Raw genomic sequence first — 41,625 nt, forward strand, 5'->3', positions numbered from 1 at the left:
GGCATTACCTTTCCGGTACGCAGCGCAAGCTGCCGCCAGCGGATCGCGCTTGCAGCGCTCACCCCGAAGCGTGTCGCCGCTGCCCGGCAGGACAGCCCGCCGTCGATCGCTGCAATCACTCGTTCCCGCAAATCCACCGATAAGGCCCGACCCATTCCTGCCGGCCTCCTTCACCAGCAAGGATTCTGAATCAGATCTCAGCCCGCTTGGGAATCCCTCATCGATTCAACGACGTCGAAATTCGCTCTAAGCCTCCCTGAACCGGGGAACAATCCACGTGCGTTTCAATATTATTAAGAAAAGATTGCGTTTCTGGCAAGCCCTTGGCATCGATTCCGCCAAGCCGTTGATTTTGCAAAACACGTCCGCCCACCCCGGCGGTGACTCGCACCAGGATGGACGCATCTCCTGACGCAAGCCGGGAGAATCGCAGCCGTTAAGAATGGATTTCCGATCAGGCCCCGCCGCCCACCGGCAGCGCCGCCATCACAGCATCAGGCGCAACAGATCACGGCCAACGATGATGCGGCCAGCAAACGCCTTGGCCGCCGCCGTCTGCCACATGTCATCGGTCACGCTGGCATCGCCGCCCGGCACGAAATGGCTGAGCACGAGGGTCTTCACGCCCGCCGCCGCCGCGATCTCGCCAGCCTGTTCCGCCAGCGTGTGGCTGGCCAGCAGATGCGCGCGCAAGGTTGGCGCATTCGATTCAGAGGCAATCAGCCGCTCCATCGCCGGCAGATACATCACTTCCTGCACCAAGAAATCCGCCCCCCGCGCCAGATCGATCAACGCCTGGCACGGCCGCGTATCGCCCGACCACACCACCGATTTGCCCCCCCAGTCAAAGCGATAGGCGAAGCTGTCAACCAACGGCGGATGCTGCACCCGCGCCGCCGTCACCTTCAGGCCGCCCGCTTCCAACTGCACGCCCGGCTGTACCTCGGCTACGCTGATCATCTTGCGCAGGTCCGGCCGGCCCTCGTCCGCCATCCGCGTCTCGATATCCACCCGGGCAAAGCGCAGCCAATCGCGCGCCATCTTCTTCATGCCCTTGGGCCCATGCACCGCCACCGGGGTCGTCAACGCCCCACTCCACGCCAGCCATGGCAAAGTAAACGCGTCCGCCACATGATCATTGTGCAGATGCGTGATCCACACATGCGCCAGATTCTTCAGCGGCAACCCCGCCAACGCCGCCTGCCGCGCAACGCCATTGCCGGCATCGATGATGTGGAGTTGCCCGCCAATCATCAACGCCATGCTCGGCGCAGCCCGCAAGGCCTTCGGAGTCGGGCCGCCGCCGGTGCCCAGCAGCACGAGTTGATCGGGGAGCGGCTGGGCGGCCAGACGGTAAGGCATGAGTGCAGCAGCGCCGGCGAGGGCGAGCATCTGTCGGCGCGTGTGCATAGTGATTGGCTCCCTGCATTGCGGGTGGGGCGCGGATTTGCCGTGGCAAGACCGATCAAGCCCCGGCCGCTCTGCCCGACCGGCGGCGGCTAGGGCCGCAGCGTGAGTTTCTGGAGTCGCCAGTTGAGCAATTCCGCGACGTAAAGCTCATTCTCCGACGGACAGGCAATCTCGTGGATCCAGCCAAACTGCTTGATTTGCTTGCCCGACCCACCGAGCCAGCCCAGCACCTTCCCATCCAGCGCCAGCTTGTAAATGCGCCCCGGCCACGCATCGGCGACATACAAGATCTGATTGCCGTCGCGGTCGCGCGGCGTGATGCACAGCGCCCACGGCGCACCCGGCATCATCGTCTTGTTCGGCGCTGCGTCGGGGCCGGCTGGCGGTACCACTGGGCGGTTGCCGATCGCCACCGGCGCGTCCGCGGGCGCCGGGACGTTGATCTGGATGATCCGCAGCAGGTTCCCGGCGGTATCGAACACCTGGATACGCCGGTTGCCGCGGTCGGCAACATAGACCTGGTCTTGGCCATCGACCGCAATCGAATGCAGTGTGCTAAACTGGCCGGGCGCGCTGCCAAAGCTGCCCCATGAGCCCAGCCAGCGGCCATCGGGCGCCACTTTGGCCACACGCGAATTGATGTAGCCGTCGCTGATATAGGTGTTGCCTTGGCTGTCCCACGCCATGTCGGTCACTTCGCGGAACTGGCCATCAACGGCGGGCAGCGGCGGCTTGGGATGTTCGAGCGGGCGGGCGTTCTCGTCGCTGGCTTCGGGCTTGCGGCCGAACACCATGGCGACGCGACCGGTTGGCGCGAATTTCACCACCATGTTCGAACCCTTGTCGGCCACCCAGATATTGCCGCCGGCATCGACCCGCGTCGCATGGGCATAGGACCAGGCGTAGAGATTGTGCCCGATCTCGCGCACGTAACGCCCATTTGCATCGAATTCGAGCAACTGGGCAGCGGCCGCTGCATAGGCCGGGCCTTGCGTGTTGCCGCGCTGGAACACGTAAACCTGGCCTGCCTTGCCCAGTGCAACCCCGGCGACTTCGCCCATGTGGAGATCGGCCGGGGGTTTCAGGAAATCAACGGCGTCGAAGCGGATTTCCGGGACTTCCTGCGCGGCGCTTGCCGTTGCCAGCAGCCCAGCACAAAGACCAATCGCTCGCAGCATGATGCGTCTCCCCCTGAAGTCAGGCCTGATATACGGGCTCTGCGCTCAATAGGGTAGGTCTCTTCGAAACGCCGGTTCACCGGGCCAGTTCACGCCTTACCCAGCCAATCTATGTCTGCGGGTGGCGTTTTGGTCGTCTGGATGACCAGCATGGCGGCGCCATTCGGTCATCGAGTGCTGCCTGAAATCGAAAGTGGGTGCAGGGGCCCAGCCTCTGCCCGCCGGAGGCCTCTGTTACTTACCCCAGCGCCCCCTGCACCGCTTCGAACATCCGGCGCCCATCGGTGCCGCCCTGGGCGTCTTCGATCAGCCGTTCCGGGTGGGGCATCATGCCGAGCACGTTGCCGGCGTCGTTGAGAATGCCGGCGATGGCGCGGGCCGAGCCGTTGACGGGTTCGGCGTAGCGAAAGGCGACGCGGCCTTCGCCTTCAAGGCGGTTCAGCGTGTGTTCGTCGGCGAAATAATTGCCGTCGTGGTGGGCGACGGGGATGGTCACCGTTTCGCCGGCGGCATAGCGGCTGGTGAAGATGGATTGGCTGTTCACCACTTCGAGCCGGACTTCGCGGCAGACGAAGTTGAGGCCGGCGTTGCGCATCAGGGCGCCGGGCAGCAGGCCGGTTTCGGTGAGTACCTGGAAGCCGTTGCAGATGCCCAGCACCGTGCGGCCTTCGCCGGCGGCCTGGACCACGGCCTGCATCACCGGCGAGCGCGCCGCCATGGCGCCGGAGCGCAGATAATCGCCATAGGAAAATCCGCCGGGGATGCCGATGAAATCAAGGCCGTCGGGCAGGCTGGTTTCGGCGTGCCACACCATCTGGGGCGCGGTGCCGGTCACCTTGGTGATGGCATCGGCCAGATCCCGATCGCAGTTGGAACCGGGGAAGACGATGACCGCGGCCTTCACGGCATTTCGATCCGGAAATTCTCGATCACGGTGTTGGCGAGCAGCTGGCGAGCCATGGCTTCGACCGCTTCGCGACTGGTGCCGTCGGCCAGTTCCAGCTCGATGATCTTGCCGGCGCGGACGTCGCCCACCCCTTCGAAACCCAGGCCCTTCAGGGCCGATTCGATGGCCCGACCCTGCGGGTCGAGCACGCCATTTTTCAGGGTGACAGTGACGGTGGCTTTCATGGGCGCGGCCATAGGCTGAACGCGCGCGGGGTGCAAGCGGTGGAGGCTGATTTCAGCTCAGCAAAACAGCCGCTGCCGCGCCCAGCCCGGCCGCCAGCAGCAGCCAGGGCGTCGACCAGCCGCCGACGCTCTTCTCCGGCAGCGGCGGCAGTGGCGCTTGCGGCGGGGCGGCGCCGGGCATGGGATTTTCGGCGACCCACTGGCGGAAGATGCGCGGCAACTGGCTGAGCGCGCGGGCGTTCAGCACCAGCCGGTCGGCGATCACCGCTTCCGGACCCATCTCGTCGCGCACCCAGTTGCGCACATAAGGCTCCGCCACTTCCCACATATTGACGTGCGGATCGATGGTGAGTGCGACGCCTTCCACCATCACCATGGTTTTCTGCAACAGCAGCAGGTGCGGCTGCACCGGCATGTCGAAACTGCGGGTGATGGAGAACAGGCCTTCGAGCAGATCGGTGATGGCGATGTCCTTCGCCTGGCGACCGCGGATCGGCTCGCCGACAGCGCGCAGCGCCGTGGCAAAGGCCGCCGGATTGTGGTGCGGCGGCACATAGCCGGCTTCGAAATGAATCTCGGCGACGCGGGCATAATTGCCGGTGACGAGGCCGTGCAGGATCTCGGCCAGATACAGTCGCGCGCGGCGGTTGATGCGGCCCATGATGCCGAAATCGATGACGCCGATGCGGGCATGATCGATGCCCCCATCACGGCCAACGCTGGGCGGGATGACGAACAGATTGCCCTGATGCAGATCGGCGTGGAAGAAGCCCTTGGCGATGGCCTGGGCGAGGAAGCCGTTGACCAGCACGCGGGCCAGGGCCGGCCGATCGATATCGAGCGCGGCCAGTGCGGCCCGGTCCGACACCTTCACGCCGTCGATCCAGTCGATCACTAGCACGCGCCGGCTGGAGCGCTGCCAATCGATGCCGGGCACGACGTAATCGGGCTCGCCGGCCAGGATCTCGCCCAATTCTGACGCATTGGCGGCTTCGCGGCGCAGATCGAGCTCGGCTTCGATCCAGCTCTTGAAGGTGGCAATCACGGCGCGCGGTCGCAGGCGGGCAAATTCGCCGCCCAGTGTTTCAATATGGCCGGCGCCCCATTCATAGGTGGCGAGAGCGGAGGACACTTCGGCCTCGATGCCGGGGCGCAGCAGCTTGATGGCAACGGTGCGGCCACCCGACGTGACGCCCTTGTGGACCTGGGCGATGGAAGCCGCACCTACGGCTTCGGGTTCGATCGACTGGAACTGGGTTCTCCAGTCGCCGCCATAGATGGCGTTCAGGATCGGCTCGATCGTGCTGAACGGGGCAGGGGGCACGGCGTCCTGCAGCCGTGCCAGATCGGTGGCGGCTTCGAGGCCAATCAGATCGGGGCGGGTCGCAAGCGCTTGGCCCAATTTGATCGCGGCGGGACCAACGGCGGCCAGGCCGGCGGCGAAATCGGGGGTGGTGGGGGCGCCAGTACCGAAGCGCGCGACTTTTGCCAGCAGCCGTACAGCAAACGGCAGCCGCCGGTCCTCAAAGGGACGCAGCCCGCCACTGCGCGCCAGCCGCCGGCCCCATTTCAACAGCCGCCACAGGTGGACGATGGCGATCAAATCAGACCTTCCATCCCGAATGGATGGCGACCGCGCCGCCCAGGATCGGCGTGTATTTGACCTGGGAGAAACCGGCCGCGCTGATCATGGCAGCGAATTCCGGCATCTTGGGAAAGCGCCGAATCGATTCGATCAGATAGCGGTAGCTCTCGCCATCCTTGGCCACCATTTCCCCAATGCGCGGCACCAGTTTTTCCGAATATATATCATAGACTTCGGCGAAACCGGGCCAGGTCGTGCTGGAAAATTCCAGGCAGAAGAAGCGCCCGCCATAACGCAGCACGCGGTGCGCTTCCTTCAATGCAGCCGGGATGTCGGTGACGTTGCGGATGCCAAAGGCGATGGTGTAGGCATCAAAGCTAAGGCTCGGGAAACTCAGGGTTTCTGCATTTTCCTCGCGCCAGATCAGGCTGGTCAGGCCCTTTTCGGCGGCGCGCTCCATGCCCACTTCCAGCATGGCGGGGTTGATATCGGCCACCGTTACATTGGCGCCGGACTTTTCCATCCGGAACGCGATGTCCCCGGTGCCGCCGGCCATGTCGAGAACGTCCTCACCGGGACGCGGGTGTACCCGGCGGACGAAATCATCCTTCCATACCCGGTGCATGCCGGCCGACATCAGATCATTCATGACGTCGTAACGCTTTGCCACAGAACGGAAAACGTCGCCCACGCGGCGGGTTTTCTCCTCAGGTGCAACCTCTTCATATCCAAAGCTGACGGTGTCTGTCATCGCCTGTCCTTTTCGCATCGGCGGCTTAGCCGAGGCTTGGCGGCCATGCAAACGCCGCCTATGTCGCGGCTATGCCCGAGCTTCCCGAAGTCGAAACCGTGATGCGCGGCCTGACCCCAGTGTGGGAAGGCCAACGCTTCACCCGTGTCATTGCCAATCGGCCCGATCTGCGCCGGCCGTTGCCGGAGGCGCTGGGCCAGCGACTGACCGGGGCTATCGTCACCCGGCTGGACCGGCGCGCCAAATATGGCCTGGTGGAGACCGATCGCGGCGATACGCTGATCATCCATCTCGGCATGTCGGGGCGGATGCGGGTGGATCCGGAAGTCCTTGAAAAACATGATCATGTCGTGTTCGAAACCGGCAACGGCCGGGTGGTGGCCTTTAACGATGCCCGGCGCTTTGGCAGCCTTGATCTAGTGGCGACGGCAGACGCTGCGGCGCATCCGCTGCTCGCCAATATTGGTCCGGAGCCGCTTGGGCCTGACTATGGCCTGCCGTTGCTCATGCGCATCTTTGCCGACAGGCTTGCCCCAGCCAAGGTGATCCTGCTCGATCAGCGGCTGATCGCGGGCCTGGGTAACATCTATGTGTGCGAGGCGCTCTATCGTGCCGGTATTCATCCCGAAACACCCGGTGGCGTTGTATCGGCCGCGCAGCTCAAACGGTTGGCGCCTGCCATCCCGCAGGTGTTGGCCGAGGCGATTGCGGCGGGCGGCTCCACCTTGCGCGATCATGCGGCGCCCGACGGCACGCTGGGCTATTTCCAGAAAGACTTTGCCGTCTATGGCCGCGAAGGGCAGGCTTGCGTTGCCTGTGCCACGCCGGTGGCCCGCATCGTGCAGTCCGGCCGCTCCAGCTTCCTCTGTCCGCAGTGCCAACCGCGCGACAAGACTTGACCGCAGGCCAGCCCTCGCTTAAGGCGCTCACCTTCCGGCGCGGCCCCTCAAAGGCTGGTGCCTGCCCACCATTGAACAGACTTGCAGGAAAACATGGCCAACACGCCCCAGGCTGAAAAGCGCATCCGCCGCAACGACCGCCGCGCCGCGATTAACAAGGCGCGCGTCAGCCGCATCCGCACCTTTGTGAAGAAGGTGGAATCGAGCCTTGCTGCCGGTGATGCCGCTGCCGCTGCTGAAGCGCTGAAGGCTGCCCAGCCGGAAATGATGCGCGGCGTCGCCAAGGGTGTGCTTCACAAGAACACCGTGTCGCGCAAGATCAGCCGCCTCGCGGCCCGCGTGAAGGGTCTGGCGACCGCCTGATCATCATCGGCGCCCATCGGGCCGGTCAGTCGTTTCAAAACGGGGTGTTGCCAAGTGGCAGCGCCCCGTTTTCGTGTCACAATCGTTGATCGCTGGTGTCTTCCTGCCTGGCAGTGATCCGCGGCCGATGCCGGCGATTCGCGACCGGAACAGCCGATTCGCGGTGTTTGACCGCCGGTATTGATCCCGAAAGTGGACCAAGCTGTGATTTGTTGCACCGCACAAGCGAATTGCTGCGCTGCAACGCACCCTGCGACGCATCCTGCGGCGTCATCAAAGCGTCATTGGTTTGACACAAAAATCCAAGCGCTTAGCCCTCATCGCTGCCTGAGCGTGTCTACACGCGATAATGATTCGGCACGTAAAATCAGAGAGTTGCGGCGCTCTCCAAGGTAAATCTCCGGATGGGCTGTCAACAGCTTTATTTGGCTGTGGATGGAAATTGGTCCCTTGCAGCACTGCGCCCGCCCTGCTTAATTTGCGACATGGTTTGGCCCGGCCGGCGTGATGAACGCCAAATGACCCGATCACGCAACACGCGATGCTGGCTGTGCCCTGCTTCCGGCGCATTGGGACAATTGTGTCTGGCTGAATACGGTCGGCTGGTATCGTGCGTTGTGGACGGAAATGTGCCTCTGCTGAGGGGGCTTGTGTCAATTGCCGAGGTGCGGCGGAAGGAAGGGGTGCGTGTCGACAGCTGTTGCATCAGTTATGCCTTCTGGCTTTCAGCCAGTGCCGCAGGGTGGCTCGATCGACTTTTCCGTCAACGATCGTGACGTGTGGACGCGTGTCCGCGCCGCCTTGAAAGCTGATTCCGGCGATCACAGCTATGAAGCCTGGTTGGCGCCTTTGGCGCTCATCGGCTGCGACGGTGAGACGCTGCGTCTGGCCGCGCCGTCGGCCTTTGCCGCTGATTGGGTCACCAGCAATTATGCTGATCTGCTGCGCCGCCATTGGTCACAGCACCAGCCGTCGCTCCGCCGTGTGGCCGTGCAGCAGGGCCAGGCCATGGTGGCGACACCGTCGGCCACAAAGGCGGCAGCTCCGGCCGCCGCCCAGTCGCTCCCGGTCGATGCCCGCTACAGCTTTGACAATTTCATCGTCGGCAAGTCCAACGAATTGGCCTACAATGCCGCTCTGGCCATGGCCGAGCCGGGCGCGCTGGGCTTTAATCCGCTGTTCCTGCATGGCACCACCGGGCTGGGTAAGACCCACCTGATGCACGCCATCGGCAATGCCTATCTGGCGCACCACCCGAGCGCCCAAGTCGCCTATCTGTCAGCCGAGAAATTCATGGTCGAGTTCATGGCAGCCATGCGGGTCAAAGACACGATCAGCTTCAAGCAGCGGCTGCGCTCGGTCGATCTGTTGATGATCGACGACGTGCAGTTCATTGCCGGCAAGGAATCGACCCAGGAAGAATTTTTCCACACCATGAATGAGATCATCGGGGCCGGAAAACGCCTGGTGATCACCGCCGATCGCAGCCCACAGAATCTGGAAGGCATTCAGGAACGCATCCTGTCGCGTATGGCCTGGGGTCTTGTCGCCGATATAAATCCGGCCGACTACGAACTGCGGTTGAACATCCTGCATGCCAAGGTCGCCACGCTTGGCAACCGCTGCGCTGTGCCTGATGACGTGATCGAGTTCCTCGCCCGCAAGATCACCGCCAACGTGCGTGAACTGGAAGGCGCATTGAACCGCGTCACGGCCTTCGCCCTGCTGGTCAACAAGCCGGTAAGCCTTGAATTCACCCGTGAAACGCTGGCCGATCTTCTGCGCGCCCACGAGAAGAAACTGACCATCGACGAGATCCAGCGCAAGGTTGCCGATTATTACGGTCTCAAGGTTGCCGATCTCCTGTCCGAACGCCGGGCCCGCGAAGTCGCGCGGCCGCGCCAGATCGCTATGTATCTGGCCAAGAAAATGACGCTGCGTTCGCTGCCGGAGATCGGCCGCCGGTTCGGCAAGCGGGATCACACCACGGTGATGCACGCGGTCAAGCGCGTGGAACAATTGCGCGCTGACGATGGCGAAATCGATAGCGATGTCGCAACACTTACCCGACTGCTGGACGGCTGAGGCTTCCCAGTCCGCAGCCAAGCGCCTAACTGCAATGTTGTGCAGCGCCTAAAAAGTTCCGGCCCGTTCTGGTTCATCCTCTCCTGCTTCGCCTTTGCGTCGATGTGGGTGATGATCCGTTTTGCCGCGCGCCACCTTCACAGTTTTGAGATTGTTTTTTTTCGTAATTTCATTGGTTTGCTCTTCCTGGTGCCGATGATGCTCGGCACGCCCGGTCTGATCCGGCGAGACCGGATGAAGGTGCACCTTGGCCGCGCCACGTCGGGCTTCATTGCCACGATGGGCACCTTCTATGCGGTGGCCAATGCGCCGCTCGCCACCACCCTGGCCATCAACTACACGGCGCCGCTGTTTGGTACGCTGGGGGCCGTGCTGGTCCTGGGTGAACGCATACGCGCCCGGCGGATCGCGGCGCTTGCCGTGGGCTTTGTCGGCATGCTGCTGGTACTGCGGCCCGGTCAACTGCCGCTGACGGCGGGAATCGTGGCCGGCATCGTGTCGGCAGTGTCCACCGGTTACTCGATCGTGGCCATGCGCAGCCTGGTGGGGGTGGATGATGCCCGCGCGGTGGCGGCATGGACCTTCATCCTGACGACCATCCCCAGCCTGGCGGTCGCACTGTTCGTCTGGCAAACGCCGCCGCTGGTGGTATGGCCGCTGCTGGCCGGCATTGGCGCGGCTGCGGCTATCGGCCAATTCACGCTGACCCGGGCCTTCTCGCTGGCCGAAGCCTCCGCCGTGCTGCCACTGGATTTCGTGCGCTTCGGCCTCATCACAGCGGCCGGCATCCTGCTGTTTGGCGAGACCTATGATGCGCTCACGCTGGGGGGCGGGGCATTGATCCTATCCTCCACCATCTATCTGGCCTGGCGCGAAGCGCAGTTGAAGAAAGCGGGCTGATTGTTTGGAAAGGTTGCGGGCGGGGGCGGCGCTGCTCATAAGCTGAGCATCACATTTCAAACATGGGGAGGTTCACATGAATCTGGAAGGTTGTTCGGCGGTTGTTACCGGCGGTGCATCGGGCCTGGGCGCCGCCACGGCGCGGTTGCTGGCAAGCCAAGGCGTCAAGGTCGCCATTTTCGACATGAACGCCGAGAAGGGCGAAGCCATGGCGGCCGAAATCGGCGGCGTGTTCTGCAACGTCAACGTCACCAACGATGAATCGGTCGATGCCGGTTTTGCCAAGGCCCGTGCCGCCATCGGCCAGGAGCGGATCCTGATCAACTGCGCCGGCACTGGCAACGCCATCAAGACCGCCAGCCGTTCCAAGGAAGACGGCAGCATCAAGCATTTCCCGATCGATGCCTTTGATCGCATCATCCAGATCAATTTGGTCGGCACCTTCCGCTGCATCGCCAAGTCGGCCGCCGGCATGATGAGCCTGCCGCCGATGGAAAACGGTGAGCGCGGTGCCATCGTCAACACCGCTTCGGTCGCCGCCGAAGACGGCCAGATCGGGCAGGCGGCTTACTCCGCGTCGAAAGGCGGCGTTGTCGGCATGACCTTGCCGATTGCCCGCGACCTGTCGAGCGAAGGCATTCGCGTCAACACCATCCTGCCCGGCATCTTCAACACGCCCCTGCTGCAAGGTGCGCCGGACAATGTGAAGGCTGCGCTGGCGGCCACCGTGCTGTTCCCCAAGCGTTTGGGCGGCCCGGAGGAATATGCGTCGCTGGCGGTGGAGATGTGCCGGAACTCCTATTTCAACGGCGAAGATGTCCGTTTGGATGGCGGCATCCGGATGGCTCCGCGCTGATCGCAGCTGGGCGCGCAAATAGCGCAGCTATGTGCCGGCTCCGGCAAGATCGGCAAACGACTGAAAAGGGCGGCGCTCCAGCCGCCCTTTTTTGTATCGACTGACGGCGCGGCTCCCCCACGCTCTTTCTTCCTTCTTCCTTCTTCCTTCTTTCTTTAATCCTTCAGCGGGCTCGGCGAATCCGCCGCCGGCCGCACTCGCATGTCTTCCATTCATCATCCCGCAACACACGGCGCGCCACTATCCTGCCTATGCAAGCCACGCTCCTCCTCGCTGCCCTGATCGCGGCGCCAGCCTTCGCGCAAACCCCGCCCGCCAGCATTGGCCAGCCGTTCATCCCGGCGCCGTGGTGGATGAAGGATCCGGTCATCGCGGCGATGGGCCATGTCCGCGCCGAAGTGCCGGCCAACCGCGCCCGCTTTGCCGCCCTCTTCTCCGTTGTGGAAAAGACCGCGGCCGCCGCCACCACCGCCGCTACTGCCAAGGCGAAGGAACTGGATGCGGCGCTGGCCGCGCTCGGCAAGGACCGTGTCCGGCTGACCACCAGCCTCAGCACCCGCCCGCTTTATGACCAGTATCGCCAGAAGGACGGCACGCTGGTGGAAAACCAGCGCGCCGACATGATCGGATCCTATGAAGTGACGGCAGTGCTCAGCGTTGAGGTGCGCGATGCCGACGTGCTGGAACGCGCCTATCGCCTGGCGGTGGCGGCCCGCCCGTCAGCGATCGATACGCCGTCGTTCAACCTAGAACCGGAAAACGGCCTGAAGACCTGGCTGTATGAAGCGGCGATCAAGGATGCCGCGCGCCGCGCCCGGCTGGCCACGGCGGCGGCCGGCATTCGGCTGGGTGGGGTGAAGGTCATCGATCCATCGGGCGGTGTCTGCCAGACCCAGGTGCTGGCCGGCTGGCCCAGCTATGCCGGTTAATGTCCGGCCGCTGATGTGCAGGCGCCCGACACCATGGCGCGCTATTCCGATGCCGCCCCCGCCATGATGTCCGCGCCAGCGCCGCCGCCTCCGCCGGGGCTGGAAAAACTGGCTGGCGATGTTCAGGTGACGCTGCAGCCGCCGCTCTATCCGCTCACGGCCCAGGCCTGCGTGATCTACGGCCTGCTGTCTCCCGGTTGACGATGGCGAATCGGTATATTAACGTCAAAAATAGTTAATTTGAGGGAGGGGCGCAATGGCTCACAAGTTCGAAATCTACAAGGACAAGGCTGGCGAGTTTCGCGTGCGCTTCATGTACAACAGCGAGGTGATGTTCTCCACGCAAGGCTATTCTTCGAAGGCCTCCGCGGTGAATGCCATCGAATCGATCAAGAAGAACGGTCCCGGTGCGCCGACGGTCGAACAGGAAGATTGATCCGCATCATTGCTGACAGCAGGGGCGGTACCGCAAGGCGCCGCCCCTGCTGTTTTGGCGATTGTTGTTTTGCCGATTTTTACCTTTTCGATCAGCCGATCAGCGCCTCAATCGCCTTGGCCAGGCGCACGTCGCGCGCCGAAAGCCCGCTGGCATCGTGGGTGGTCAGTGCGATATCGACCTTGTTGTAAACATTGAACCATTCGGGGTGATGATCCTGGGCTTCGGCCAGCAGCGCCACCCTGTTCATGAAGCCCCAGGCCTCGTTGAAGTCTTTGAAGCGGAAGCTGCGCTTCAGTTGCTCGCCCTCCAGCTGCCAGTCAGGCAATTTTGTGGCGAGCGTGGCGCGTGCGGTGTCATCCAGCTTCTCGACCATGGCCGGCTTCCTCTCTATGGTGGGATCATGTTGATCGCCCCCACCCTTGCCGATATCGAACAGGTCGCACAAGCCGCCGTGGAGCGCTTGCCTGACCAGTTCCGCCGCCACCTCGCCACCGTGATCCTGAAGGTGGAGGATTTCCCCGACGAAACGGTGATGGCCGAAATGCAGCTGGAGACGGAGTGGGATCTGCTCGGTCTTTACTGGGGTCGCCATGTCGGCATGAAAGGCGATGTGCCATCGGGCGCGCTGCCGGACATGATTTTCCTGTATCGCCGCCCCATGCTGGATGTGTGGGTGGAAAGCGGCGAGACGCTGGAACTGCTGGTCACCCATGTGCTGGTGCACGAAGTAGGGCATCATTTCGGGTTGAGCGATGAGGCCATGGACGCGATCGAGGCCGCCGCGGGAGAATAGGGCGCTGCGGAGTTTGAGCCTGGCAGGCACGGCCGGCGGCGGAGCCGGCGAGCCCGTTTCGGGCGAGAACGAAGAAAGTCAGGAAGCGCGTGGCGGAGCCACGCCGTCGGACGAGTCAAAGAAAGGGCGGCCTGTTGGGGCCGCCCTTTTTTGCTCGCCGTCCGATCTTGCTGGGCGAGTGAATAGCACTGCGCGCTATTCACTCGCCCAGCTGTGATTAGAAGCTCACCCGGCCAGTCAGGCCGAAATAGCGATCCGCCTCACGCGGGATCAGGTAACGGAACGCCCCGCCGGGGCCGCCGTTGGTGATCTGTGCCGCAAAGCTTTGATCAAACAGGTTCTTGACGATGAAGGTCAGGCGGAACTTGTCGTCCTTCTCGACCAAGCCGAATTGCAGATCAACCAGGCTGTAGGCACCGATCGTGCCGGCATCGCGCAGCGCCTGGCTGGCATCGAACAGCGACAACTGGCTGGACTGGGTCGAGACATTGCCGGCCAGGGTGAAATCAACCGCGCCGCCGGTGCGATAGCGGTAATCCATGCCCAGGCTGCCCTTCCAGCGCGGCGCAAAACCCAGCGGCGTGCCGGCCGGGATCACGGCGGCGCCTGGCGGTGCCTTGAAGGCATCGACCTGCGCATCGGTGAAGGCGAGGCCGCCCACCAGGTTCAGATCCTTGGCCGGGCGCCACACGAAGTCCAGTTCGACGCCGCGGGTCGATACGTCACCGGCGTTGGTGAAGCGGGTGACCACCACGCCAGCCACCAGATCCGGGTTGTTCGCCTGGAAATTCTCGTACTTGGCATAGAAGGCCGCGAGGTTCAGCGTCAGCGAGCCGCCGAACAGCGTGTTCTTCAGGCCGATTTCATAGGAATCGGCGATTTCGGCCTCGATGACGTTGGTGCCCGTCGGGTTCAGGTTGAAGAAGGTGTTGTAGGCCGGGCCCTTGTAGCCGCGGCTGTAGGTGCCATAGGCCATCACGTCTTCGCTGAAGTCATATTGCAGGCCCAGCTTGCCCGACAGGTTGGTGGCGCTGGTCTTGGCGCGGAACGGGGTGCCATTGCTGCGGGTCGGATCGCCGTTGTTCTGGCCGAAGTTGGAGCTGTCGTAGACGCCCTGATCGAAATTGCGCTGAATGCCCGGCAGGCCCGCGATATTGGGCGAGGCGACACGGCTGTGGAAGATCGACAGATCATCCGCCGTGAAGCGCAGGCCGACGATGGCGCGCAGCCTGTCGGAGAAGGCATAAGTGCCCTGGCCGAACAGCGCATAGTTGTCGAACGCGGAACCGAAGGTGGCGGTGCCGCTCACATTTTCGGCCGGGAAGCCTGGCGAACCGCAGGTGACCAGCGCAACCGGCGTCGGCGCATTGCCGCAACGGGTGACAAAGCGGCTGAAGATGCGTTCCGTTACAGCGCGGCTGAAGAAGGCGCCGGCCACATAGGTGAAGGCCTGATCGCTGGGCGACGTCAGCCGCAGTTCCTGGCTGAAGGTGGTGCCGGTTTGCGGGCCATCATCGTGCAGCTGCGCGAGGCCGGCAAAGGCACCGCCCACCCAATCGCCTTCACGGATTTCGCGGTTGTCATACCGGCGCCAGGCGCTGATCCAGGTCACAGTGTGGGTGCCGACTTCGGCATCCAGCTGGGCCGAGATGCCATAGCTTTCTTCTTCGGTGCGGGTGACAAGATTGTGCCGCACGGTGCGGGTTTCATCGCCCTGGAAATTGATGCCGGCCAGCGCCAGCGCAGCCACGCCGGTGGGTGCGGTGCCAATCACTTCGGCGCAGCAATCGTCGTTGGCCTTGCGCCAGTCAGCGATCACCGTCAGCTTCACCGTCTCGGTCACGTCGGCTTCGATGATGCCGCGGATGCCATAGCGATCATAGCCGTTGACGCGGCGGTTTACGCCGGCTGCATCGTTGAAGATGTTGCCGTCATAATTGCTGTAGAAGGCGGTCAGGCGGGTGCGGACGCTGTCGCTCAGCGGCACGTCAACGCCGGCGCGCACGCGATATTCATTGCCGTTGCCAAAGAACCAACCGCCTTCGGCATAGCCACCGAGTTTGTCGCCCGGGCGCTTGGACACGATGTTGACCACGCCGGCAGAGGAGTTCTTGCCGAACAGCGTGCCCTGCGGGCCGCGCAGCACTTCGATGCGATCAATGTCGACCAGATCGGAGAAGGCTTCACCGGCGCGGGCCAGCACGACGCCATCGAGCACGGTGGAGATCGACGGTTCGCCGGCGAGGCTGAAGGTCGCCGTGCCGACGCCGCGGATATAAAGCGACTGATTGATGCTGGTGCCCGACTTGCGGAAGTTCAGCGACGGCACCAGATATTGGGCGTTTTCCAGGTTGAGCGCACCCTGACGCGCCAGCGCATCGCCACTCACCACCGACACGGCGAGCGGAATATCCTGGAGCTTTTCACTGCGCTTTTGCGCGGTGACGACGATTTCGACCGATTCATTGTCTTCGGCAACGGTCTGCGCAAAGGCCGGCGCTGCAGTCACGGCCAATATGGTGGCGTAACTCATCAAGAAACGGCGGATCATATCACTCCCCTTGTATCTGTCCGGACTTTTGCCGGTTTGTCGAAGCAGTATTTCGTGAGCCTGTTGCGTTGCCAAGACAGGCTTTCTTGATCGTGGTCAATCTGGGCTGACGGCGTTTATGTGCAGTTCTGGCCACGCTGTGGCAGCAGAGTCACACTCGAATCTGCGCGTTACAGGCCAAGCTCTGCCATGGTCACGGCGCGGTGTTCCTTTGCCGAAATCTCGGCCGCCAGCCCGATGGCGACAGCGCGCAGGCCATCATCGGCCGTCACGATCACCGGGCCTTGCCCGCGCACCGCGGCCGCAAAATGACGGTGCTGGAAGAAGGTGGAGCCGTGATGCTGTCCGGCGGCCAGCGCATCGGCCGGAGTTTCGACATGCGAGCGCGTCGCCTGCTTGGGGTTCATGAAGCCGACGCGCGGGGAATGGATGATGTCGCCGGACGGGATCAGCACGTCGAGCCGTGCCTTGTCGCCGGTCGCGAGAATCTCTTCCTGCTGCTCGGCGCCATCAGCGAACATGCACAGATCCAGCATGGCGCGCACGCCGTTGGCGAAATCCACCACCGTGTAGCTGTTGTCGATGATATCCGGCGTCTTGCCGTCGTAGCGCTCGTCCTTGTGATTCACGTCCATGGCGCCGCTGCAATATACACGCACCGGCTCGGCCTTCACGATGTGGCGCATCAGATCGAAGAAGTGGCAGCACTTTTCGACCATGGTGCCGCCGCTGTTGATGGAAAAGCGGTTCCAGTCGCCCACCTTCACGAGGAAGGGGAAGCGGTGCTCGCGGATGGACAGCATCTGCAGATTGCCGACCTTGCCGGCGTGGATGTGGCTGACGAATTCGGAGACCGGCGGCATGAAGCGATATTCCATCGCGGTCCAGAAGGTCTTGTCATAGCCCTTCACGGCGGCCGCGACCGCCTTGGCGTCTTCCAGCGTCGTCGCCAGCGGCTTTTCACACAGGATGTGTAGGCCGGCATCCATCAACGGCCCCAGAACGGCGCGGTGGGTGAAATTGGGTGAGGCGACAACAACGGCATCGCACAGGCCCGACGCGGCCAGCCCAGCCGCATCGGGAAAGCGCGCCACGCTGTGTCCGATCGTCTTTTCAGCGCGATCGAGGCAGGCCGGCACCGGATCGGCGATGGCAGTAATGGTACCGTCGCCCAGCAGCTGGATATTGGCTACATGTTCCAGCGCCATCATACCGGTGCCAACAATGCCCCAGCGAATACTGTCGGTGCTTCCCATCTACCCGTCCTTCAGTCTATCAAGCCAAGATGTCGCAGATCGCTCTAAGCCCCAATCGCCGCCCGCTGGGCAAGTCCAAATTTCAGGTGAGCCCGTTGGCCTGGGGCATGTGGCGCTTTGCCGGCGATGATGTGGCAGCCGCGCACGCGCGCTGCGAGGCGGCGCTGGCCGCCGGCATCAATTTCTTCGATACGGCCGACATTTACGGGCCGGATAATGATGAGCCGTTCGGCGCATCCGAAGCTCTGCTGGGTCGCGTGTTTAAGGCGGCGCCGGCCCTGCGCGGCCAGATCGTGCTAGCGTCGAAGGGCGGCATCAGCATGGGCGTGCCGTACGACTCCTCGCCCGAATATCTTGTCGCCGCCATTGACGCCTCGCTCACCCGCATAGGCGTCGAACGCATCGACCTGTGGCAGATTCACCGGCCCGACATGCTCACCCACCCGGCCGATGTCGCCGCCACGCTGGACGCGCAGGTGCAGGCCGGCAAGATCGGCGCAGTTGGCGTCTCCAACTTCACGCCCGCGCAAACCCGCGCGCTGGCCGCGCATCTGAAGGCGCCGTTGGTCTCCACCCAACCGGAATTCTCGGTGCTGGCGCTGAACCCGCTGTTCGATGGCACGCTCGATCTGGCCATGGAGATGGGTCAGGCCGTTCTGGGCTGGTCGCCGCTGGGGCAGGGCCGGCTGGGCGACGGCGATCCGCGCCCGGGCCGCAAGACATCCGAAGACGAACGCTTGATCCGGGTCAAGGCGGCGCTGGCGGCGCACGGGCAGAAATTCGGCGTGAGCACCGCTGCCACCGTTTATGCGTGGGTGCTGGCGCATCCGGCCGGCATCACGCCGATCGTGGGCAGCCAGAACCCGGCGCGCATTGCCGAGGCCGCCGATGCCTTCAAGGTGACGTTCACGCGTGCGGAATGGTACGCCATTCTGGTCGCATCGCTTGGGGAAAATCTGCCATGAGTGGCCCTGAAATCAGCTGGTTTTCCGCGCTGTGCGACGATGATTATGAGTTTCTGGGCGTGCCCGATCCCGGCCTGCGCTCCAGCTGGGAACATTGCCGCAATATCGTGCTGACCGCCGAAAAGGGCGGGTTTGACAATATCCTGCTGCCCAGCGGCTATCAGCTTGGCATCGACACGCAGATGTTTGCCGGCGCCATCGCCGCGCTCACCCACCGCATCCGCCTGCTGATGGCGATCCGGGTGGGCGAAACTTGGCCGCCGCAGCTGGCCCGCCAGATCGCGACGCTCGATCAGATCCTGGGTGGCCGCCTGACGGTGAACATCATCTCGTCCGACATGCCGGGCGAAGTGCTGGCCTCCAAGCCGCGCTATGACCGCACGGTCGAGGTGATGAAGATCCTGAAGACCTTGCTTAACGGCAACGCACTCGATCATCAGGGCGAGTTCTACAAGCTGCAGCTGCCGCCACCCAATGTGAATACTGTCTCCGGCAAATGCCCACCGCTCTATTTCGGCGGCCTGTCCGAAGACGCGCGTGAAGCCGCTGCCGAAGCCGCCGATGTCTATCTGATGTGGCCCGACACGATGGACAAGGTGAAGGAAGTGGTCGCCGACATGACCGCCCGCGCCGCCAAGCGTGGCCGCACACTGAAGTTCGGCTACCGCGTCCACGTGATCGTGCGCGAGACCGAGGCGCAAGCCCGCGAAGCCGCCGATCACCTGCTCTCCAAACTCGACGCCGCCACCGGCGATGCCATCCGCGCCAAGTCGCTCGACAGCCAGTCCGTCGGCGCCCAGCGCCAGGCCGAGCTGCGTGACAAGGCCAGCGATGGCTATGTCGAGGACAATCTGTGGACCGGCATTGGCCGGGCCCGGTCGGGCTGCGGCGCTGCGCTGGTCGGCGATCCCGATCAGATCGTCGCCAAGCTGAAGGCCTATCAGGCCGCCGGCATGGAAGCCTTCATCCTCTCCGGCTACCCGCACGCCCGCGAAGCCGATCTGTTCAGCCGCCACGTGCTGCCGAAACTGGAGCACGGCCCGCTGGTGATGTGAGGCTCAGCGCCCCGTGTAACGGGGCGCGCGCTTCTCGCGATAGCTGGTGAAGGCTTCGCGGAAATCCTGCGTTTGCGTGGCGAGGTGCTGTTCCTTGTCAGCAGCGGCGAAGGCTGTGCTGTAATCCTCATCGAGCGCGGTCCACACCTGCGCCTTAATGGCGGCGAGGCTGCGCGGTGCGCTGAAGGTCGCGATGTTGCGCGCATATTCCTGCACGTGCGGCAGCAGTGCTTCATCGTCGAACACGTCATTCACCAGGCCCAGCGCCTTGGCCTCCGTCCCGTCGAAACGGCGGGCGGTATAGAGCAGGTCCATTGCTTTCGCCTGGCCAATATGGCGGGTGAGCAGCCAGGCCGAGCCTTTTTCGCCGGGCACGCCGATGCGCGCGAAGGTGGCGTTGAACAGTGCCGAGGTGCTGGCAAAGCGGATGTCGCAGTGCAGGGCGAGGATGAAACCCCAGCCGAAGGCCGCGCCGTTGATGGCCGCAATGGTTGGCTTGCGGCAGGTGATCAGCGTGGGCCAGCCGCCGCTGTAATAAGGCGCCAGCGTCGGGCCGATGTCGTCGCCCCATTGCGGGGCTGAATCGGGGAAGGGGCTCACGTCGCCGCTACCGCCGCCACCGATGATGGCCAGATCCAGCCCGGCCGAAAAGCCGCGGCCAGCGCCGGTGACCACGATCACTTTGGCCTCCGGATCTGCACCGGCCTTCGCCACAGCGGCGAAGAAATCGCTAAACATCTGTGGGGTGAGCGCGTTAAGCTTGTCCGGCCTGTTGAGGGTGATGGTCGCCACCCCGTCGGCCAGATCATAAAGGATGTCGCTCATGCAACGAGCTTCTGCAGGCGGCCGCGGATGATTTCCTCGGCCTCGCGCACCATCCCTTCGATGAGATCCTTGCAGGTGGGGATATCGTGGATCAGGCCCACGACCTGGCCGCACGACCAGCCGCCGGCATCCATGTCGCCGTTCTTCATGATCCTGGGGTACACGCCGGCGACTTCCTCGATGATGTCCTCGAACTTCAGCGCGTTGCCCAGCGTGCGTTCCTTTTCCAGCAGGCGTTCGACGGCGGCGTTGTTCAGCACGCGCTCGGTGTTGCGCAGCGGGCGCATGATCAGGCGGGTATCAAGTTCGGTCGCCGCCACCAGCGCGTCCTTCACATTCTGGTGCACCGGGGCTTCCTTGGTGGCGATGAAGCGGGTGCCCATGTTGACGCCATCGGCGCCCATGCACAGGGCGGCGGCCAGCTGCTTGCCGTTGGCGACACCGCCCGAGGCGACGAAGGGGATTTTCAGCTCCTCGGCGGCGCGCGGCAGCAGCACCCAGTTGCCCACGTCATCCTCACCGGGGTGGCCGCCGCATTCGAAACCGTCCACCGAAACAGCGTCGCAGCCGATGGCTTCGGCCTTCAGGCTGTGACGCACGCTGGTGCATTTATGGATGACCTTGATGCCATGCTCTTTCAGCGCGGGCAGCCATTTCGCCGGGTTGTTGCCGGCTGTTTCCACCACCTTCACGCCGCCTTCGATGATCGATTTGATCAGGCCGGGATAATCGGGTGGGGTCACGCTGGGCAGGAAGGTGAGGTTCACGCCGAACGGCTTGTCGGTCATCTCGCGGCAGCGAGCGATTTCGGCGGCCAGTTTTTCCGACGTACCGAGCGTGAGGCCGGTGATGACACCCAGCCCGCCAGCATTGGAGACGGCGGCGGCCATCTCGGCAAAGCCGACATAGTGCATGCCACCCTGGATGACCGGGTGTTCGATGCCGAACATTTCGGTGATGCGCGTCTTCATGGATCATTTCCCCAGGCAATTGTGGCGAAAAGCTAACCTGCGCCCCTGCTGGCGGCAATGCCGCGATTGTGTGAGGGTTGGCACCGCATGATTCAATTTGGCGTGTTGAGCATAAGCTTGGCTGTGGGCACGGCACAGGGCCTGGTGCTGGCGCTGATGCTGTGGCGCAGTGCCAGCAATCGCGCGGCCAATCGATGGCTGGCCTTGCTGATCCTGGCCGTGGCGGCGCTGATCATGCCCTACATCATCGGCTTTGCCGGCTTTTACGATCAGTGGCCATGGCTCAGCTTCGCGCCATTCAGCTATACGCTGGCGTTCGGGCCATTGCTCTGGCTTCATGCGACCACCCTTTGTGGCCGGCCACCCGAGCGGGTGTGGCCGCATTTCCTGCCCGTGGCGGTGCAGTTCGCCGCCGATGCGTTGGTGTTTCCCTTCCCGCTTGAAGCCAAGAAGTGGTGGGACACGGTTGCCATGGCGCCAATCATCGCGCCAGCCTTGCGGGTGGCGACGTTCGTCAGCCTCGCCGTCTATGGCCGCATGGCCTGGCGCTGCTGGGCCGATTATCGCCGTTGGCTGGGCGAGAATGTCACCGACGCGGTGGATTTCGATCCCGACTGGATCCGAAATTTCCTGCTGGCGTTGGGGTTGGTCGGCTTGGTGTGGTTGGGCTTCTTCATCGCCAACGTGCGCGACCCAACGCGCAATTATTTCGATCAGTTCTGGCTGTATGTGATCTTTTCGGGGCTGGTGATCTATCTGGGGGTGGAGGGCTGGCGCCATGCCGCCATGCGCTATCCCGTCCCCGCCGATGCGGTGGAGGAGGCGGTGTTGGCGAGCCGTGACTGGGCGGCACTGGGTGGGCGCTTTGAGGCCGAGATCGAGGCGAAGGGCCTTTGGCGCGATCCTGACCTGACCGCCGCCAGCCTGGCCCGCGCGCTGGGCACCAACAGCAATTATCTCGCCCGCGCCTTCAATGAAGGGCTTGGCGCCAATTTCAATGTGGTGATCAACCGGCGGCGCGTACGGCAGGTGCAGGCGTGGTTGGCTGATCCGGCCGACACGCGCGCCATTCTGACCATGGCGATGGATGCCGGCTTCCGCTCCAAGGCGAGCTTCAACCGGGCCTTCGCGGAATTTGCCAGCATGACGCCAACGCATGCCAGAGCGTCTCAGGGACGTCTCAAATCCTGAAAATCGCGCAAAGTTCAGCGTTTCGGGCGATCTGCGCTACCGAATCGGGGAGTGGGTAGGGCGTCAACCCGAACCGAAAGACCCGCCATGATCCGCACGGCCTTGCTCGCCGCCCTGCTTGCCTCTGCTCCCGCAATCGCGGCTGATATGCCCAACCCGATGCTCACCCCGGCGCAGGCCAGCAGCGATGTCGCGCTGATGCGGCGGGCGCTGGAGACGATCCACCCCGGCCTCTATCGCTATGTGTCCAAGGCGCAGGTGGATGCCAGCTTCGCCCGGCTGGAGGCGCAGGCGAAGCAACCGATCAGCACGCTTGCCCTGCACCGCGAGATCGCGCGCATGGTGGCCAGCATCCATTGCGATCATTCCAAGCCCGAATTGCCCGACGCCATCGCAAAATGGCGCCAGACCAACGCCAGCCACTTGCCGCTGCGTTTCAAGCTGATCGAAGGCCGGATGGTCGTGGTATCGGGTGCGCTGCCCAAAGGCGCCGAAATCACCGCCATCAACGGCCGGCAGGTACCGCAGATCCTAAACGCTGTGGCGCCGTTGGTGTCCTATGATGGTGAAACCGATAAGGCGATTGCGGTGAAGATCGCCGACGACAGCGACCTGGGCGGCAGCGATCTGGAGGAATATTGGCCCGGCCTGTTCGGAGCGCCCAGCCAGTGGGATATCGCGTGGAAGATGCCGGGAGAAGCGGCCGCTAAGGCCAGCCAGCTCGCCCCGGTCAGCTTTGACCAGTGGACTCAGCTTGCATCGCCCGACGGCAAGTATCGCAATGAATTCTACAATGGCATCACCTGGCGCATGGCCGGCAAGGTGGCCCGCTTGAAGATCGACACCTTCGTCAATTATCGCAATCCGGTGGCAGCAACGCCGTTCCTGGGTGGCTTTTTCAAGGCCATGAAGGCGGCTAGGACAGAGCATCTGATCCTCGACCTGCGCAACAACGGCGGCGGCTCCACCGATCCCACCATCGCCCTAGCGCGGCACCTGCTCGACAAGCCGTTCACCCTGACCCGCTCGGTCCGCGCCAAGACCATCCGCTTTGGCGACCTGCCCAGATATATCGAGATGTGGGGGGATCGCGAGGCGCAGTTCAACCCGCCGGAGGGCGCGTATCGGCGCACCGATGATGGTTTAATAGAAAGAATTCCAGCCGGCACCGACGAGGCGGACGATGATGACAGTGAGATCGCACACCTGCCGCTGCAGGCCGACCAGCGTTTCACCGGTCGACTGACCGTCTTGACTGGGCCGCAGAACGGCTCCGGCGCGACGATGACCATCGCCTGGCTGAAGGACAAGCGCGCCGTGACGCTGGTGGGTGAAGACACGTCGGGCAGTGCCGAGGGGCCAACCGCCGGCAATATCTTCAATCTGGTGCTGCCGGCCAGCGCCATCAGGGTGCGGATACCGCAGTTCAAGAGCTTCACCAATATCAAGACCTTCACCCCGCGCCGCGGCGTCGCCACCGATGTGCAGGTAGTGCCGACCCTGGCCGATTTCGAAGCCGGCCGGGACCGCGCGGTGGAAGTGGCGCGCAGCCTGCCGGCGCCGCCGGTCGATGCCGCCGCCACGCTCACCGCCGCGCTGGCCGGCAACTGGGCCGGCACGCTCGACTATCGCGATTATGGCAATGACAGCCGCGTTACCTTGCCGACGCTGATGAGCGCCAATGGCCTTAGCATCGCCTGGACGTTCGATGATGGCCCCGGCAAGACGGTGCGCTCCGGCGAGAGCTGGTCCTTCACGCCGGATGGCAAATCGCTGGTGATAAAGGGAGGAAAATCCAGTGAAACCATGGCCATCGCCGAATTCCGACGAGGTGCCAATGGCAGCGTCACGCTGGTCGCCGATGGCAGCGGCGAGGAAAATGGCCGCAAGGTGATGGTGCGCGAGATACTCACCCGCGATGGCCCGGTGCTGCGGCTGACCCGGATGAGCCGCACAGCGGGCCAACCGTTCATCATGCGCCACAGCTATCAGTTGCGGCCCGCCGCCTGAGGGGTTGGCACCCCGCCCACCGACATGGCAAGACACGTGGATGCAGGCTGGGACCACCATTTTCGAGCATATGTCGGGCCTGGCCCGGCAGCATGATGCCATCAATCTGGGGCAGGGCTTTCCGGATTTCGGCTGGTCCGATGCGGTGCTGGCGGCGGGAGCCGATGCAATTACAACGGGTTATAACCAGTATCCACCGATGCGCGGCTTGCCGGAACTGCGCCGTGCGGTGGCGGATTTCTATGGCCGGCGGCAGAGGCTGGACCTTACGCCGGCACAGGTGATCGTCACATCCGGCGCCACTGAGGCACTGGCAGCGAGTATCATGGCAGTGGCGGGGACCGGCGATGAGGTGATCCTGTTCGCGCCGGCCTATGATGCCTATGCGCCGCTGGTGCAGCGGGCAGGCGCTCGGCCGGTGTGGGTGGAACTGCAGCCGCCCGACTGGCAGGCAAGCGCCGCGGCGATTGCAGCCGCGATTACGCCGGATACCCGCGCTATCCTATTGAACACGCCACACAATCCCGCCGGCGGCATGGCCGGCCCGGCGATGCTGGCGGCCATCGTGGAATTGGCCCGAAAGCATGACCTGACCATCATCAGCGACGAGGTGTGGGAGGAAGTGATCACCGGCGATGCGCCGCATGACTCGCCCTTCACCCTGGCGCCGGAGCGCACGATCAAGATCGGATCGGCCGGCAAGTTGCTGGCGTTGACTGGCTGGAAGGTGGGCTGGGTGGTGGCCGAAGCGGCGCTGGCGGAGCGGGTGGCGCAGGTGCACCAATATCTCACTTTCACCACCGCCCCGCCGCTGCAGACCGCAGTTGCTGCCGGGCTGGCGCTGCCGGATGCCTGGTTTGCGGCCGCCCGTGTCCGTTTTGTGACGGCGCGGGACCGGCTTGTGACGGATCTTGCCCGCCACGGCTGGAAATTGCTGCCAACGCAGGGCAGTTACTTCGTGATGGCCGATCTGGCGGCTTCGGGCATCAAGATGGGCGACCGTGATTTCTGCGAGGCTGCGGTGATCGATCCCGGCATTGCCGCCATCCCGCTTTCGGCCTTCATGCCCGATGGCCAGCAGACGCCGTTCATCCGGCTGTGCTTCGCCAAGTCTGATGCCATCCTGGATGAAGGCGCGGCGCGGCTCAACCGGGCGCGGGCGATGCTCGCCGCCTGAGCCTTGCGTGTATTGTCCAACTAATGCAGTGTAGCCGCGCAACAGGGGAGATAGGATATGGCCGAACAGCGTCTGCGCAGCGGGGAAGTGGTTCGCACTGGGATCGGCCTTGGCTCGGCCATAGCCGTCAGCATCAGCTGGAGCCTGCACAAGTCGCTGCTGTGGGTGATCATCCACGGGCTGCTGTCGTGGTTCTACGTGATCTATTACGCGCTAACCCGTTAAGCCGCCCGGCGGTTCTCCAGCACTTCGGCAAAGCCGCGGAACAGCGCTTCGAAATGCGCATCAATGGTGCGGGCGAAGGGTGCCGCCGCCACGGCATTGGCGCGCATCGCTGGCAGCCCAGGGATGGCGTCTGCAATGGTGCTGGCGAGGCTGGCGGCATCCAATGACTTGAACGCCATGCCGATGCCCGGTTCGAGCTGATCATAGGCCGCGCCTGCATCCGGCACGATCAGCGGCAGGCCGCTGGCGCGGGCTTCGGCGCAGGCGATGCCGAAGGTTTCGGCCGGCGCGCCGTGCACCATCATGTCGGCACTGGCGAGGATGCGGGCGAATTCCGGGCGGTCGCGAACCGGGGCGATCAACTGGATATGCGGGTTCTCGCCAACCGCGCGCGCCACGGCGGCGCGGGCATGGCCATCGCCCAGAATGATCAGGCCCAGCGGCCGGCCGTAACTGGCGGCGGTCACGCCGGCGATCACCATCGGCCATTGTTTTTCATGGCTGTGCCGGCCCACGCCGATCAGCAGCGTGGCGTCTGGCGGCAGGCTGCATTGGGCGAGCAGGCGGGCGCGCAGTTCTGCATCACGATTGGCCGGGGAGAACACGCCTGGGTCCACCCCCAGCGCATTGTCGACCACATGCATCAGCCCACCATCGCGCAGCCGTTTCGACAGGCTGGGCGCCGCCGAAATCACCTGATCATAACGGGCGTCGAGCCGGCGCAGATAGCGCCAGAACCAATCGAAGCTGCGGTCGATCGTCTGGCGCGGCAGGAAGCCATCAAGATAGCGATAGACCCAGGCCGACAGCGGCTCGGCGTGCATGAACAGGCTGCGCGGCGCGGCGCCCGGCCAATCGGCCACGGCCGCCGCACTGCCCCATGGCGAGGAGCACTCGATGAAATCCGGCTGCAATTCATCCAGCGCATCGTGGATGATCCGATCACTGGCGAAATAGAAATAGTTGCGATCCAGCGGGAAGCGCGGGCTCTTGATGTTGACCAGTCGCGCCTTGCCCACTTCGCGCACGCTGTCGTCGGCGCCCGGCACCACCACGGTCAGCCGCACGCCGTGCTTTTCCGCCACTTCCAGCTTGCGGTGGGTATAGGTGCGGATGCCGCCACCCTGCGGGGAATAAAGCGCCGAGATGTCGACGAGATGCATTGGTGAAGCGATACTCCTGCACCTGTGGTTGGCGCAATCCGGTCAATCTGCCGGGCCGCGCCTGCGGTCAAGCCCCGATCAATCGCTTCTGATCAATCACCGTCCCGTAACGGGCCGAAGCTGAACAGGCCACGGCGGTAATTGAGGCGGATGGAAATCTGCGTCAGGCCCGGCCCGGCCTGGAAACGGGTGTCGGCAGCCTTGGGCTTGGACAGGCCCAGCCGCGGGTTGTTCGGAAAGCCCACGCCATCAGTGGACAGGCCGAATTTCCGATTGGAATCGCGATCATGCAGCAGCGACAGCGTGTAGGCGCCGGGGCCGGGCGTGCGCACGCACAATTGCACGGCGCCGGCCTGCGGCAAGGGCATTTCCACCCGGCCGAAGGTCTTGCCCTGGTTGATCAGGATATTGTCGTCCTGCAGGAAATCCTGATCATTATCGGGATACAGCTCGGCGCGCAGGGTGCCGCGCCGGTCCTTCAGGCCCACAACCGTCACGATCACCGCCGAACCGGCTTCGTTGGGCCGGCACTGGCCTTCAGCTTTTCCCAGATCGGGATTGGATTCCACCTGCGCGCACGCCGCCGCTGGGATCAGCACCATCAGTGCTGCCAGCCAGACCATCTTCATTTCTTGCGCCATCCAGCCGCTTCGCCGCTCACCAGCAACAGGCCAAGGCCCAAATGCGTTGCGAGCAGCAGGCTGGCCATCATCGCCATCAGCGCGCCCACTTCGGCATCCTGGCCGATCATGAACACCGCCAGTGCGGCAAACACTACATCCTTGTTGGGCAGGAACGGCAGCCGCGACAGCAGCATGCGCATGGCCGAAAGCAGCACCCACAATTCCACCGATTCCGCCGGCAGCGCCAGGTGCCAGCACAGCCCGGTGAGCACCAAGGTGGCGATCACGCGCGCAGTCTGCACGAAGGTGACAACCCAGAGATCGCGAGCCGGCAGGCTGAACAGCTTCTTGCGGAAGAACAAGACGCCGCTGGAAATCACCAGCATCAGCGCCACCGAAGCGAAGAAGGCCGTGGAATCAATGCCGAGATGCAGCGTATCAAGCAGCGGATAGGCCAGCACCATCAGCACCAGCGTCACGGCATTGGCTGCCATGGCCGACAGGATGGCAACATCCTTCACGGCGCCGAACGGCGCCGAGGTCATGCTGGTGCGCTGCCGCGCCCAGGTGTAGAAATAGAGATCGCCGACATAGCCAGTGATCAGTTCGTTGCCGATCAGCTTTCTGAGCAGCGCGAAGAAGCCGGCGACCGGGATCTGCCAAAGCCGGCGGAAAATGGCATAATCGCCGAGCGGCCCGGCAAAATAGGACAGCGCAAACACCAGCCAGAAGGCCGGCGAGCTTGGCACGATGGCCGCCACGCGTGCCAGATCGAGCTGCGCCAGTTGCAACATTGCGGCCACCAGCACGGCAAGCGTGATGATGGTGCCAACCCACCAGGTCCAGCCGCGTTCGCTGCGCGGCAGGGCGGGCAGGCTGGGCGGCAGGCCATCGGGGCCTGCCGGGGCAGTTGCAGCGTCGGTTCGAAGCATTTCTGGGGCCAAAATCCTAACTCACGCCGGCCCTAGAGGCCCAATATGGCAATTTGACGACCGTGCAGCGGCGGATTTTGCCGGATTGGTGCCCTATTTCCCTCATGCCCGGTTCATCACAGCAGCGGCGCGATGGCCGCCAGCAGGGCCGGAGCGCGGCCGGGGTGGCAGATCAATATATCAGGCGTGAGCGGACGCGGCTGATTGAACACCAGTGGGCTGCCATCAATGCGGCTCACCCATAGGCCGGCGGCCTGGGCCACCGCAGCGGGTGCGCCGCTGTCCCATTCGTGCATGTCGCCCTGGTGCAGATAAACATCGGCTTCCCCGCGCAGCACCGCCAGGGTTTTCGCGCCGGCACTGCCCATCGGCACCAGTTCGCAGCCGGTGCTGGCGGCCAGCGCATCGGCGCACGCGGCGGGACGGCTGCGCGAGAGGACGATGCGCAAGCGTGCGGCTTCGGGATGCAGCGCCGGCGGGTGCTTGGTGCAAATGGTCTGATTCAGCGCAGGTTGTGCCACCGCGCCATCGGCGATGCGGCCATCGATGCTGAGCGCCACGTGCACCGCCCAATCGTCGCGGCGTTCGCCATATTCGCGGGTACCGTCCAGCGGATCGACCAGCCAGACGCGGCGGTACTGCAGCCGGGCCAGATCGGGCGCTTCTTCTTCCGACAATATCGCATCATCGGGGCGCAGCCGGCGCAGCTCGGCAACGAGGAAGGCGTTGCTGATGCGGTCGCCTTCGGCACCCAGCGCCTTGCCTTCAGCCGGGCCGCTGCGCAGTTCCAGCAGCATCTGCCCGGCGGCGTGGGCGAGGTGGCGGGCAAGTTCGGCGTCGGTCATGGGCGGCTCCCTGCCAGCCGGGGCGGCCGTCTGCAACCTTGTCAATGCTGATGGATGGCCTTGATCACCTGGAAGGCGCGCATGCCTTCCGGGCCATCTTCGCTGCCGTGGCCTGAATCCTTCACCCCGCCGAACGGCGAATCCGCCGCGCTCATCGCCATGGTGTTGATGCCGACCATGCCGGATTCGACCGCATCGGCCATCAAATTGGCGGTGCGGGCGTTCTCGGTGAATAGATAGGCGGCAAGGCCGAAGGGCAGTCGGTTGGCCTCGGCGATGGCGTCCTCCATCGTGCTGACCCGGTGGATGAGCGCCACCGGGCCGAACGGTTCTTCGTTCATCAGGCGGGCATGCAGCGGCACATCGGCGAGCAGGGTGGGCGCCCAGAAATTGCCATTGCTGCCCACACGCTCGCCGCCGGCCAGCAGGGTGGCGCCCTGGTTCAGCGCATCGCCGATCAGGCTTTCCATCGCCAGCGGCCGGCGCGGGTTGGCGAGCGGGCCAATCTGGGTGGCGGCATCAAGGCCGGGGCCAATGGTGAGCGCCTTGGCGCGTGTGGCCATGGCGGCGGCGAAGCGATCGGCAATCGCCTCGTGCACGATCAGGCGGGTGGGGGAAACGCAGACCTGCCCGGCGTTGCGCCATTTGAAGGCCGAAACCATGGTGATGGTCTTTTCGATATCGCAATCATCCCACACGATCACCGGGCCGTGGCCGCCCAGTTCCATGGTGGTCCGCTTGGCGCCGTCAGCCGCCAGCCGCATCAGATGCTTGCCCACCGGCACGGAGCCGGTGAAGCTGATCTTGCGGATGATCGGGCTGGCAATGAGGTGGCGCGAGACCGTGTCGGGCACGCCGAACACCATCGAGGCGACGCTGGCGGGCAGGCCGGCATCGATGAAGCATTGCAGCACCAGAACGGCCGTGCCCGGCGCTTCTTCGGGCGGCTTGATGATCATCGAACAACCGGCGGCCAGCGCGGGGGCGAGCTTGCGCGCCGGGTTGAGGATCGGGAAGTTCCACGGGCACAGCGCCAGCGAAGGCCCGACCGGTTCGTGGATGACCAGGCTGCGCTGCCCGGTGGGGCGAGTGAGCACGCGGCCATAGTTGCGGCGCACTTCGCCGGCGTAGAAATCGACCAGCGCGGCGCTGTACGCCAGCTCGGCCCGCGCTTCGGCCAGCGGCTTGCCCTGTTCCAGGGTGGCAGTGGTGGCGATGATCTCCACCCGTTCGCGCATCAAGCGGGCAGCGCCGGCCAGCACGGCGGCCTTTTCGTCCACGGATGTGGCCCGCCACAGCGGGTACCCCCGCGCGGCGGCATCGAGGGCGGCATCCAGATCGGCGGTGGTGGCCAGCGGCAGTTCGGCCAGCACGGCGCCGGTGGCGGGGTTGACCACCTGGTGCGTGGCGCGGCCTTCGCCGGAGAGCCAGTGGCCATCGATGAACAGGGCAGGGCGGGCAGGATAAACGGTCATGCTGGGAGTCTCCTTGTTTCCTCTCTAATGGAACCAGCTTGCCAGCCAAGAGCGGCGAGGGCAGGCTGCACAAAAGTTTGGGGAGATGATGATGGAGAAGCCGCAAGGCGCGCCACATCCGCGGCTGCTGCTGTGGACCCTGTTGGTCGTCTATATCTTCAACTTCATCGATCGGCAGATCGTCGCCATCCTGGCCGAACCGATTTCGCGTGATCTGCAATTGTCTGACAGCCAGTTGGGCCTGCTGACCGGGCTCGCCTTTGCGCTGTTCTATGCCACGCTGGGTGTGCCGATTGCACGGGTGGCCGATAATGGCCGCAGCAACCGCAGCCGGATGATCGCCGTGTTCGTGGCGGTGTGGTCGGTGATGACGGCGCTGTGCGGGGTGGCGCAGAATTTCTGGCAGTTGCTGCTGGCGCGCATCGGGGTTGGCGTGGGGGAGGCAGGCTGCACGCCCACCGCGCACGCGCTGATTGCCGACAGCCTGCCGCCGGAAAAACGCGCCGGCGGCATCGCCTTTTTCGGGCTGGGCATTCCCATTGGCGGCCTTTTGGGTACGCTGATCGGCGGCGGCATGGCGGAAGCGCTGGGCTGGCGCGAAGCCTTCTGGGTGGTGGGCATACCCGGGCTGCTGCTGGCGGTGTTCGTGTGGTTTTTCCTGAAGGATCCGCGCCTTGGCCGCGCGGCACCGGCCGATGCGCCGCCACGGCTGTCGATGTGGGCAAGCCTGAAATTGCTGGCGACCTCGCCGGCCTATTGCCTGGTGCTGTCGGGCGCGTCGCTGGTGGCGTTCCTCAGCTATGGCAAGGGCGTGTGGGTGCTGGTCTATTTCCAGCGCACCCACAAGCTTTCGGTTGGGCAGACGGCAATCTGGGTGGGCGTGATCTTGGGCATTGCCGGCATCGTCGGCACCTGGCTGGGCGGCTGGGCGGCGGACAAGTTCGGATCGAAGGATCGTCGCCACATGCTCACCTTGCCGGCCTGGGCGATGGTGCTGGCGGCGCCGGTGCTGTTTGCCGGCTACATGGTCGATGATTGGCGGCTGGCGATTGCGCTGCTCGTGCTGCCCACCATCGCCAATTCGGCCTATTATGGCCCGGCCTATGGCGCGGCGCAGGTGCTGGCGCGGCCCGATACGCGGGCGATGGCGTCAGCGTGGATGGTGTTTGCGCAGAATCTGATCGGGCTTGGCCTTGGCCCGCTGCTGTTCGGTGCATTGTCTGACATACTGAAGCCGGAATATGGTACGCAATCGGTGCGCATCGTGCTGTATTTCGCGGCGTGGGCGGGTCTTGTCCCGGCGCTGTTGTTCTGGCTCGGTGCACGCGCACTGGGCCGCGAGGCCAATCAAAAGGAAGCCATGAATGCGAGTGTTGCGCACGCCGGATGAGGCCTTTGCCGGCCTCACCGATTATCCCTTTGCCCCGCATTATCTGGAGATCAAGGACCGGGCGACGGGAACGCCCTTGCGCCTCCATTTTGTTGATGAGGGCAACCGCGAGGCGGCACCGATCCTGCTGATGCACGGCGAACCGAGCTGGAGCTATCTCTACCGCAAGTTCGTGCCGCCGCTGGTCGCCGCCGGCCACCGCGTGGTGGCGCCCGACCTGATCGGCTTCGGCAAGTCCGACAAGCCGGCGGACCGCAACGATTATACATTCGAGCGCCATGTCGAATGGATGAGCGACTGGCTGACGGCGACAGGCCTGACCGACATCACGCTGTTCTGCCAGGATTGGGGCGGCCTCATAGGCCTGCGCCTTGTCGCAGCCTTTCCGGAGCGTTTTGCCCGGCTGGTGATCGGCAACACCGGGCTGCCGATCGGCACCGGCTGGTCGGAAGGCTTCAACGCCTGGCTGGCGTTCAGCCAGCGGGTGGAAACCTTCCCGGTCGGCTTTATCGTCAACGGCGGCTGCACCCGCGATCTGACGCCCGCCGAAGTTGCCGCCTATGAAGCGCCCTTCTCGGATGAAAGCTTCAAGGAAGGCGCCCGCCAATTCCCCACCCTGGTGCCGATCACGCCGGAACACGCCAGCGTGCCTGAGAACAAGGCGGCGTGGGAGGTGCTGGGCCGTTTCGAGAAGCCCGTCGTCACCTGTTTTTCCGACAAGGACGCCGTCACCCACGGCGGCGAGAAAATCTTCATCGAAAGCGTGCCCGGCGCCAAGGGCCAGCCGCACACGATCGTGCAGGGCGGCGGGCATTTTTTGCAGGAAGATGCGCCCGAGGAGCTCGTGCGCATCATCCTTGATCACATCAACCGGGGGTAAGACACATGCAGGTGAAGAACGAAACCGCGCCGCGGCCGGAACTGGCGCAGGCGTTTTTCAGCGATGCCGATCATGGCGCGATGGTCATGGTCAACATGCTGAAGTTCAAGGACAAGGCGACCTATCCCGATGGGCGCGATCCTGAGCTTTCGGGGCGCGACGCCTATGATCGCTATGGCGCCGGCGTGGTGGCCTGCCTTGAAAAGGTTGGCGGCCGGGTGGTCTATTCCGGGCCGGTGTCGGGGATATTGCTCGGCGATGTCGAGGAGATGTGGGATGCCGTCGCGCTGGCTTATTACCCCAGTCCGCAGGCGATGCTGCAGATGGTGGCGCTGCCCGAATATCAGGCGATCGAGATCCACCGTTATGCCGGCCTGGCCGGGCAATTGAACATCCGCACGAAGGCGCCGCAATGAGCCTGAATTTCGATCTCTTCTGGTCGTTCCGTTCGCCCTACTCCTATCTGCTGCTGCCGCGCGTGGTCGATCTGGTGGCCAGCCACGACGTCACCTGCACCGTGCGCATCGTCTATCCGATTGCGGTGCGGCAGGCGGATTTCTTCCAGAAGGTCGATCCGCTGTGGGTGTTCTACCTGATGAAGGACACGTATCGCGAGGCTGAGTTTCTGGGCATGCCCTATCGCTGGCCCAAGCCCGACCCGGTCTATATGGACCCGGCGACCCGGCTCTATCCGCCGGAACAGCCGCACATCCACCGCCTGTCGCAGCTTGGCATTGCTGCGACGGAAGCCGGGCGCGGGCTGGAGTTCATCCGCGCGGTGTCCCACACTATCTGGTCGGGCACGGTGGACGATTGGCACGAGGGCGATCATCTGGCCGAGGCGGCAACCCGCGCCGGGCTTGATCTGGCCACGCTCGATGCCGCCCTGGCTGCCAACCCCGATCATTATCGTGGCCAGATTGAGGCCAACCAGGACGCCCAGCGCGCCGCCGGCCATTATGGCGTGCCGCTGATGGCGCTGGAAGGCGAGCCCTTCTTTGGCCAGGATCGCTTTGATCAACTGGTCTGGCGGCTCAAGCAGAAGGGGCTGCAGGCCCGTTAAAGATCGATCAGCAGCGCCAATCCGGCGGCGACGGCGGCAGCGATGCCGAGATTGGCCATGCCCAGCACGGGCCAGGCCAGCGCCCCGGCCACGGCGCCGCCGATCATCGCCAGCCACAAGAGCAGCCACGGCAGGAAGGCCAGTGCCGGCCCGCCGCTGAGCGCCAGCGCCAGCCGCTGGCCGATCTTGACGAGATTGCCGGTCATGAAAGTGAGGCTGATCCGCACGTCGCCGCCGGTTTCGAACACGCAGTTTTCGGCGCCCATTGCCATCGCCGCCAGCAACAGGCCTGGCCAGATGAAGCCGGCCTGGCCGAGCGTGAAACCGCCGCCCAGCAGCGCGGCCACCAGCAGCAATTGCCCGCGCCGGCGTTTGCCATCGAGGCGGCGGCCGATCAGTGTGGCCAGCGTCACCCCGGCGACGAACGCTGCCAGCAGGCTGCCGGCCAGCGCGGCGAACTGGCTGGCTTGCGCAAGGCCAATGCCCAGCCGCGTGCTGTTGCCGCTCATGAAACTGATGAACAGGCCGCCCGACGCGATGAAGCCGATGGCATCGACATAGCCGGCCAGCGCCGCCAGCGCGGCGGCAATCGCCTGATCGCGGCGCGGATGATCGTGCATCAGCTCACCCGCGTGTGGGTGCGGTCAAAGCCGGTCTTCCGCGATCTCGCGGTTGCCGGCCGGCAGGTGCAGCACGCTGCCATCGCGGGCGATCCGGATCGCCCCCGAAAAACGCTGCGCCGCGTCGCCCAGGAAGGCGGCTTCGAAGAAACGGTTCGGCACCTGCGGCACGATGTGGGTGAGCATCAGCATCTGCACGCCGGCCTGGGCGGCGGCGGTGGCGGCCTGTTCGGGCGAGGCGTGATAATTGAGGATGTCGCGGGTGATCTGCGCGGTGCGCGGCTGGCCTGCATTCGCCAGCCCGCGGGTGATGGCGGCAACAAGCCTTGGCTGCAGGGCTTCGTGAATCAGCACGTCCGCGCCCTTGGCGGCCTGCGGGATGGCCGGGGTGACGCCAGTGTCGCCGCTCACCACCACGGTACGGCCCTTGTAGGCGATGCGATAGCCATAGGCGGGAGCGATGGGCGTGTGATCGACGGCAAAGGCGGTGATGACAAGGCCATCGCGGTTCCACACCACGCCGGGGCCCAGATCCTGCCCGGCAAACTGCCCGCCGCCGGTGGGCACGATCGCTTCGCCATGATGGGCGGTGCGATAACCGGCATCGGCCTTCAGCATCAGATTGTAACCGGCGGCCACGTCGCTGGTGCCGGGCGGGCCGATCAGCGGCAGCGGTGTGCGCGCCGCGCTGCCGGCCCAGCGCAGCAGCAGCGCCGGGGCCAGGCCTTCGATATGATCGCTGTGCAGATGGGTGAGCAGCACGGCATCGAGCCCGCCCAGCGGCACACCAAAGCCGGCGAGTTTGCGCACGCCGCCATCGCCACCATCGATCAGCAGCAGATTGTCACCGGCCTGCACCATCAGGCACGCCTCGGCGCGCTGCGGATCGGGCACGGGGGAACCGGTGCCGCAGAAGATCAGGGTGAGGCCGTCGCCATAGGCGGCCAGCGTATTGCGTCCGGCCCGGCGCTCGGCAATCTGGCTGAACACAAATTCGCCCAACGGCGCGCGTTGCAACCACAGCCCGCCCACAGCAGCGAGGATCAACAGAAGCAACAGGAGACGGCGCATGAATCGCATGCTAGGCGCAAGCCGACCTTCTGACAATGGACTGGTTTTCAGTGCGCGCCGGCCTGATAGGGTGGCCGCCAACATTTTGGGGAATATGGGATATGGCAGGCGTGATGCGGGTGGCGATCGGTTTGATCGCGGTGTTCAATATTGCGATCGGCTTGGGCTTCCTGCTCAATCCGGCGCGATTGGCCGGGCAGTTTTTCTTGTCACCGCTGGGCAGCCAGGGCTTGGCAACGCTGCGGGCCGATTTCCCCGGTTTCTTCATCACGGGGGGCGTGTTTGCGCTGATCGGGGCGGTGAAGAAGGATGACAAGGCGCTGCAGGTGCCGTTGCTGCTGCTGGCCATCGCCATCAGTGGCCGCACGATATCGCTGGCCCTGGATGGCGCCGCACCCACCGCTTATCCGCCGATGATTGCCGAAGCCGTGATGATTGTGGCGCTGTTGCTGGCGCGGCGCAGCTTCACGCGCTGATCCGCAGGCTTCAATCAGGCGCGCTTTCGCCTCTGTCGGGCGCTAAAACCGAAACTTAATGATATAAGGTTACAGCTTCCAGGTGGAAACGCCATCGCAGTGGTGGCAGAGGTGAATCGCGTTCAATCGGGGGTTTGATCAATGCCGTGATCGCATTGGTGGATGAGGATCAGGGCATCCCCGGTGCGGAGGCAATTGCCGCCCGCGCCAGGGTGGGCCTGCGATCAGTGTTCCGCCATTTCGGCGACATGGACGGGCTGTATGTGGCGGTGATCGAACGGATCGGCCGGAGCTACACGCATCTTTCCCGGCCCTATGAGGCCAGCAGCTGGCAGGGCCAGGTTGGCGAGGCGATGGCCCGTCGCATGGAGATGTTCGAAACCGTGCTGCCCTATCGCCGCGCGGCCGACATGCATCGCCAGCGCTAGCCGCTGCTCAACCATGGTCTGGATGCGCTCACGCTGATGCTGCGCGCCCGGCTGGAAGGCGCGGTGCCGCCCGACGTCAAGGCCGATCATCTGTGGTTCGAACAGCTTGATCTGTGGTTGAGCCTGGAAGCCTATGGCCGGCTGCGCGATCGCCAGCGGCAGGATCATGCCGGCGCCGTGCAGGTGATCCAAGCGGCCGTGGCAGCCTTGCTGGCGGCCAAGAGCTGACCGGCTGATTTTCTTTGCGCCGGCTGGGGCTGGCGGTTAAAGCGTGGCGCTTTACAACGGCCCGGTTCCGGGCAAAAAGGGCAGAATTGCCATGGCAAGCGACGCGGCACCGCTGGTTGGCATCATCATGGGCAGCCAGTCTGACTGGCAGACGATGGTGCATGCCGCCGATATACTTTTGGCGCTGGGCGTGCCCCACGAAACCCGCATCGTTTCGGCCCACCGCACCCCGGATCGTCTGTTCGATTACGCGCGCGGCGCTGCGGCCCGAGGCCTGAATGTGATCATCGCTGGCGCGGGCGGCGCGGCGCATCTGCCGGGCATGGCCGCCAGCATGACGGCGCTGCCGGTGCTGGGCGTGCCCGTGGAATCGAAAACGCTGAAGGGCATCGACAGCCTGCTCTCCATCGTCCAGATGCCGGCTGGCGTGCCGGTGGGCACGTTCGCCATCGGCAAGGCCGGCGCGGTGAACGCGGCGTTGCAGGCGGCGGCCATCCTGGCGCTGAATGATGCGGCACTGGCCGGCCGGCTGGCAGCGTGGCGGCAGGCGCAGACGGACGCGGTGGCGCTGGCCCCGTCGGATGATCTGCCCTGATGCTGGCACCCGGCTCCACCATCGGCATTTTGGGCGGCGGCCAATTGGGCCGCATGCTGGCGCTGGCCGCAGCCGAGCTGGGCTATCGCTGCCACATCTTTGCGCCGGAAGCCGACACGCCGGCCAGCGAAGTGGCGGCGTTCACCACGCGGGCCGAGTATGGCGATGCAGCGGCGCTGAAGGCCTTTGCGGCCGCCGTGGATGTGGTGACGCTGGAATGGGAGAATGTCGACCGCGAGGCGGTGCGGCAGCTGGCGGCGCATGTGCCTGTCCACCCCGGCGCGCACAGTCTGGAAGTCGCGCAGGACCGCATGGCCGAAAAACAGTTTGTTGAATGGCTGGGCGGGCGCACGGCAACCTGGGCGAAGGTGGACAGCCGCGAGGCGCTGGATGCGGCCATTGCACAGGTCGGCCTGCCGGCGATCCTGAAGACGCGGCGGTTCGGTTATGATGGCAAGGGCCAGGCGCGGATCATGGCGGCGGGCGATGCCGATGCCGCGTGGGCAGCGATTGGCGGCCAGCCGGCGATCCTGGAAGGCTTCGTGAGTTTTGCCCATGAATATAGCGTGATCCTGTGCCGGGGGCAGGATGGCAGCATCGTTGATTGGCCGGTGCCGGTGAACCTGCACAAGGGCGGCATTCTTGCCACCTCCACGCTGCCGCCGCCGGCACTGGTGCGCGCGCAAGCCGCCGAAGCCGTGCAACTGGCCCGCACCGTGGCGGAAAAGCTGGGCCACATCGGCGTGCTGACCGCCGAATTCTTCGCCTGCAAGGATGGCCCGCGCTTCAACGAGATTGCGCCGCGCGTGCACAACAGCGGCCACTGGACGATCGAGGGCAGCGCCACCAGCCAGTTTGAAAACCATGTCCGCGCCGTGGTGGGCCTGCCGCTGCGGCCGACAGCGCTGATGTCATCCCGTATCGAGATGACCAATCTGATCGGCGACGATGTGGCAGACTGGCCGTGCCTGATGGCCGACCCCACGGCGCATGTGCATCTGTACGGCAAGGCCGAGGCCCGGCCTGGCCGCAAGATGGGCCATGTGACCCGACTGGGGAAATAGCGGCTCAGCGCGCTTTCGGCTTCGGCGCTTTCGGTGCAGTCGGCGCAAAGGCGGCGCCGAAATAATCGCCTTCATACCAGCGCGGCGCGGCCGTGCCGTTGGCGATGCGGCGGATGATGTCGGTGTTCAGCCGGCTCCACTTTGCGGCGGCGGCCCAATCGAACGGCAGATCGAGCTGGTCCGATACTTCGTGATAGCTGTTGAGGCGGAACGCCCGTTCGGCGTCCTTGCAGGCCATGCCGCCCTTGGTGTCGGTCCAGCCGGTCTTCAGGAACACCGAAGGCACGCCCTTGCGCACGAACGGATAGTGATCGGAACGGGTGAACACCGCTTCTTCCGGCTGCGGATCGGGCGACAGTCCCAGCTTCATCGCCTTAGCGGCGGCAGCGACCGTGGGGCCCAGCGTTGAACGATCACCGCCAAAGGCCACCACATCACCGAAATCGCAGGTGAGGATCGGCATGTCGATGTTCACATCGGCCACGATGCGCTTCACGTCCACCGTGGGCTGGCGCGAGAAATAATCGGCACCCAGTAGCCCGGATTCCTCTGCCGTGGTGGCGAGGAACAGCACGGAGCGCTTGGGCGGCGCCTTCACCAGCGCGGTGGCGGCTTCCATCATCGTGGCGGTGCCGCTGGCATTGTCCATGGCGCCGTTGAAGATGCGGTCTTCGCCGGGCTTGGGATTGGCCTTCACGCCAACATGGTCACTGTGGGCGGAGATCACCACGATCTCGGCGGCCAGCGTCTTGTCGGTGCCGGGCAGCAGGCCGAGCACGTTGGGGCTGGAAATACGTTCCAGCTTGGTGGCGCGGTTGATCTTGAAACGACCTTGCAACGGGAAGCCCTTCACCGGGCCCTTGGCAGCCGCGGCCTGCACATCGGCAAAGCTCATGGCGGAACCGGCGAAGATGGCGGCGGCGGCGGCATCATCGATGCTGGCGCGCACCTTCAGGCCGGCGCCATCGCCCAGCGCCTGTCCATCGGAGCCGAGCAGCACGCGGCGCGGCAGGCGGGCGCGCGGTGCGAATTTTTCCCACGGCAGGCGTGCTGCTTCCTTCAGGGTGCGCACGGTGATCAGGCCAACGGCGCCAGCCTGCAGCGCTGCCATGCCCTTGGAGGTGCGGGCCAGGTGGGCGGCGACTTCGCTGTTCATACTGTCGGGCGCGCCCGACAGTACCACGGCATATTTGCCCTTCAGATCAAGGCCGGCGAAATCATCGATGCCCTGCGATTTGTCCTGCAGGCCATAGCCGACGAATACCATTTCACCGCTAATGCTTTCCGGGCCGGCGAGATCGCCGGGGGACAGCACCAGGCCGACACCATTTTCGAGCGTGATTGTCTTGCCCGCCCCGGTTTCCATCACCGCGGTCTCGCCCTCGCTGGCGAAGCGGCTTTCGGCGAAGTTCACGCGCTGGAACCACGTTCCCTTATCGCCGGCGGGCTGCAGGCCCAGGCGGGCGAAATGCTGCGCGATATAATTGGCTGCAATCTCGTGGCCTTGCGAGCCGATGCCGCGGCCTTCCAGCAGATCATCGGCCAGGAAGGCGACATGGGCGCGGAACGACGCGGCCAGCGGATCGGCTTTGGGGGCGGGAGCGGCTGCGGCGATGAGCGGCAGGGCGGCGGAGACGAGGAGCGTATGCTTAATCATTGGCGTTGCGTATCAGGCAGGCTAAACCTGTGCAATCTGCAAGATTGAGTGAGGTTTTGTCGATGATCCGCAATTTTCTGGTGGCACTGGCTGCCACCACGATGCTGGTGCAACCGGTGCTGGCGCAGACCGGTGCCGTGCCCGCCACCCAACCGGCCAGCTTCGCTGCGCTGGTGAGTCAGGTGCAGGTCCCCTACGAACAGTTCACCCTGCCCAACGGCCTGCGCGTCATCGTCCATACCGATCGCAAGGCGCCGATCGTGGCCGTCAGTGTCTGGTATCACATCGGTTCCAAGGACGAGCCCCGTGGCAAGACCGGCTTTGCTCATTTGTTCGAACATCTGATGTTCTATGGCAGCGAGAACAACGACGGCGTGTTCTTCAAGAAGCTGGAGGATGTGGGCGCGACGGACGCCAACGGCACCACCTGGTTCGATCGCACCAACTATTTCGAAAATGTGCCGACCCAGGCGCTCGATCTGGCGCTGTATCTGGAGTCCGATCGCATGGGCTGGCTGCTTGGCGCCGTGACGCAGGCCAAGCTGGATGCCCAGCGCGGCGTGGTGCAGAATGAAAAGCGCCAGGGCGACAACGCGCCATTCGGCCTGACCGGCTATGCCACCTTGAAGGCGCTGTTCCCAGAAGGCCACCCCTATCATCACGACACCATCGGTTCGATGGCAGATCTGAACGGCGCGAGCCTGGCCGATGTGCAGAGCTGGTTCCGCGCCAACTATGGCCCCAACAACGCCGTGCTGGTGCTGGCCGGCGATGTTGATGCGAAGTCTACCCGGCCGCTGGTCGAGAAATATTTTGGGCCGATCAACCGGGGCCCGGAGGTGAAGCGCCTCGACGCGCCGGTGCCGCGCTGGACCACGGAACGTCGCGAGACCCTGTACGACAAGGTGCCGACGCCGCGCGTTTCGCTGCACTGGCCGGTGCCGGGCCGGCTCGACCGCGCCGCCGTGCTGACCGATGTGGCGCTGACGGTGCTGGCCGGCGGATCGTCATCGCGGCTGTACAACGAACTGGTGCGGACGAAGAAGCTCGCCGTGTCGGTGAGTGGCGGCGTGCAGGCCTTTGAAAAGGTGAGCATGGCTGAAATCGAGGTGACGCTGGCGCCTGGCGTGAAGCCGGAAGCTGTAGAAGCCGCAGTGAAGCAGGCGCTGGCGGAATTCATCGCCAAGGGGCCGAGCGCTGATGAAGTGGGCCGCGTGGCAACCCGCAATGTCGCCGGAACCATCCGCGGCCTCGAAGCCGTGGGCGGCTTTGGCGGCAAGGCCGTCGCGCTGGCCGAAGGCGCGGTTTATGCCGGCAATCCCGAACAATATCGCACGGAGCTCGCCTGGTATGCAGGTGCCACCCCCGCCGATGTGCAGGCCGCCGCGCGTGCGTGGCTGACCACCAGCGCCTATGTGCAGACCGTACTGCCCGGCGAACGGCCGGCCGCCGAAGAGGTGCCGCCGCCGCCCAAGGTGGCCGCCAGCTCCCCGCCCGCCATCGGCCCGGCCCGCATGGCCGAACCCGCCGTGGGCCAACCGCCGCTGCTGCAATGGCCGGCGATCGAGCG

At 64.5% G+C, this 41,625-nt stretch carries 46 protein-coding genes; 26 read left to right on the forward strand and 20 right to left on the reverse strand.

The window, feature by feature from the left end:
* Positions 1–155 (reverse strand): helix-turn-helix domain-containing protein (locus tag Q7O19_RS06370; RefSeq protein ID WP_303809406.1); only part of this gene is annotated, 155 nt, incomplete at its 3' end.
* Between the two features lie 122 nt (positions 156–277).
* On the opposite strand from Q7O19_RS06370, the gene Q7O19_RS06375 reads away from it, so the two are divergent.
* On the forward strand, positions 278–412 hold the full coding sequence (locus tag Q7O19_RS06375) for a hypothetical protein (RefSeq protein ID WP_303809353.1): 135 nt from the start codon (positions 278–280) through the stop codon (positions 410–412).
* 74 nt (positions 413–486) lie between these two features.
* On the opposite strand, the gene Q7O19_RS06380 is transcribed toward Q7O19_RS06375, so the two are convergent.
* From Q7O19_RS06380 to Q7O19_RS06405, 6 genes are all read right to left on the reverse strand, one after another.
* Positions 487–1,410 (reverse strand): MBL fold metallo-hydrolase, encoded by a 924-nt coding sequence (locus tag Q7O19_RS06380; RefSeq protein ID WP_303809355.1) that lies wholly within the window; start codon positions 1,408–1,410, stop codon positions 487–489.
* Between the two features lie 89 nt (positions 1,411–1,499).
* Positions 1,500–2,588: a peptidyl-alpha-hydroxyglycine alpha-amidating lyase family protein gene (locus Q7O19_RS06385; protein WP_303809357.1), complete on the reverse strand. Its 1,089-nt coding sequence runs from the start codon at positions 2,586–2,588 to the stop codon at positions 1,500–1,502.
* A gap of 238 nt (positions 2,589–2,826) precedes the next feature.
* Positions 2,827–3,492, reverse strand: coding sequence for a phosphoribosylformylglycinamidine synthase subunit PurQ (purQ, locus tag Q7O19_RS06390; protein WP_303809359.1), 666 nt, complete (start codon positions 3,490–3,492; stop codon positions 2,827–2,829).
* A complete protein-coding gene (purS, locus tag Q7O19_RS06395) occupies positions 3,489–3,719 on the reverse strand; it encodes a phosphoribosylformylglycinamidine synthase subunit PurS (protein WP_303809361.1) in 231 nt (76 codons plus the stop codon). Before purS ends, purQ begins: the two co-directional genes overlap by 4 nt.
* Positions 3,720–3,771: 52 nt before the next feature.
* Positions 3,772–5,322: an AarF/UbiB family protein gene (locus tag Q7O19_RS06400; RefSeq protein ID WP_303809362.1), complete on the reverse strand. Its 1,551-nt coding sequence runs from the start codon at positions 5,320–5,322 to the stop codon at positions 3,772–3,774.
* A gap of 1 nt (position 5,323) precedes the next feature.
* Complete coding sequence (locus tag Q7O19_RS06405) at positions 5,324–6,055, reverse strand: class I SAM-dependent methyltransferase (RefSeq protein ID WP_303809363.1); 732 nt, start codon at positions 6,053–6,055, stop codon at positions 5,324–5,326.
* Positions 6,056–6,126: 71 nt separating this feature from the next.
* Between Q7O19_RS06405 and mutM the strand changes: the two genes are divergently transcribed.
* The 8 genes from mutM (at position 6,127) to Q7O19_RS06445 (ending at position 12,523) form a co-directional block, all read left to right on the forward strand.
* Positions 6,127–6,954 carry a bifunctional DNA-formamidopyrimidine glycosylase/DNA-(apurinic or apyrimidinic site) lyase gene (gene mutM, locus Q7O19_RS06410; protein WP_303809364.1) on the forward strand — a complete coding sequence of 276 codons (828 nt, stop codon included), beginning with the start codon at positions 6,127–6,129 and terminating at the stop codon, positions 6,952–6,954.
* Positions 6,955–7,047: 93 nt separating this feature from the next.
* Positions 7,048–7,317, forward strand: a complete 270-nt coding sequence (rpsT, locus tag Q7O19_RS06415; protein WP_026090672.1) for a 30S ribosomal protein S20 — start codon at positions 7,048–7,050, stop codon at positions 7,315–7,317.
* A gap of 711 nt (positions 7,318–8,028) precedes the next feature.
* Positions 8,029–9,402 (forward strand): chromosomal replication initiator protein DnaA, encoded by a 1,374-nt coding sequence (dnaA, locus tag Q7O19_RS06420; RefSeq protein WP_303809407.1) that lies wholly within the window; start codon positions 8,029–8,031, stop codon positions 9,400–9,402.
* 39 nt (positions 9,403–9,441) lie between these two features.
* Positions 9,442–10,302 carry a DMT family transporter gene (locus Q7O19_RS06425; RefSeq protein WP_303809366.1) on the forward strand — a complete coding sequence of 287 codons (861 nt, stop codon included), beginning with the start codon at positions 9,442–9,444 and terminating at the stop codon, positions 10,300–10,302.
* A gap of 76 nt (positions 10,303–10,378) precedes the next feature.
* On the forward strand, positions 10,379–11,158 hold the full coding sequence (locus tag Q7O19_RS06430; RefSeq protein ID WP_022680278.1) for an SDR family NAD(P)-dependent oxidoreductase: 780 nt from the start codon (positions 10,379–10,381) through the stop codon (positions 11,156–11,158).
* 251 nt (positions 11,159–11,409) lie between these two features.
* Entirely contained in the window at positions 11,410–12,087 is a 678-nt protein-coding gene (locus Q7O19_RS06435; RefSeq protein WP_303809367.1) for an SIMPL domain-containing protein, read from the forward strand.
* 15 nt (positions 12,088–12,102) lie between these two features.
* Positions 12,103–12,288 (forward strand): hypothetical protein, encoded by a 186-nt coding sequence (locus tag Q7O19_RS06440; protein WP_273463205.1) that lies wholly within the window; start codon positions 12,103–12,105, stop codon positions 12,286–12,288.
* A gap of 55 nt (positions 12,289–12,343) precedes the next feature.
* On the forward strand, positions 12,344–12,523 hold the full coding sequence (locus Q7O19_RS06445; protein WP_017667178.1) for a YegP family protein: 180 nt from the start codon (positions 12,344–12,346) through the stop codon (positions 12,521–12,523).
* 91 nt (positions 12,524–12,614) lie between these two features.
* On the opposite strand, the gene Q7O19_RS06450 is transcribed toward Q7O19_RS06445, so the two are convergent.
* A complete protein-coding gene (locus Q7O19_RS06450; protein ID WP_303809368.1) occupies positions 12,615–12,899 on the reverse strand; it encodes a 4a-hydroxytetrahydrobiopterin dehydratase in 285 nt (94 codons plus the stop codon).
* Between the two features lie 27 nt (positions 12,900–12,926).
* On the opposite strand from Q7O19_RS06450, the gene Q7O19_RS06455 reads away from it, so the two are divergent.
* Positions 12,927–13,319, forward strand: coding sequence for a metallopeptidase family protein (locus Q7O19_RS06455; protein ID WP_273463208.1), 393 nt, complete (start codon positions 12,927–12,929; stop codon positions 13,317–13,319).
* Positions 13,320–13,536: 217 nt separating this feature from the next.
* On the opposite strand, the gene Q7O19_RS06460 is transcribed toward Q7O19_RS06455, so the two are convergent.
* Positions 13,537–15,870 carry a TonB-dependent receptor gene (locus tag Q7O19_RS06460; RefSeq protein ID WP_273463413.1) on the reverse strand — a complete coding sequence of 778 codons (2,334 nt, stop codon included), beginning with the start codon at positions 15,868–15,870 and terminating at the stop codon, positions 13,537–13,539.
* A 170-nt stretch (positions 15,871–16,040) separates the two neighbouring features.
* Positions 16,041–17,126, reverse strand: a complete 1,086-nt coding sequence (locus tag Q7O19_RS06465) for a Gfo/Idh/MocA family protein (protein ID WP_303809369.1) — start codon at positions 17,124–17,126, stop codon at positions 16,041–16,043.
* Positions 17,127–17,155: 29 nt separating this feature from the next.
* On the opposite strand from Q7O19_RS06465, the gene Q7O19_RS06470 reads away from it, so the two are divergent.
* Entirely contained in the window at positions 17,156–18,091 is a 936-nt protein-coding gene (locus Q7O19_RS06470; protein ID WP_303809371.1) for an aldo/keto reductase family oxidoreductase, read from the forward strand.
* Positions 18,088–19,146 (forward strand): LLM class flavin-dependent oxidoreductase, encoded by a 1,059-nt coding sequence (locus Q7O19_RS06475; RefSeq protein WP_303809372.1) that lies wholly within the window; start codon positions 18,088–18,090, stop codon positions 19,144–19,146. Before Q7O19_RS06470 ends, Q7O19_RS06475 begins: the two co-directional genes overlap by 4 nt.
* A 3-nt stretch (positions 19,147–19,149) precedes the next feature.
* Here the strand turns inward: Q7O19_RS06475 and Q7O19_RS06480 are convergent, their stop codons facing one another.
* Both Q7O19_RS06480 and Q7O19_RS06485 read right to left on the reverse strand, forming a co-directional pair.
* Entirely contained in the window at positions 19,150–19,971 is an 822-nt protein-coding gene (locus Q7O19_RS06480; protein WP_303809374.1) for an enoyl-CoA hydratase-related protein, read from the reverse strand.
* A complete protein-coding gene (locus Q7O19_RS06485; RefSeq protein ID WP_303809375.1) occupies positions 19,968–20,942 on the reverse strand; it encodes a nitronate monooxygenase family protein in 975 nt (324 codons plus the stop codon). Before Q7O19_RS06485 ends, Q7O19_RS06480 begins: the two co-directional genes overlap by 4 nt.
* An 87-nt stretch (positions 20,943–21,029) precedes the next feature.
* Between Q7O19_RS06485 and Q7O19_RS06490 the strand changes: the two genes are divergently transcribed.
* From Q7O19_RS06490 to Q7O19_RS06505, 4 genes are all read left to right on the forward strand, one after another.
* The gene (locus tag Q7O19_RS06490; RefSeq protein WP_303809377.1) at positions 21,030–22,133 is read left to right on the forward strand and encodes an AraC family transcriptional regulator; all 1,104 of its coding nucleotides are present in this window, start codon (positions 21,030–21,032) and stop codon (positions 22,131–22,133) included.
* 87 nt (positions 22,134–22,220) lie between these two features.
* The gene (locus Q7O19_RS06495; RefSeq protein WP_303809379.1) at positions 22,221–24,143 is read left to right on the forward strand and encodes a S41 family peptidase; all 1,923 of its coding nucleotides are present in this window, start codon (positions 22,221–22,223) and stop codon (positions 24,141–24,143) included.
* A 40-nt stretch (positions 24,144–24,183) separates the two neighbouring features.
* On the forward strand, positions 24,184–25,320 hold the full coding sequence (locus tag Q7O19_RS06500) for an aminotransferase class I/II-fold pyridoxal phosphate-dependent enzyme (protein WP_303809380.1): 1,137 nt from the start codon (positions 24,184–24,186) through the stop codon (positions 25,318–25,320).
* Between the two features lie 57 nt (positions 25,321–25,377).
* Positions 25,378–25,545 carry a hypothetical protein gene (locus Q7O19_RS06505; protein WP_303809382.1) on the forward strand — a complete coding sequence of 56 codons (168 nt, stop codon included), beginning with the start codon at positions 25,378–25,380 and terminating at the stop codon, positions 25,543–25,545.
* Here the strand turns inward: Q7O19_RS06505 and Q7O19_RS06510 are convergent.
* The 5 genes from Q7O19_RS06510 to Q7O19_RS06530 form a co-directional block, all read right to left on the reverse strand.
* Positions 25,542–26,708, reverse strand: coding sequence for a glycosyltransferase (locus Q7O19_RS06510; RefSeq protein ID WP_303809383.1), 1,167 nt, complete (start codon positions 26,706–26,708; stop codon positions 25,542–25,544). The genes Q7O19_RS06505 and Q7O19_RS06510 overlap by 4 nt on opposite strands.
* Before the next feature lie 92 nt (positions 26,709–26,800).
* On the reverse strand, positions 26,801–27,337 hold the full coding sequence (locus Q7O19_RS06515; protein WP_303809384.1) for a DUF2141 domain-containing protein: 537 nt from the start codon (positions 27,335–27,337) through the stop codon (positions 26,801–26,803).
* Entirely contained in the window at positions 27,334–28,263 is a 930-nt protein-coding gene (locus Q7O19_RS06520; RefSeq protein WP_303809386.1) for a hypothetical protein, read from the reverse strand. The genes Q7O19_RS06515 and Q7O19_RS06520 overlap by 4 nt, the downstream gene beginning before the upstream one ends.
* 116 nt (positions 28,264–28,379) lie before the next feature.
* The gene (locus tag Q7O19_RS06525) at positions 28,380–29,108 is read right to left on the reverse strand and encodes a 3'(2'),5'-bisphosphate nucleotidase CysQ (protein ID WP_303809387.1); all 729 of its coding nucleotides are present in this window, start codon (positions 29,106–29,108) and stop codon (positions 28,380–28,382) included.
* A 41-nt stretch (positions 29,109–29,149) separates the two neighbouring features.
* Complete coding sequence (locus Q7O19_RS06530) at positions 29,150–30,583, reverse strand: NAD-dependent succinate-semialdehyde dehydrogenase (RefSeq protein WP_303809389.1); 1,434 nt, start codon at positions 30,581–30,583, stop codon at positions 29,150–29,152.
* A 91-nt stretch (positions 30,584–30,674) separates the two neighbouring features.
* On the opposite strand from Q7O19_RS06530, the gene Q7O19_RS06535 reads away from it, so the two are divergent.
* From Q7O19_RS06535 to Q7O19_RS06550, 4 genes are read left to right on the forward strand one after another with little or no spacing between them, the layout of a single operon-like run.
* Entirely contained in the window at positions 30,675–31,973 is a 1,299-nt protein-coding gene (locus tag Q7O19_RS06535; RefSeq protein ID WP_303809391.1) for an MFS transporter, read from the forward strand.
* On the forward strand, positions 31,948–32,853 hold the full coding sequence (locus Q7O19_RS06540) for a haloalkane dehalogenase (protein WP_303809393.1): 906 nt from the start codon (positions 31,948–31,950) through the stop codon (positions 32,851–32,853). Before Q7O19_RS06535 ends, Q7O19_RS06540 begins: the two co-directional genes overlap by 26 nt.
* 5 nt (positions 32,854–32,858) lie before the next feature.
* On the forward strand, positions 32,859–33,269 hold the full coding sequence (locus Q7O19_RS06545) for a DUF1330 domain-containing protein (RefSeq protein ID WP_303809394.1): 411 nt from the start codon (positions 32,859–32,861) through the stop codon (positions 33,267–33,269).
* Entirely contained in the window at positions 33,266–33,916 is a 651-nt protein-coding gene (locus Q7O19_RS06550; protein WP_303809395.1) for a 2-hydroxychromene-2-carboxylate isomerase, read from the forward strand. Before Q7O19_RS06545 ends, Q7O19_RS06550 begins: the two co-directional genes overlap by 4 nt.
* On the opposite strand, the gene Q7O19_RS06555 is transcribed toward Q7O19_RS06550, so the two are convergent.
* Entirely contained in the window at positions 33,913–34,536 is a 624-nt protein-coding gene (locus Q7O19_RS06555) for a YoaK family protein (protein WP_303809397.1), read from the reverse strand. The genes Q7O19_RS06550 and Q7O19_RS06555 overlap by 4 nt on opposite strands.
* Before the next feature lie 24 nt (positions 34,537–34,560).
* The gene (locus Q7O19_RS06560) at positions 34,561–35,607 is read right to left on the reverse strand and encodes an MBL fold metallo-hydrolase (RefSeq protein WP_303809398.1); all 1,047 of its coding nucleotides are present in this window, start codon (positions 35,605–35,607) and stop codon (positions 34,561–34,563) included.
* Between the two features lie 101 nt (positions 35,608–35,708).
* On the opposite strand from Q7O19_RS06560, the gene Q7O19_RS06565 reads away from it, so the two are divergent.
* The 5 genes from Q7O19_RS06565 to Q7O19_RS06585 all read left to right on the forward strand — a co-directional run bounded on the left by Q7O19_RS06565 (position 35,709) and on the right by Q7O19_RS06585 (position 38,398).
* Positions 35,709–36,083, forward strand: a complete 375-nt coding sequence (locus Q7O19_RS06565) for a DUF4345 family protein (protein ID WP_303809399.1) — start codon at positions 35,709–35,711, stop codon at positions 36,081–36,083.
* A gap of 134 nt (positions 36,084–36,217) precedes the next feature.
* Positions 36,218–36,511: a TetR family transcriptional regulator gene (locus Q7O19_RS06570; RefSeq protein ID WP_303809400.1), complete on the forward strand. Its 294-nt coding sequence runs from the start codon at positions 36,218–36,220 to the stop codon at positions 36,509–36,511.
* A gap of 36 nt (positions 36,512–36,547) precedes the next feature.
* Positions 36,548–36,739 (forward strand): hypothetical protein, encoded by a 192-nt coding sequence (locus Q7O19_RS06575; protein ID WP_303809401.1) that lies wholly within the window; start codon positions 36,548–36,550, stop codon positions 36,737–36,739.
* 91 nt (positions 36,740–36,830) lie between these two features.
* Entirely contained in the window at positions 36,831–37,334 is a 504-nt protein-coding gene (gene purE, locus Q7O19_RS06580) for a 5-(carboxyamino)imidazole ribonucleotide mutase (protein WP_303809402.1), read from the forward strand.
* Entirely contained in the window at positions 37,334–38,398 is a 1,065-nt protein-coding gene (locus Q7O19_RS06585) for a 5-(carboxyamino)imidazole ribonucleotide synthase (protein WP_303809403.1), read from the forward strand. The genes purE and Q7O19_RS06585 overlap by 1 nt, the downstream gene beginning before the upstream one ends.
* Positions 38,399–38,402: 4 nt before the next feature.
* On the opposite strand, the gene Q7O19_RS06590 is transcribed toward Q7O19_RS06585, so the two are convergent.
* A complete protein-coding gene (locus Q7O19_RS06590; RefSeq protein WP_303809404.1) occupies positions 38,403–40,055 on the reverse strand; it encodes a M28 family peptidase in 1,653 nt (550 codons plus the stop codon).
* A 62-nt stretch (positions 40,056–40,117) separates the two neighbouring features.
* Between Q7O19_RS06590 and Q7O19_RS06595 the strand changes: the two genes are divergently transcribed.
* The coding region (locus tag Q7O19_RS06595) for a pitrilysin family protein (RefSeq protein ID WP_303809405.1) at positions 40,118–41,625 on the forward strand (1,508 nt) is incomplete at its 3' end.

The organism is Sandarakinorhabdus limnophila DSM 17366 (assembly GCF_945882885.1).
Classification (GTDB): domain Bacteria; phylum Pseudomonadota; class Alphaproteobacteria; order Sphingomonadales; family Sphingomonadaceae; genus Sandarakinorhabdus; species Sandarakinorhabdus limnophila_A.

Bases quoted from the DNA above. Each gene is read 5' to 3' on its own strand.
- Q7O19_RS06465 (WP_303809369.1), bottom strand. From the start codon at position 17,126: ATGGGAAGCACCGACAGTATTCGCTGGGGCATTGTTGGCACCGGTATG.
- dnaA (WP_303809407.1), top strand. From the start codon at position 8,029: ATGCCTTCTGGCTTTCAGCCAGTGCCGCAGGGTGGCTCGATCGACTTT.
- Q7O19_RS06515 (WP_303809384.1), bottom strand. From the start codon at position 27,337: ATGAAGATGGTCTGGCTGGCAGCACTGATGGTGCTGATCCCAGCGGCG.
- Q7O19_RS06455 (WP_273463208.1), top strand. From the start codon at position 12,927: ATGTTGATCGCCCCCACCCTTGCCGATATCGAACAGGTCGCACAAGCC.
- Q7O19_RS06435 (WP_303809367.1), top strand. From the start codon at position 11,410: ATGCAAGCCACGCTCCTCCTCGCTGCCCTGATCGCGGCGCCAGCCTTC.
- Q7O19_RS06470 (WP_303809371.1), top strand. From the start codon at position 17,156: ATGTCGCAGATCGCTCTAAGCCCCAATCGCCGCCCGCTGGGCAAGTCC.
- Q7O19_RS06520 (WP_303809386.1), bottom strand. From the start codon at position 28,263: ATGCTTCGAACCGACGCTGCAACTGCCCCGGCAGGCCCCGATGGCCTG.
- Q7O19_RS06490 (WP_303809377.1), top strand. From the start codon at position 21,030: ATGATTCAATTTGGCGTGTTGAGCATAAGCTTGGCTGTGGGCACGGCA.
- Q7O19_RS06450 (WP_303809368.1), bottom strand. From the start codon at position 12,899: ATGGTCGAGAAGCTGGATGACACCGCACGCGCCACGCTCGCCACAAAA.
- Q7O19_RS06405 (WP_303809363.1), bottom strand. From the start codon at position 6,055: ATGACAGACACCGTCAGCTTTGGATATGAAGAGGTTGCACCTGAGGAG.
- Q7O19_RS06550 (WP_303809395.1), top strand. From the start codon at position 33,266: ATGAGCCTGAATTTCGATCTCTTCTGGTCGTTCCGTTCGCCCTACTCC.
- Q7O19_RS06565 (WP_303809399.1), top strand. From the start codon at position 35,709: ATGGCAGGCGTGATGCGGGTGGCGATCGGTTTGATCGCGGTGTTCAAT.
- Q7O19_RS06480 (WP_303809374.1), bottom strand. From the start codon at position 19,971: ATGAGCGACATCCTTTATGATCTGGCCGACGGGGTGGCGACCATCACC.
- purE (WP_303809402.1), top strand. From the start codon at position 36,831: ATGGCAAGCGACGCGGCACCGCTGGTTGGCATCATCATGGGCAGCCAG.
- Q7O19_RS06590 (WP_303809404.1), bottom strand. From the start codon at position 40,055: ATGATTAAGCATACGCTCCTCGTCTCCGCCGCCCTGCCGCTCATCGCC.
- Q7O19_RS06575 (WP_303809401.1), top strand. From the start codon at position 36,548: ATGCTGCGCGCCCGGCTGGAAGGCGCGGTGCCGCCCGACGTCAAGGCC.
- Q7O19_RS06560 (WP_303809398.1), bottom strand. From the start codon at position 35,607: ATGCGCCGTCTCCTGTTGCTTCTGTTGATCCTCGCTGCTGTGGGCGGG.
- Q7O19_RS06495 (WP_303809379.1), top strand. From the start codon at position 22,221: ATGATCCGCACGGCCTTGCTCGCCGCCCTGCTTGCCTCTGCTCCCGCA.
- mutM (WP_303809364.1), top strand. From the start codon at position 6,127: ATGCCCGAGCTTCCCGAAGTCGAAACCGTGATGCGCGGCCTGACCCCA.
- Q7O19_RS06460 (WP_273463413.1), bottom strand. From the start codon at position 15,870: ATGATCCGCCGTTTCTTGATGAGTTACGCCACCATATTGGCCGTGACT.
- Q7O19_RS06585 (WP_303809403.1), top strand. From the start codon at position 37,334: ATGCTGGCACCCGGCTCCACCATCGGCATTTTGGGCGGCGGCCAATTG.
- rpsT (WP_026090672.1), top strand. From the start codon at position 7,048: ATGGCCAACACGCCCCAGGCTGAAAAGCGCATCCGCCGCAACGACCGC.
- Q7O19_RS06430 (WP_022680278.1), top strand. From the start codon at position 10,379: ATGAATCTGGAAGGTTGTTCGGCGGTTGTTACCGGCGGTGCATCGGGC.
- Q7O19_RS06540 (WP_303809393.1), top strand. From the start codon at position 31,948: ATGCGAGTGTTGCGCACGCCGGATGAGGCCTTTGCCGGCCTCACCGAT.
- Q7O19_RS06535 (WP_303809391.1), top strand. From the start codon at position 30,675: ATGGAGAAGCCGCAAGGCGCGCCACATCCGCGGCTGCTGCTGTGGACC.
- Q7O19_RS06385 (WP_303809357.1), bottom strand. From the start codon at position 2,588: ATGCTGCGAGCGATTGGTCTTTGTGCTGGGCTGCTGGCAACGGCAAGC.
- Q7O19_RS06530 (WP_303809389.1), bottom strand. From the start codon at position 30,583: ATGACCGTTTATCCTGCCCGCCCTGCCCTGTTCATCGATGGCCACTGG.
- Q7O19_RS06545 (WP_303809394.1), top strand. From the start codon at position 32,859: ATGCAGGTGAAGAACGAAACCGCGCCGCGGCCGGAACTGGCGCAGGCG.
- Q7O19_RS06510 (WP_303809383.1), bottom strand. From the start codon at position 26,708: ATGCATCTCGTCGACATCTCGGCGCTTTATTCCCCGCAGGGTGGCGGC.
- Q7O19_RS06505 (WP_303809382.1), top strand. From the start codon at position 25,378: ATGGCCGAACAGCGTCTGCGCAGCGGGGAAGTGGTTCGCACTGGGATC.
- Q7O19_RS06500 (WP_303809380.1), top strand. From the start codon at position 24,184: ATGCAGGCTGGGACCACCATTTTCGAGCATATGTCGGGCCTGGCCCGG.
- Q7O19_RS06475 (WP_303809372.1), top strand. From the start codon at position 18,088: ATGAGTGGCCCTGAAATCAGCTGGTTTTCCGCGCTGTGCGACGATGAT.
- purS (WP_303809361.1), bottom strand. From the start codon at position 3,719: ATGAAAGCCACCGTCACTGTCACCCTGAAAAATGGCGTGCTCGACCCG.
- Q7O19_RS06485 (WP_303809375.1), bottom strand. From the start codon at position 20,942: ATGAAGACGCGCATCACCGAAATGTTCGGCATCGAACACCCGGTCATC.
- Q7O19_RS06380 (WP_303809355.1), bottom strand. From the start codon at position 1,410: ATGCACACGCGCCGACAGATGCTCGCCCTCGCCGGCGCTGCTGCACTC.
- Q7O19_RS06525 (WP_303809387.1), bottom strand. From the start codon at position 29,108: ATGACCGACGCCGAACTTGCCCGCCACCTCGCCCACGCCGCCGGGCAG.
- Q7O19_RS06555 (WP_303809397.1), bottom strand. From the start codon at position 34,536: ATGCACGATCATCCGCGCCGCGATCAGGCGATTGCCGCCGCGCTGGCG.
- Q7O19_RS06445 (WP_017667178.1), top strand. From the start codon at position 12,344: ATGGCTCACAAGTTCGAAATCTACAAGGACAAGGCTGGCGAGTTTCGC.